The organism is Kitasatospora sp. NPDC086791 (assembly GCF_040685975.1).
In the GTDB taxonomy this organism is placed as follows: domain Bacteria; phylum Actinomycetota; class Actinomycetes; order Streptomycetales; family Streptomycetaceae; genus Kitasatospora.
The window spans coordinates 1-56,419 of record NZ_JBFBOC010000029.1 but is presented as its reverse complement, the minus strand read 5'-3'; the positions used below and the strand labels follow the sequence as shown (position 1 = coordinate 56,419).

Here is a 56,419-nt window from a genome sequence, read left to right as displayed (position 1 = left end):
TCCGCTGTTGCGGACCTGCGACTGCGACACCGGGACCGGGACCGGCGAGGTGTCGCCCAGGTGCGATCCGGTGACGCCCCCGGAGCAGCCGCAGCGCCGGTTCGTGACGAACCGATACGACGGTTGCCCCGGCGGCGGCCGCCGAAATGGTCCGTCCGATAGGGCGGCTCTGGCCGGGTCGACAACTGCTGCGACTGCGACACCCGGACCGGACGCGACGCGGTCGCCCAGGTGCGATCCGGTGACACCCCAGAGCAGCCGCTGCAACAGGACAGAACTGCGAACGCGGGTCCGCCGAGCGACTGCGACACGGCCGTCCGGACCGCGAATCACCAACCCCGGAGAAGAGTCGCTCCGGTCGCTGATCTCTGCGGGGGCCAGCGAAGCCGGCACGACGGCCCGGCCCGTCCGCCGACGCAACCCCTGCCGCACGGCGTGAGGTAGGTCCCGACACCGTCAACCAGCCGAACTGTCGGACCGACGTGGCATCATCCCTGCCGAGACGAAAGGAGAGCCCATGAGCTTCCTCGGGATGTGGTGCCTGGTGCCCATGCGCGCTGACGCCATCACCGAGTACGCCCCGGCCCTGGCACCCGCAATCGAGGCCGAAGCCGCGCTCCCCAGTTCCACCGCCTTCCTGCGGTGGTGGCGGACAGAGGGCAGCACCGAGACGACCCGCCACGACTTCATCGAAGCCGCCGCACCGTCCGCGCTCGACGAGCAGATCTGCCGGGTCTACGAGGCATGGGAACGAGGCCGTGACGATGCACTGCCCCACCTCGCTGTCGCCACCCGCAACAGCTACCCCGCCGCCGCGTTGGCCTTCGCCCTCGGACCCGAGCGCTTCGCCGACCTCCCCGGCTGGTTCGGTGACCTGATCCTCACCCCGGAGCAGGTCCGCATCACGCTTCCCGTAGTCGAGCGGGTCTTCACTTGGACTGCCGCCAGCCGACCGCCGGCCCGAGAGCTCCTGGCGGCCGCCCTCCGCGACGAAGGCGACCAGACCGATATCAACGCCCTCCTGGAAGGCGTCCCCCCGGTGTGGCGCGCCGCGGCAGAAGCCGGCCGTGGCCTGCTGGGAGCGCACTTCATCCCCTGACCGCCCGAGACGGTCACAGCGCGGTCCGCATTGGTCGGCGCCTGCTTCGGCAAGTCGATACCAGCAGGGATCGCGTCCGTACGGTCGGCCGAAGTCGTGTGGTCCCGAGCCCTGGGATCCCCCCGGAGTGGCGAACCTGCGGGGCGCTCAAGAGTTCCAGATGGGCCTTCGGCTGCCGGTGGCCAGGCGGAAGCGGTCGACGGCGGCCGACCAGACATCGGAATCCGGATCGGGACCGGGAACGGCCACTTCGCCACCACTGCCGACGTCGCCCGGCTCGACCAGCGCCGCCCGCAGCTCCTGGAGAGCGTCCAGCCCGGCAGTGGGCAGCCCCAGAAGCATCGCGGTCGCCTGCTGCAGAAGGATCCCGGCGTCCTCGACCAAGGCCAGCGCACGGCCGATCGTCTCGAAGTCGAGACCACGCCTTTGGGCCACCTCACCGGCTGCGAGTGCCTCGCCGTGAATGCTCAGGACCAGCTGCGCCACCAGGTCGACCGCCTTCTGCGGCTCCGCCAGCAGCCGCCGGTGGAGTTCGGCCTTCAGTAGACCCTCCGCCAGAGCCAGGGCCGCCTGCTTCTCGTCGATCGTCACGCCCTCTCCAACGACCACATGCTCGAACCGCCGCGGCCTGCTGCTGGCGGTCTTCCTACAGCTCGCTCGCCCCGCGGGCTGGTGGCGATTCGGAGTAGCGTGTGGCGTCGCGGGCAACCGGCCCACCACCGGCGAAGGGCGAACCATGGCGCACGACCTGACCCCGATTGAGGGATCCCCGGCCGACCGGGAAGTCCGGATCGGATGGGACGGCCCCCTCTCCACCTACTTCCTCCAGGTCCTCGACTACCCCAGCGACCCCGACGTGGAGGAGGAAGTGATCGAGGTCGTCTGGATGGGCGCCGCGCCGTTCGAGCACCCAGAACCCGACGACCTGCTCGAGATCGTCCGCCAGTACGCGGAGGTCCCCGACGACCTGGCGCCCCGGCTGGCCGCCGACAAGGCGTCCGGCAGCGGCGTCTTCGCCGGCCGGGTCGGCACCCACCTCGTCGGCGAGAGCACCTTGGCCGAGGTCACCCGGCCTGAGCAGGCCGTGCAGATCTTCACCGCGCTCGAGCAGACCCCCCGGGACTGACCCAAATCTACGAGCGCCGCGTCGGCCGCGCAGGACACACCGGCTCGGTCCCATTCCCGTGATACCGCCCACCAGAGCCCACTACCGGCGGGCTGCCCGGACCTGAGAAGCTGCTGGGCCGCAGCGAGACCATCGGCCCCATGCAGGCCGACCTCCGGAGAACTTCCGCGCCGCCGAACAGCTGGCTGGCGGCGTAGCACAGAAGGCTTCGGCCGACCTGAACCGGTAGGCATGAACCGAGGACTGCTGGCCACTTCCGTCTCTCCGATCGCCCCCAGCATTTAGCAGCACCGGACTGAGGCGGACCACATACCTGTGCTCATCGGAACCACAACGGCTGATGTTCGCCAGATCGGATGGAATCCGCTCCGGCCGAGCCGTGCCGGCTGTAGCGTGCCGATCGCGCGGCTCCTCGGGCGGCCCCGGCTGACAGCACCTCCGGCCGATCGCGTCGGTCCGGCCTCGTCCCAGCGAATCCCGAACCCGCACTGTCACTCGGGTGCGCGTCCATGAAGTCGGTTCGTGACGAACCGGCAGAACGGACTAACGGCTTGAACCCGGATGAAATGGCCAACCTGAAGTCAGTCGGTTCGTGACGAACCGCTAGGGTCGGGCCGTACAACGGACACGATTAGTGATCATGGAGGGCGAATGCCGCGAAAGGGCGCAGGGGGAGCGGGCTACAGCGGGACGGGCAGCTCCGGTGCTTCACCGAACCCCACTACCGAGGCATCTCCGGCGACGCAGCCTGCCGTTGGAGAGCAGCAAACGCCGCAGACGGACACGGTCGTTCTTCGCTCCGTCCCGCTCATCCCGTCGCCGCGTCCTAGGGGGCATGGCTTCTCGGTTCCGCTCGCCGAACTGGCACCGTGCCCTCGCAACCTCCGCGGCGGAGACCTCTACGGATCTCCAGCTGACCGCGAGAAGCTTGTCACCCAGCTTCGTGAGACCGGGCAGATCCAGGCCCTGGTCGTCATCGACATCGGGGTCTACCTCGACGCCTACCCCGGAGAACGGCACCACTTCAATGACGAACACAAGTACGTCATCGTCGCGGGCCACTGCCGGCGCGACTGTGCCCCCGACGCCGGCCTGACCGAGCTGCGCGTCGAGATCCAGAACCACTACGTGGACAAGCTCACCGAGGTCTTCCTCGGGGAGAACCTCGGCCGCAACGACCTGACGGTCTTCCAGGAGGCCGAGGGCTACCGAAGGCTCAGGGACGACAAGGAGTACAGCTACCAGCGGATCGCCGAGATCGTCGGGGTCAGCAAGAGCAATGTCGTCAAGCGGATGGCGATCCTGCCTCTCGCGGATGTGCCGGAAGCCCGTACGGCGCTCCTGTCCGGCGACCTCGGCCTGGAGGCGGCCTATGTCCTCCTCGCCGAACTCGGCGACCCCGCCCTGGTGCTGTCCACCTTCAACCGGGCGAAGTACTCCGGCCAAGCCCTCAACGCCGCGACCTTGAAGGCGCTCGCGCAGGAAGTGCTGATCGAGCGCGCCAGGGCGCAAGAGGGCAGGGTCGAGGAGGAGCCAGACGCATCGAGCCTCGCCGCCGACAGCGGTTCGTCACGAACCGATGCGGCTGTGCCGCCTTCCGGCTCCGAGAACGACGCCGGTTCGTCACGAACCGATGGATCGGAGAGCACCCCGACGCCGGATGGCTCCGACGCAGAGGCCGCGAACCCCACCACCGGTTCGTCACAAACCGGGCAAGCGCCGACTGGCACTGCCCCGGGACTGCCCAGTCCCCGCACGACTACGAAGCCGGGTCAAGCCCTGGGTTCGCGGTCCGTTGACCCTGACCGCGCCAGGCGCGCGCTCGCCGCCCGGGCCCGCGGCGAGGCATGCCAGCGGCTCCTGTCCGCCTTTGACGATGAGACCCCAAGCCTCGCTGCGCTCCGCACCGCTCGGACGCTCCTCACTCTCGCCAGCCGACCCACCGTCGAACTCGCTCACCGGTGGGTCCAGAAGATCGGCGTCTACGAGGCGGAGACCATGGACGCTGCGGTCTACCGTGACCACCTGCTGACCGCTGGCGACCCCGCGGCGGTCACCAGGTTCGCCTACGCCGTCTCCCTCGCTGACGACGAAGTGCGTTCGACGGACAGCCGCCGCAGCCCGGATACCCGCGTCATCAACTACTGGCGACACCTCACGGACGACGCCGGATACGAACCCAGCTGGGAGCGGGACCACCTCCAGGTGTAGTGCCAGGCCCACCACTCTCGACCAACAGCTACTCCCGGAGACCCGAATGCTGCTTCACGCCCATCGCCCGCTCTACGCACCCCACGTGCCACCCGTCTTCGCCGCCACGAACCGAGCCGGATCCGTCGGTAAGACATCGATCGGCTACAACCTCTGCGTCCAGGCCGCCCGCCGTGGCTGGAAGGTCCTCTTCATTGACGCCGACCTTCAATCCGACGCCTCGTTCTGGGCCGGCTGGGACGGCGACCAGCTGCCGAAGCACGTGATGACCGTCCACAACGTCCTCCTCGGCGAGGCCACGCTCAAGGACGCGATGGTCCCGGCCCGAACTCGCATTGCGCCGCCCAACGAGAAGGGCGAGGACCCCGACTCGAACTTCGCGATCATCGACAACCTGTGGCTCATCCGCGGCGACGAGAAGATGAGCCAGGCCGACACCGAGATGGCTCAGGACCCCAGGTCCGTCTGGTGGCTGCAGCGCGCGCTCCGAAGGGGTCTCCAAGAAGGCGACTTCGACTTCATCTGGATCGACTGCCCTGCGTCCCTGAGCCTGCTGTCGATCTCCCTGCTGCTCGCCACCACCAACGTCGTCCTCTTCAGCAAACCGGGCCGCAAGGAGTTCCGCGGCATCGACGCCATGATCCGCCGGGTAGCTGAGATTCGGGACGGCTACGAAGAGCTGAACCCCTCGTGCGAGGTCACCTGGTACGTCTTGAACGAGACCAAAGCCACCGAGACGCAAGGCAAGTTCTACACGGAGAAGCAGAAGGAAGCGCGCATCAAGTACGGCGACCGCGTGCTTGGCATGGTCCGCGGCGCCACGGTCGTACCCGAGGCCTACGACGCGCAAGAACCACTGAGCTACTGGGTGGCCAAGCACGACACCACCCTCACCATCGATGCCATGCTGACCCGCATGGGCATCACCGACCGCCTCGCGGCCTAGCCCCGGTTCGTCACGAACCGACCCCGGATGCCCCGGCATCGCCACAGCGAGCCGGGGCATCGCCGTCTCCCGGCTCCCCGGAGCGTCGCAGCGACGGACGCGCCCGGAACAGCTCCCCACCGGCCGTCCCTGGGGTGAAGGTGAAGCCAGCCCTGACCGAAGCCAACCATGCCGGTCCGACGCGGTGCCGCCACGATCGCTACTTAGGCCAGCCGAAGCTCAAGTTCCGCGCGAGCCGCTGATACACCTTCCGCTGCGCGAAGACCGCAGCGTCCTGGGTCCGTCCAGGGATGACCGCCTCCAGTGGGTCACCAAGGAAACCCCATCGCCACACCTCCGAGCTGCCGATCAGCTGAATGCCGTGCTGTCCGGCAAAGATCAGGGCGTTCCGGGAAAAGCCGCCGTTTGTCACAAGCAGCGCGACGTCCGCACCGTGCACATCCCATGCCGTGCCCTTGAACCGCTGAAGATCAGGGGTGCCGACGTTGGCGTCTACCGCGGTGTGCTTGCACTGCACGACGTACCGACGCCCGTCCGGGCACAGAGCGATGACGTCGGCGCCCTGGTCGCCAGGGCCGCCCTGGTGCTGCTCCACCTCGAACCCGTCCCGGAGGAGCAGCTTCGCGATGAAGCGCTCGAACTGCCGGTGATGGAGCCCGCGGACGCCTTCGAGCGAAAGCGCAGCGCCCGACCGGACCCAGTCATGCCGGCGGTTGATCCGCAGGCCAATCCGGTGCTGGTCCTCAAAGTGCTGACGCAGCGCTCCTTCGAGTCGAGCCCGGGAAGCGGCGACCTCGCGGGAGAGCATCCCGAGATCGGAGACGAGCGCCATCAGGTCGACTCCGTCACCTTCCTCCGGGGCGCCACCCAGCAGTTCACCGCAGTCCGCCATAGCGTCCCAGAGCTCGGTTGCGCGCTGGACCAGCCGCTCGCCCGAGGCGTGCTCCTCGCGCACCACCTCCGCCCAGCGGCGGTCAGGCCGGCCAGCGCTGACGTACTTAGTGTGTGCCAGCTCGCTATCACCTTCGGACCGGCCCGGTTGCATTTCGCGCCGCTCCAGCTGCCCAAGTTCATGCCCGGTCCTCTCCAGCAGGGCGTGTGCGGCAACGTGGACGCTGCGGAGGAAGTACTCCTCGGGCGTGAGGGATCCTGAGGCAGCGCGGCTTTGACGGCTGTCCTCCTCCAAAGCGGCGATGTGGACTTCCTCCCGAAGGCTTGCCGTGACCTGGGTGAGGTCCTGGCGGCAGTCCTCCAGGAAGGCGATCTGGCGGAAGCTGTCCTGAACGGGGGATCGTTCCCGATTGCCCTCACGCAGAAAGGCACCGGTCGGGTTCAGGCCGAAGGATCCCCGCATCATCCTCCACGCCTGGTTCGCCTCCGACCGGTGGCTTTCGGCGGCCTTCAATACCCGATCCAGCTCCGCCTTCGCCCGCTCAAGGGCACCCTGAACCTGCTCCCGGAGAGCGACCGGGGTTCTATCGCCACCTCGGTCCTGCCATGCCGCGCGTATACGGCGCAGCACATCGGTGTGTTCTCTATGCACGTCGTCGCGCAGAACATTGGACGCTTCTGCCACCGTGCGGCACAGCCGGGCTTCTGCGGACCAGATCCACGCGGCCAGGAGATCATCCGAGTCGGCCGCCGCGATCTCCGCCCCCATCCTCCTCCGAAGGTCGCGGTCGTCGTAGCGAGTCGGGGTTACGGCAGCATGGCGGTCGATGATCATCGGGGGAGGCTACCCTCTGCCTCCGACAAGCGCCGCATCCTGTCGCAGGTGTGCCGGTTCGACGGCCACGACGAACTCCGCTGCGACGCTGCGCAGCGACTGCGACGAGCGGCGGCCGCCCCGCACGCTTCGCACCGTCGACGAACACTTTGCCTGCCATGACAGCCGAACCGTCAGCGCGCACTGCGAATGCGATCCGCGAGGTCCGTCCTCTCCCCACCCGTCGCAGCCGCCGTGCCGCTGACCGTCGCAACGAGTCCACGCCGTGGGGCCAGAGCGTCGCTGGCGGCACAACTGCGACTGCGAACGCCTCGGCACCATAGCCGGCCCTCCCCCGCTGCCTGTGATCCACAACGCCCGACGGCCATGCGATTCGTGAAACCGGCAGGTCAGGCAGTGTGCGACCCGCCACCCGGACTTGCGTTGCCGTTCGTGACCCTCAGACACGCGGGTGCGACGGCCCCGTTGCGGCAGTGCTCCATGCAGCCGATGAGCAGGCAACCCGCGACCACGCCACCGACCCCGGATCGCGGCCGAACGCGTCTGCGCGGAAGCGTTCCGCAGTGTGGCTGGGGATGTTGCGACTGCGACAGCGACGTTGCCCTGTCGTGGGAGGCCGACTGCGACTGCCGCGGCCCCGGAGGCACTCATCGAACGGTCACCTCCTGCCTTGCGAACGCTACGCCAGGGGCGGAGTGCGCCAGCCTAGGACGAAGATCACTAAGTGCCTTTGGTAGGACAAATAGCGCAGATGACCCTATCTCGGGCGCAGTGCCATGCAAGTCCCGTGCGTACCACTGCCCCCCCATGAAATGGTGGACCGGCTCAGCAACGGGAGGGACAGCTTGACCAGGCCCACGCTCAACAAAGGCCACAAGACGCTCATCGGCATCGTCGTCCTCGGCGCCGCCGTAATCTCGGCCATCGGGTTCGCCGGCTCCTACAACTCGGTGCGCGCACTCGCCGCCGACGAGGGCTTCGGCCGTTTCGCCCAGGTCCTCCCGATCGGCGTCGACGCCGGCATCGTCGTCCTGTACGCGCTCGACCTCCTGCTCACCTGGCTGCGCATGCCCTACCCCCTGCTGCGCCAGACCGCCTGGTTCCTCACCGCCGCGACGATCGTGATGAACTCGGCGTCCGCGTGGGGCCGACCGCTCGCCATGGGCATGCACGCCGTCGTGCCGATCCTGTTCGTGATCATCGTCGAGGCCGCCCGCCATGCCGTCGGCAGGTGGGCGAACCTGACGGCCGGCAAGCGGGAGATGGAGGGCTTCGACCTCCGCCGCTGGCTACTCAAGCCCTTCGGCACGTTCTCGGACTGGCGCCTCAAGATGATCTGGGGCATCTACTCCTCCGAGGAAGCCATCGAGCTGGCCAAGTGGAAGCGCATCCTTCGGGGGCAGCTCAAGCGGAAGCACGGGCGCAAGTGGCGCAAGCTCGCGTCGCAGGAAGCCCTCCTGCTCCTCTACCTGGCGCAGTACGGAGAGGGCAGCAGGGAGCAGTACATCCACGTGCTCTCCTCGATCGGGATCCCGGTGGACACCCTGGTGGGACTGCGCCCGGGCGAGCTGCCCCGTACCCAGCTGTCGGCGATCGAGTCGGGCCGCGACTTGGTCAAGGCGCCGGTGCCCAACGGTCGGGTGGAGGTCCAGGGGGCAGCCCGGGAGACCGGGCAGAGCGATACAGGAGAGCCGGCGATAGACCTCCTCAAGCCCGCTGTTCCCGCTCAGCAGGGCGTCGAGGTCCGTGTCCCAGCGGCCGAGGGGGAGCCTCACCCCGCAGAGCCGACCCAGGTGCTGGTCTTCGAGACGGAAGCGCCCGAGGTCCTGTTCGAGCAGCCCGTGACTGCCAGCGACGACCTGGCCCCCGTGGTGCCGGAGGAGTCCGCGCACGACGAGGAAGACCTAGATTCCGAGGACCTCGAAGACTCGGAGGCGGACCCCGGTCAGGACGGCGGCGACCAGGCCGGCGGAAGGCGCAAGCGCGAGGACGTCCTGTACGACTACTACTGCGCCTACGTGCACGAGAACGGCAACCACCCGACGAAGGAGGACTACGTCGAGTGGATCCACAAGAGGTACGGCGAGAAGGGCCAGGACGGTGGCCCGCTCAGCCCCAACAGCGTGAAACGCTACTGGGCCGGCTGGGGGAAGACCTACCGAGCCGAGTACGAGACGCCCAAGCACCCGGACCTCCTTGAGCTCGCCGGTACCTGACCGGACGACGGTGCGCCCCGACTTCACGAAGCCGGGGCGCACCGTCGTATCTGGCACCGGACGCGTCTGGGCCGTGGGGCCGGCAACGTCCAGGTGCGGACTGCGTTGTGCCGCCTCCGTTGACCAACCGGCGTCGTCTGTGCCGCCTGCTGTTCAGCGGCCGCGGTTCTGGCGGGCGCCAGGGGGGCGAAACCACGCTCGGCCCGACCTCATCGATGATCAAAAATCGCTGGAGGGTGCCTCAGGCGGCCTGGCGGGCGCCCGGAAAGCCCCACGCACCGGCCGTATCGTGAACGGCGGCTGAGGGGGCCATTCTGGGGCCCAATTTTCGTCATGACCATGCAATTTTGGCGGGCGGGCGGCTCGGAGCGTGCTGAAAGTCGGGCGCCGTGCCCGGCCCCTGCCCCGCACTCTGTTCCGGTGCGAGAGGGCTTGCCAGGTCCGGACGTGCTGCGCCGGCCACCCGATCGGAGGGCAAGACCTCCGGTCACAGATCCCGGCCTGTGACGATCAGCTGCCCGAAGTCATTGCGGGCCTGCTCGATCACGGCGGCGGACGGACCATCGGGACCGAACCAAGCTGCCGAGTCCTGCGCCTCGACCACGAACCGGTCGGTGTGCACTTCGGTGACCTGCCAGCCGGACAGGTCCGACGCCTGGTCAAGGTGAGCGCCGCTGAAGAGCTGGATGCCGTGGGCATCGGGGACCTTGCGTCCCCACACCGGAGAGTTGCCGCGTAGGGCGTGCGCCGGCACGTTGGGCAGGGGAGGCAGATCGCGTCCGCGGTCCTCCCACCCGAAGGCCCACGTCGGCGTCATGGCCACGTAGGCGAGCCGGGTGTGCTCCGCGTCGGCGAGAATCGCCTCCCGCACCCGGCCGATGAGCGAGTGCCAACTGCTGGCGGGGGAGTAGGCCTGGTAGGTGGCCATGCCGTCCTGGTCCGCCCGGGCTCGCACGGCTCGGGGAGCGGCCGGGTCGACCATGGTGAGTGCGGAGTTCCCGTTGACGAACAAGCCGGCGGCCAGATGACCGGGGACATCCACCGAGGTGTCGTGCTGAAGGATCGCGCCGGCAGCCAGGCAGGCGTCGCCGCCGTGGGGACGGGTCCACCCGGTCGCGAAGCCGGCCCACCGCTCTGCTGCGGCCGCCAGGGTGAGCGGCTCGTGCAGGGCGACGAAGGCGGTGGCCCTGGGCTCGTACTGGTGCCGGAGCCAGCGCGGCGGCCTCACGACCGGTGTCGCCCGGACGAGTCCGGCATGCCCCTGCCGCTGCAAGGCCTCGGTGAAGGCCGCGAGCCAGCCGGTGAGCGAGTCCGGTCCCCAGTAGTCCTTGAGGCTGAGCCCTGCGCCATCGAGGGTCAGGACCGCGCGCTGTCCCCACATGCTCTGGCCTGTAGCAGCCGCGTTGGCGGCTCCGATCGCCTCGTCGACAGCGGCGACGAGCGCATGGCCGTCGACGCTGCGCCCGTGCGCCGTGGGCACGAGTTCGATGTTGCAGCTGTCGTGCCCGTTCTCCTCCAGCGACTGCTCGATCGTTGCGAGGTCGACCTGGATTCCCCCTGTGATGCTCATGGGCGGACTGTACTGGCGCGCGGCGACAAGGCGCCCCCCGAGCCGGTGAGCGTCGCCAACGGCACCGCGATGGGTGGGCGGCGCCGTGTCAGCGGGAGGCGGCTGGCTGGCCTGCCAGGGCAGCGCTCGATGGGCGGTGGCCGACGTTCCGGCCGGGGAGCGGCGGCAGGCCGTCGCGGAGAATCTCCATGCAGCGGCGGGGGTCGGCGAGAATCCCTTCGCCCTCGTGCTCCCACGAGCTGGGTCGAGTGAACGCGATGCCGAAGCACGCCGTCATCGAGCCCTCCGGCCAGGTCGGGTCCACGGCTTCCGCCGCCTCGTTCGCGCACCAGGCGTGTGCCAGCGGGAATACGTCGGAGATCGCGATGCCCTCCACGTAGAAGAACGAACCGGCCGACCCGGTGGCCGTGGCCGCGGCGTTGTTGTAGCACAGGCGCTCGGGCATCTGCCGGATCCCGGCTGGCCTTGAGACCGGCTGGAAGAAGCGCCCCTCGGCGAGCAGGAGGTGGTGGACGGACGGGTATCGCCACCCCTCCTCCCGTGCAGCGGATGCCGCACCGTTCAGGTAGATGACGGCGGTCATCGCCCGCAGGTACTCCAACAGCTCCTGTTGTGCGGGGGAGAGCACATCCATGCGGAGACTGTCTCACATGCGCTGGCCGAGGTCAGGAGAATGCGACGGACGCCAGCAGGGTGCCCACCACGAGCGCTGGCCCGAGCGGCACCTTCGTTTTCCGCGTCCGGCCGGGGAGTATCGCCAGGACCACGACCTCCTGGAGCAGGAGGACAGCCCAGGCCGTCAGGGCCCCGAGCGAGGCGAGCCCGAAGGCCCGCCAGACCGCGACGCCTGCGGCCGCGGACACCGCCAGCATCGCCGGCGCCAGCGCCGGCCACCACCGGCGCCACGGTGCCCGCTGGGCGATCAGACCGGCGCAGGCCAGCAGCGGAGCCAGGAAGATGCTGACCGCCAGGCCGGCGCCCACGGTGCTCCAGCCCGTCCAGGCCAGCAGGCCCCCGAGTGCCGGACTCAGCCGGAAGTCGCCCCAGAACGTCGTCTTGGTGAGGACCGTGAGGAAGAACAACCCCCAGACAGCGGCAGCTCCTGCGAGGGCCCGCACCGCGACCGACACCGGCTGCCCGGCGATCGTGGCACCGATGAGCAGCGCCGCGAGCCCAATGCAGGCAGCCCCGGTCAGATCGTGCGGCAGCCGCCGCACCTTGGCATCGGTCAGAACCAGCACGGAGCCCACAAGCGCGAACCACAACTGCGCGGCGAGGAGCCAGCCGGCCGCCTGGCCGGCGACAACACCGGCGACGGCGACGCCGGTGAGACCCTCGGCCACTCCCGGGGCCGGGCCGAGCCGCTCGGCGCAGCCCGGACAGCGGGCCCGTAGGAGGTGGACGGCCGCGCGGACCCTGAACCCGAGAACCACCTGGCCGCACCCCGGGCAGGTTGTGGACGCGGGGTCGGGTCTGGGGCGGGCGTAGGCGACGGCTATCGGGCGGACGACGGCGGCGCCTAGGATGGTGCCGCCGATGAGGGCGGCGCCGGTGGCGATGGTGTTCATGCGTGCTGTCCCTGGAGGAGATGCTCGATCAGGCGCTTGGTCTCCGGTGTCAGGTCGCTGTCGAGTGATGCCGCCGCGGTGCGGGCTGCGTCGATGACGGCGAACAGGCCGGGCCGGTTGCCGCTCGCGGCCTCGATCCGCAGCCAGTCCCGGTACAGCATCTCGTCCTCCTGGACCTCCAGGCCGACGGCGACGGCACGGCGGGCGGCGTCCAGGTCCAGGGCCTCGTCGCGCAGGCGCAGGCATGCGGTGGTGTGCGCGACGTCGATGATGCGGCAGATCATCTGCTGCACGTCCGGGGTGGCCCAGTCGTGGTCGCCGTCGGTGCCGAAGGGCCGGCCGCGGACCATGCCGAGTGCCTGCTCCAGGTCCTCCAGGCCGGCGACGCCCTGCGGCAGGCCCCGTTCGGCCAGGTACTCGAACCAGGTCCAGTCGCAGTGGAGCTGCTCGGACAGGCGGTAGGTGCCGGCGGCGGACTTGCGGGGCAGGTACTGCGTTCCGTCGGGGGCGTGCCCGAGCTGGCCGCGCAGCTGGGAGATCCGGGTCTGGAGGGTGTGCGGCTCCCAGGGGGAGACCGGGTCCATCGCATATGCGATCGCGCCGTAGTCGCGGTCGGGCCGGAAGTAGAGGAACGCGGCGAGCGCGGCCAGCCGCGGGCCGTGGGTGGTCTCGGCGCCGCTGGAGTTCGCGATCTGGACCGGCCCGAGGACCTGGATCTGGGGCTGGTCCGGGCTCGGCGGAACCGGCTTGCGGTCGCGTACCGCGGCGGGCTTGACCATGTTCACCGCCGCGGTGGTGTGCGCTGGCGTGGCCGCCTCGTCGTCCTCTGGCGTGCCGTCGTCGTCGGCCTGGAGCGCCGCGTCGTCGACGTCCGTGTCGACCTCGGCGTCGGTCTGCGGAGCCGAGGAGGACGGCGCAAGGTCGTCGTCGCCGTTCTCCTTCGGGGCTGCGCCGGTGACGTCGGCCGGGATGCGGTCGGCGAACAGCGGCGCGGGGATGGAGGCGGGGCCGAAGCGCGGCGGGACGGCGTCGGGGTCCGGGACGAACTCCCACGGACCGGCGGCCGGGGTGGCCGGCTTGGCGGTGACCTCCAGCGTGGAGACGATCTGCGCGTGCTCCTCGTCGCTGACCCGGGCCAGCACCACCTCGAGGTCGGCCAGGCCGCAGGCCTGCGCAGCCAGCGCATCGGCGTCAAGGATCTCGGCCTCGGGGAAGAAGTCGTGGACCTGCTGGGCGTCGGCCGGCAGGACCACGGCGATGTCCCGGCCGCGGGTCTGGCTCAGGATCTCAGCGAGCTCCCAGGTGTGCTCGCCCGGGTCGTCGGTGCAGACCATCAACCACGGCAGAGGGCCGTCCTCGCCGCTCTCCTCGGCCTGGATCGTCTCGGCGCGCAGCCCGGCCAGGTCCACGATCCCGGCATGGGCGGTGGGCACGAAGCGCGCGCGGCCGGTGGGCAGCAGGGGAGCGAGGTCGCGGCCGAACCCGGCCGTCAGCACATCGATGTGACCCGCCCACGGGCAGGTCGCAGCGTCCAGGGCGATGCTGCGTGCCACGGCGCGCACGTTCGTCAGCTCGCCTTCCAGCAGCAGGACCTGGACGTGAGGGAGGTGGAGCAGCACCTGGTTGCCGGCCTCGTCCCGCCCGATGCTGGCCAGGCCCGGGTAGGGCGCTGCCACGCGGCCGGCATGCTCCTCGTCCAAGAGGGGGGCCTTCGGGTCGAGAGTCCACCAGCCGTTGTCGCCGGCCGTGAAGGGCGCGGCGGGCTCCAGGCCGTGCTCCTCGGGCAGGATCTCGACGCTCTCGCTCGTGACCCGTGCGGCGCGCAGTTCCGGGAGTGCCTCGTCCTCGGGGAGCGCGTCCGCCAGGGTCCGCAGCGCGATGTCGAGCAGCGCGGCTGAGCCGGGCTGGGCGGTCCGGCCGAGCAGGGCTTCGAGGCGGCTGGTCTCGTCGGGGACGGCGATGGTCTCGCCCGGGCGCCGGCGCCGGTACTGGAGCAGGCGTCGGACGGCGATCGCCCCGAGCAGTCCGGCGCCGGTCAGGGCACCGAGACCGGCGACCGACCGCGCGGAGATCAGGGACTGACTGGAAGCCTCCTCGCCGGCGGGGGAGGAGTGCTGAGCCGGGGCGGGAGCCTGGGTCGGTGCTTCTTGTGCCGGGATGGGCGTCTGCTCGGTCGGCGCCTGGGTGGCCGGTGCGGCCGGAGCCGGAGTGCTGGAGGTCGGGGCACTCGGGGCGGCGGTGCTGGGAGCTTGCGGCGCCGGGGTACTGGGAGCCGGGGGCGCCGTAGCCGGTGCGGGAGTGACCGGGGGCGCCTGGACGGTCGGGGCTACGGGCTGCTGGGCCGGCGCAGGGGCAGCCGGGGCTGCCGGCGGGGTGGCCGTGGCGGCGGCCGGGATGACGATCTTCTGGCCCGGGAACAGCTCGTCCGGGTTGGTGAGGTGCCCGCCGTCCGGCTGGACCAGGTCCTTGGAGGCGTCGAGAAGCTCGGGGTACTTGTCGCCGTCGCCGAGTTCGCGCTCGGCGATGCCCGACAGGGTGTCGCCCTTGACCACGGTCACCATGTGCTGGGCGGCGGTGTCCTGGGCAGCGGTGCTCGCCTGCCGCGCGGGGCCGGAGTCTGACCGGATCACGTCCGTCCCGGACGCGTCGGCGGGCAGGAGCAGGGTCCAGCCGGGACGGATCAGTCCGTCCGCACCGAGCGCACCGCCGTCGGCCTGAGGGCGGCCCTCGTTGAGCTTCTGGATCTCGTTCCAGCGGGTGCCGTCGCCGAGCTTGCTCTCCGCGATGCCCCACAGGGTGTCGCGGTGGCCGTCGGCAGAACGCTGCACCTCGTAGGTGGGCAGGTTGTGGTCGGACGAAGCCGTGGCGGATGCCGCAGCGCTGACGGTCGCGGGGACTGCCGCCTGCTGGGGCAGCGCGGTGGCGGTCGCCGCGACGCGGGGCGCCTGAACCGGGGTGGCCGCCGTGGCGGCCGAGGCCTGGCCGACGGTCAGCGCGCCCACGCCGATGACGAACACCGAGGCCACGAGCTGACGGGCCAAGGCCTGACTGACACCCGCGGCAGGGACGCGGACAGCCAGGCCGACGCCCTTGACGGCAGCGCGGACCTCGACGAGTACGCACAGGGCGAACTGAGCCCAGGCGGCCCAGACCACAACGGCGATCACGTTGATGATCACGTCGACGCTGACGGTCTGGGCAGTAATGCTGTCCCAGCTCGGCACCGTGCTCGGCAGGGGGTTGCCGATGAACGTGATCAGGCCCCAGGGCACGGCGGCGAGCAGGGCGAGCAGCGCGATGCCGGCCAGCACGGCGCGCACCACGTCGCCCAGGCTTCGGGCAGCCGTTGCCGGCTTCGTCTTCACCATCGCGTTCCTTCTGTTCGTCGGTCCGGGCCCACGCAGTTCGGTCAGCCGGTGACCGTGGTCTGGATCTCCTTGACCACGACATTCTGCGGGGTGCTGTCGGTCAGGCCGTTCGGCAGCGGGTTCGCCGGTGCGGCGTGGGGGTCCTTCGACGGGGTCCAGGTCACGCGCCAGGTCACCCGGCCGGTCAGCGGGTACGTGCCGCCGCGGGAGGAGCGCGTGTAGGTGATGTTGCAGCTGCTGGAGGACGAGTCGACCTGGTAGCCGCCGCCGGACTGGGTGAACTCGTAGGTGCACGAGCGCGGTGACGCGTCGTCGGTCCCGGCGTCCACGTTCAGGGCGACCGGTACCGCGAGGGTGGACGCGGCGATGCTGAACCCGGCGTAGTCGAGGGAGGCTGTGACGGAGACCGGCTGGAGAGGCTGGTCGAACGAGATGAACGTCGGCAGGTTGACGGTCTGCCGACCGGCGTCCGGGGACAACTTCACGGTGGGGGAGGGCAGCTTGGTCGCGCCGTAGGCGATCTTGGAGAGCATCTGCGGAGTGACTGCGAGCATGCCGGCCGGCGGATTCCCCGCAGGGACCCACTGGACGCCGGGGCTCTGCGTGCACGGCGTCGTATTCGGCAGGTCCCAGGACTTCTTCGACTTCACCATGACCCACCACGCGCCGTTCTCACCGCGGTGGAAGTCGTGGTCCTGCTTCAAGGCGTCGTACTGCTTCTGGGCGTCCGCGCCGCCGGAGGCGCCCGAGAGGCTCTGCAGGAGGGCCTGGAAGGCCGCGTCGAACTGCTCGGGCGAGTACTCCGGCTCGTACCAGCACGCCGGCGGATCCCAGGCACCCGATGAGACAAGGTGCTTGGCATCGGCGCCCGTTCCGTTGTCGTGCATCGTCAGAGTGACGTGCGACTCGATCGACCACGGCGTGGGCGTGCCGCCGCCCGGGTCGCCACCGAAGTCGGCGAACGCCGGCGTGGGGACCGCGACTGCGGTCCCCATCGCGAGCAGCACAGAGACGGCCGCAAGGCGCCGCCGGATCAGGTGTTCTGGCACCGCGTGGATCCCTTCTCGCCGAGGGCTTGGGTGACGCGCCACACGCCCTGCGTGCTCAACTCCAGGCCGAGGTTCCACTCGGTGTAGTCGCGCACGGAGGGCGTGCTCTGCTGCACCTGCCCGCTCGTCTTGTCCTTGGGGTAGCCCTTCGATTCGTCCTCGCAGTAGGTGGCGGCCGCGTGGGTGGTGTCCTTGACCGTGATCACCGGGGCGTAGTACCGGGTCTCGCCGGTGATCGTCTGGTTGCGCTTGGCCAGCTGGCCGATGATGTCGGCCATGTAGGGCCGGGCCATGCCGTCGTAGGCGTACACGAACGCCGCGTCCTGCGGGTCGCCCTTCGCGAAGGCGGAGTTGTAGGCCCGCAGCGCGTAGGTGAGCCCCTGCGCGACGGCGTCCTGGGTCGCGTCGCCGGTGGCCGGGAACTGCACAGTGACCTTCAGGTCGGCCGGCAGCGTGACGGCGGGAGCCCCGGCAGGCGCGGTCGGGGTGCTGCTGGGGGCCGTGCTGCTCGCGGCGACCGTCGGGACGGTCGTCTGGGCGCCGCTGATGTCCCCGCTCGGGTTGCTCTTCGAGCTGGAGCATCCGGCCGCGGCGACCAGGGCGAGCGCTGCGCAGCCCAGCACGGCGAGGCGGCGGGCGTGGTGGTGGGTGGTGATGGATCGCATGGGGTATCTCCCGTCCCGGTGGCTCATTGTTCCTGTACGGCCTGTGCTGTCGCGTTAGCACGCACGGTAATCGACGCTTGTCCGAGCAGGCGAAGCAGTATCGGTTCGTAGGTCAGCTGCACCTGGACGGTGACGGTGTTTCCGCCGGCTGCGGTGCAGCTGGCGGTGGCGCCGGAGCGGGAGGCGAAGCCGTTCGCGTAGCCGCTGCACGCCGGGTTGGCCGGCACGCTGACGGTGCCGTTGGCGCGCAGCGCGGCGGGGTCGACCTGGTTGGCCGCGTAGCGGGCGGCCTGCTCGGCGATGTCGGCGGCCCTCTCCCGCTGGTGGATGGCCAGGCCTCCGTCCACGACGAAGCCGGCCAGGAGCAGGCAGAGCATGGCACCGAAGATCAGGTAGAGCGCGCCTGACCCTTCGTCTCCGCGGCGGCGTGCGGCGCGCAGGCGCCGGAGCAGCCATGGGCCTGGGGCAGACCAGGCGGCGGGCGTGGTGGTCATCAGGAGGTCCGCCTGTAGGTGTCGAGCGGGGCGGTGGAGGTGGCGCTCACGTGGGTGGTCATGTTGAGGCCGAGGGCGCGCAGCCCCGGCACCTCGCAGCTGACCGTGACGGTGAACAGGCCGCCTGGCCGCCAGTCCCCGGACGGGTCCACCCGTACGGCGCCGCCCTCGCACACCCCGGCGGCGTCCGCCTTGGCGGCTTGGGTGGCCTCGGAGACGGCGCTGTTGTAGTCGCGCTGCAGCGCCCCGGCTCGGGCAGCGTCGCGGGCGGCTCCGTCCAGGCTGCTGCGGCTCTGGACGATCAGGCCCAGCCCCACCACGAGCAGGCCGAAGAGGAGCAGGAGAGGCGCGGCGAGGACCATGTCGACGGTGGAGGCGCCCTCGTCGCTGCGGGCCCGGGCGAGCAGGCGGCGCAGAACGTCAGCCGGCATCGGGCACGAACCTTTCGACGGGGCCCTGGCTGACGGAGGTCAGCGTCATGTGGAGGAACGGGATGACGGGGACGATGTCGACCTGCACCGTCACCCGCACTTGGTGCTGGCCGATGTTCTCCGTCTTGATGACAGGGTTGTCCGTCAGCGACGGTCCGAGGCTGGAGATTCGTGCGGCGGCCACGTCGTGGGCCTTCTGCTGCCAGCCGGACGGGTTGGCGTCGGCGGTGGCGCGGGCTTCGCGCGCGCCGGCCTGTGCGGCCGCGAGGGCGACCTCGTGGGCGAAGAGGCCGAGCGCGAACTGGACGGCGAGGAAGAGGAGGCCGATCAGGATCGGGGTGGTGACCACGAACTCGATGGAGCTCATGCCGTCATCCGGCCCTTGGGCGCGCCGCTGCTCCAGCAGGCGGCGAAGGCGCTGCACCTGGTCCCCCTCCTCTTCCTCGTCCGTCCTGACCGGCAGCGTTAGCTGCAACCGCCGTTGTTGGTGCTGGTGGCGCCCTCGATGCACTTGCCGACCGAGGTGGCCTTGGTGGTGATGGCCTGGCTGATGATGACGGCGGCCGCCACGAGGATCGCGACGATGATGGCGATGCCGATCACCATCTCGACGGTGGAGAAGCCGGCGTCGTCGCCCTCCTCCTTCGCTTCCTCCACGCGTCCGCGCAGCCAGGTGGTGGCGAGCGTGAGGTCGGGGTGCCAGCCGGTGGCACGGTCAAGGATGGCGTTCATTGGTGCAGTCCCCTCGTGATGGGCACCCGGCCTGCGGCCGGGGCGGTGGATCGGTTCTGGGCCGGAAGGCCGGCTGGGGCGGCGCCGCCGGGGCGGGCCGTGGGGTTGGAGAAAGAGGGTCACAGGGCCATCACCCGCATCAGGGCGGGGTAGATCAGGAACACGAGGAATCCGAGGCACAGCACGATCTGCGCGACGAGCATCGTCTGCGACTGCGCACCGGCCTTGCCTTCGGTCTCGGCAAGTTCGCGTTCGGCGAGTGTCCTGGCCGTGGCCATGAGCGACTGGCGGATCCGGGCCCCGTCATCGGCGGCGAGCGCGATGCGGGTGGCCAGGTCCTGGAGCTCCGGCACGGCGATTTCCTTGCCGAGGTGTTCGAGGGCCTGCCAGTGTGTCCGGTTCGTCATCCGGGCGCCCGCCAGTGTCTGGCGAAGGCGCAGCATCGGCCAGGTGTCGGTGATCTCGGTGGCCGTCTTCAAAGCCTCGGGGAGACCGCGGCCGCCGGCCAGGTTGTTCGCGACCAGGGAGGTGAACGAGGACAGGGTGTGCAGGAACTCGGCGCGCCGCTCCTTGGCGTCGCCGCGGACTTCGATGTCGGGCAGGAAGAAGAACAGCAGCCCGAAGACGAGGGCCAGCCACAGCGGCATCAGCGGGTTGGTCGTGAAGTTCACGATCCACAGCAGCGCGAAGACCACCGGCCCGAAGAGCAAGCCGAACAGCCCGACCATGATCTTGGTGGCCAGGAAGCTCTCGAACGACCGCTCCAGGATGCTCAGGTCGGCGCGCAGCGCCGGGAGCTCCCAGCCCTGACGGGCGCACAGGTCCGCGGCCCGGAGGCCGATGAGCTCGCGCAGGCGCGCGGCCTTCGCCGCCCGGTCACTGGCCGGGTCGGGCTGCTCGGGGAGGGCCGAGCCGAGGCCCAGGCGGGCCTGGGCGTCGATCCGCAGCACGATCGATGCGGCGCTGGGCCGGCTGGGGAAGAGCGCCCGTACCAGGAGGAAGAGGCCGAAACCCATGCCCGCGCCGGCCAGGAGAGTCCATGCAAGGTTCATGAGGCCGCTCCCGTCTGCTGGACCAGGAACCGCTTCGGGGCGGGGACCCGGGACAGCCGTTGCAGCCACACCAGGCCGACCGCGAACAGCATGAGCACCAGGGCCAGGACGGCCTGTCCCTGGGGCGTGCCGTAGGGCTCGGTGTAGGAGGGGTTGAAGACCCTCATGCCGACGACGACCGAGACGATCACGCCTACGACGATCTGGACGCTGCGGCGTGTGCCGGCGCGGCTGGCGAAGACGCGGCGCCGCATGCCGACCTGGGCGCGGGCCGAGCCGGCGAGGTCGGTGAGGACGTCGCGCAGGCCTTCGCCGCGCAGGCCTGCCGACTGCTTGAGAGCGGCGATCACCAGGTCGGCGCCGCCGTCGTCGAGGTCGTCGGCGAGCCGGTCCAGGGCTTCGCTCAGCGGCATGCGCGAGCGGATCCGGTCGTCCAGGGTGAGCAGGTGGGGGCGCAGGGTCTCGCCCGCGGTGCGGGCGGACGCGCCGATGGCCTGCTCCAGGCCGGCCGCACCGGCGATCGTGTCGCGCAGTGCCTCGGTCCAGGTGGCCAGCGCCTCGACCCGGGCCAGGGCCACGCGTTCGGAGCGGGCGCCTCCGAAGAGAGCCGGCCAGAAGAGCACGAGCAGGGCCGCGCCGACGGCGGCCACCGGCCAGCGAAGGGCGACCAGGACGACGAGGCCGACGAGTATGGCAGCGCCCGCGCGTCGGCGCAGGAACGCGGCGATCTGCTTGCTGGCGCTCACCTTGGTGCCGACTGGGCGGGCCCAGCCGACGAGCGCGGCGACGAACAGGGCGATGCCGCCGCCGATCCCGCAGCCGGCCAGCAGCGCGAGCATCAGGGAGGGGGTGAGGTAGTCGCCGCTGTTCATGACCAGCGCCCCGCAGCGGGGTAGGCGTCGGCGGAGAAGCCGTGTCGCTCCAGGCGTTCGCGGGTCCGGTCGGTGAGCGCGGAGTCCCACTCGACCATGTCGTTGGCCTTGAGGGAGTACACCTCGGAGGACAGCACCCGGCCGTCGGCGTACCCGCTGACCTCACGCACCGAGACCACCCGACGGCGCTGGTGGCCGGTGACCGGGTCGGTGTCGCGGGAGACGAAGATGACCAGCTCGATGGCGTCGGAGATGAGCATCTGTGAGGCCTCGACCGGCAGCCGTTCGGCGGCCTGGATGGCGTAGGTGGAGATCTTGCGGAAGACGTTGAGGCTGGAGTTGGCGTGGATGGTGCTCAAACTGCCGTCGTTGCCCTGGGACATGGCGTTCAACATCGCGACGACTTCGTCGCCCAGGACCTCGCCGACGATGACCCTGTTGGCGTTCATGCGCAGCGACCGGCGGACCAACTCGGCCATGCTGACCCGGCCGTGGCCCTCCGAGTTGGGGAGCCGCTCTTCCAGCGCGACCACGTTCGGGTGCAGGTGCTTGAAGTCGTGGAGGTTGAGTTCCAGGGCGCGTTCGATGGTGATCAGGCGCTCGTGCGGCGGGATGGCGTTGGCCAGGGCCTGCAGCAGGGTCGTCTTCCCGGCGTTCACCTCACCGGCGATCATGATGTTCATCCGGGCCCGGACCGCAGCGCGCAGGAACACCTCCAGCTCGGGGGTGATGGTCCCGCTCTCCCGCAGCGTCGAGAGGTGAGCCTCTTTCAGGCGCTTGCGCCGGATCGACACGACGACCCGGGGGTGGCTGAAGGACATCACCGCGGACATGCGGTGCCCTCCCCGCAGCTGGATGTCCAGCTGCGGGTTGGAGTCGTCGAAGGGACGGCTGTTCAGGCCCGAGGTCGCCGCCAGTACCTGGATCTGCTGGATCAGGTCGTCATCGGACTCGGCGATCGGCCCGACCTGCTCCTGGTGGCCGTCGGCGTAGCTGACGAACACAGTGTCGAAACCGTTGATGTCGACGTTCTCGACATCGGGGTCGTCGAGGAGTGGCTGGAGCCGGCCGACGCCGAACAGCGCGGCGAGGACCGCAGCGGTCAGGCTCTCCTCGTCCTCGAGGCTGAGCGGGTTGGAGCCCTGGTTCATCCGCTCGCTGGACAGGCCCTGCAGCTGGCTGGCGAGGATGTCCATGGCGATCGCCCGCAGGTCGCCCTCGGTCAGGCGCCGGCCGTCGGCCTCCTGGCGACGCCGGCGCTCTTGCAGGAGCTGCCCGGTGGCCTCGCGCAGCCGCTTGACCAGCGCTTGGTCGACGGGGACGGGCGTAGTCACGGCGGTGGTCATCGTGCCGCTCCTTCCATGCTCGTGGCCGGCGCCGGCAGGGTCGCGGCGCTGTTCTGGCCGAGACCGAAGCGGCCGCCGAGGTTGCTCACGATGTGGCGCACCGACGCCATCAGCTGCGTCTTGTGAATGCGTCCCGCGCTGCGAAGGCGCGTCAGCCGCTCCGCAGCGTCGGCGTCATGGGCGACGACGCCGGCGACCTGCGCGGGCACGCTGCCCTGGGCGAGCACGGTGGCAGCCATGTCGGACGCCTTGGCCTGCTGGCGCAGCGGGGCGACGACCAGGACGCCGACCGGTGCGCCGCCCCGGCCGCCGGAGGACGTCTGGGCGATCACGTTGGCCGCGCGCGAGCGGACGTGGGCAAGGTCTTCGGGCGCGGCCCGGGAGACCAGCAGGACGAGGGAGGCGTGGCGCAGGAGTGCGGCCGTGGGCGCGCCGGGGTGGTAGCGGCCGATGTCCGCGATGATGTCGGTCGTTCCGGGTGCGGCCAGACAGCGGCCCAGCTTGTCCCAGTGCTCGCTCCAGCCGGCGCCCTGTTCGGGCTTGGTCAGGCCGACAAGGACCTCGAGGCCGCCGGGCAGGCGCTGGGTGTGCTCGCGCACGACGTCGGGGGTCAGGACCCCGCGGGCCGGCAGTGCCAGGGAGAACATCCCCTTGTTGGGGTTCAGGTCCATGCCGCTCTCGTCGACCTGCCGGTAGAGCAGGTCGGAGCCGAGCGGGTCGAGTTCGGCCAGAAGGGACTGGCGGGGCCACTGCGACGCCATGGCCAGCGCGGTGGTGCTCGCGCCAGGGGAGCCCTTGGCGGACGCGACGATGATCAGTGACATGTTGGGATCTCCGTAGGACCGCTACTGAGCGGTGCCGGGCAGCAGGACGAGGGCCACGTCGCCGGAGGACGCGGCCTGCGTCACCCCGCCGGAGGCCGTGGCCGGGACCACCACGGACAGGGAGAGCGCCGAACTCGCGTCGCCGTTGCCGGGCTTGAAGACCTCGCGCACGATGGCCGATCCCGCGAGCTCGACCGCGCCGTTGTTGCCTTGCGCGTTCGGCGTGCCGGTGGCGGTACCGGCAGGCGAGGTGCCCTTGGCGGCGGCGTCACGACCGACCCACATCACCCGCACCCGGTCGCCGGCCTTGAGGCCGGGCGGGAACTGGCCGCTCTTCAACGCGAGGCCGACGACGGCCTGGTCCGCGGCCAGCCCGGCGGCGTCGGTGAGCATCCGCCCGGTCAGCAGGGTGCCGGGCGGGATCTCCACAGCAGCGGTGTACTTGCTGATCAGCAGGTCCCGCTGCTCCCACGGGACGAACTTGACGCCGCTGTCCTTGGCCACCTGGACCTGGGTAAGCGCGCTGGCGCTGATCTTCTGGCCCGGGGCGATCTGCTGGGTGACCTCGACCGCCGCGACGCGCTCGCCGGCCTGGCGCACCAGGACAGCCGTGCCCAGGGCGCTGGCGAGCACGATCAGTACGGCGAACGCGGCGACGCCCGGGCGCCGCTCGCGGGGCTGGGTAGGGATCCTGGGGCCGGCGGCGGGCACCGGCTGGGTCGTGCCGCCGCCCGCGGACGGCTTCGGCTTGCGGGTGAAAATCCCCGTGCTACTCATGCTTCATCCTCAAACCGCTGATCTGCTGGCCTCGTTAACCCGGTCGTACACATCCCCCCCTCGCCCGGAAAGTCGGGGCGATTGAGAGGGTGCTCAGCCGGGATTGTTGCCGCCGCTCCGCTCTATTGCGTGCGGCGCATGCTCTTGGTGTCTAACAAGGCGTGATCACCCGGGGTTACCCAGCATGACGGCCCCCCTCGATCAGTGCCATGTCCGGTTTGTAGGCATATGTGACCGGGGAGGTAGTCGCCACTCCCGCATCACAGCTACCGAAGAGTCACACTACGAAACTTTCCGCCAGTCGCACAGTCAGTTTTGGTCATGGTCGGGTATGTCACTGGCATAGTCGAGGACAAAATACAAGCAAGGCCTCAAATCGGACACAATCGAAGCTTACAATCGGCCGCGAATTCTGATGAGCATCCGACAATCCGGACAGTGGGCCAAATCCGAGGCGGCTTGCCAGATTGTCGACAGATCGTCAACGCAATCGCGATGGAATAAGCTGACTGATCATCAGATTGCGAACTAGGGCCGGTGGCGCGGGGAGAATCAGTCCCTCTCCTCGGCGCTCAGCCGGCGGCTCACCGGAATGCAGATGTCCTGATGGCCGTCGCCCCACCCGGCGGCTGACGGCGCGTCCGCCAGTTCCCCGGCCGCGTGTCCGCACAGCGTGCAGCGGGCCGAGCGTTCCGATGGCGACCACCAGATGCCCGCCACGACCTCGATGCTGCGCCCGGCCTGGTTCAGTGCCAGCATTCCTGTTCCTCCTCGTCCTGGTCCGGCGCCAGTCGGCGCCGGGTTCGTGGAGGGTGGCCGGGCCTGCGCCCGGCCACCCGTCCTGCTACGGCGCGACCGGCGTCACCGCTCCGCCTTCGCCCGCGGACTGCTGTCCGCCGCCGTCTTGGGCCGGCTCCTCGAACGGGTCGTCGTCCTCGGGCGGGGCCTCGCCCCACTCCCCAGGATCCGGTGCGGCACTGTCAGGGGCGGCGTTCGTCACTGCAGCCGGCTGCTTGGTCAACTCCACCGGCCTGGTGTTGGTTGCGCCCGCTGTGGCCGGTGCCGGCTTCACGGGCTGCTTGGTCGAACCCGTCGCCGGCGTCGTCATCGCCTCCGCGGCCGCGATGATCCGCTTGAGCTCCTCGCCGGTCGGCATCTTGCCGTGCCGGGCGAAGTAGGCGACGATCCCCTGCCGGTAGCCGGCCTCGCGCCCGAGGCGGTCCCGGTGCCCGCTGCCCACCGCACGGCCGGCGGCCGCGTACAGCGTGTCGATCTCCTTGGGCGTGCGGAGGTCCTTGAACACGACGTCGACCTGCATGCCCTGCAAGAGGATCGGGCCGACGGTGCGCCCGTCCACGGTCATGCTCGCGTAGTACGAGTACTTCGGAAGGGTGGCGATCCTCGACGGGTCCACCTTGTCGTGCCACTCCGCGGCCACCAGCCGCACCGCGCTCGTCGATCCTGCGGTGCTGCTCAGCGCCGAGGCGTTCTGGAGGATCGACTGCCGCGTGTTCTGGCTGACCCGCTCCAGCAGCTGCGTCATCATGTGCGCGCGCAGTCCGAACTTCCCGAGCTGCTCGGTGAAGGCCGCCAGGATGCCGCCGGTGGCCTTGTCGAACGAGATCAGCTCGTCGACGAACAGGTGGAACAGTGCCCGCTCGTGCAGCGGAAGGTCCTCGCGGGAGCGGGCCGCGCGGAACAGGTCGTTGACGAGCAGCGAGGTGAGTAGCGCCGCGGTCGGCCCGGCGCCGGCCGGGCAGATCCACAGCAGTTTCGACTCGTCCATCGCGGCGCGGGCGTCGTACCCGCTGGTCGGCGACCCGAGGAAGGCCAGCGCCACCGGATCGGAGGCCAGGCGGGTGAGGGGGTTGATGATGACCGCGAAGGCCGAGGGGTCGATGGTCTTGAACGTCGTGAGCCACCACTGACGCTGACCGCCCGGCAGGCACGCCAGCACCCGCGTTCGGAAGGCCTCGTTCTCCAGCAGCGCAGGGATCTGGAACACCGTCGCCTGCGCCTCGGGCGCCTGCTGGCGTACCGCGTAGCGGTTGTAGGCCACCAGCGCTTCCGCCGCCTTCATCAGGATCGTCAGGCCGCGCGGCGCGTTCGCGTTGTCCCAGTTCATCGCCACCGCCAGGCCGTCGACGACGGCGGTGACGACCTCGTGCGGTTGCTGCCCGCGTTCCATCCCCAGCGGGTTCCACGTCGGCACCAGGGCGGAGCGTCCCGTCAGGTCGACGCGCCAGACCCGGTCACGCAGCGACTCGTGCGCGAGGTAGGGGGCCACGTGCCCCCAGGAGTCGCCGTGGGGGTCGATGAAGCCGACCCCGTAGCCGGCCATGGCCAACGCCAAGGCCTGCACCTCGGCCATCTCGGTCTTGCCGTACCGGGACTTGCCAACGCGCAGCGAGAAGAAGTAGTCCTTCACCGGCACGCCCACGTTGCGGCGGGTGCCGTCGGGCATGCGGTGGATGCCCTGCGGGACCAGGTCCTTGCCGGGCTCGTAGGTCTCCAGCTCCGAGGCGATCACCGGCAGGGCGCAGTGCATCGTCACCGGCTTGAGCAGGCCGTGCAGCTCCCCGACGTGGACGATCGACTGCTTGCGCGGTGCGACCCGGGCGCTGGCCCACCGCTCGTCGAAGCCGCGGCGCCGGTGCCAGCTGCCTGCCGTCCAGCGCCACTTCATGAACGAGCGGGCGTCCTCGACCCAGGTGTTCCCGCCGCCGAAGACGTCCAGGGCCGCCGCCAGGCGCGCCATACGCTGCTCGGCGCGGCCCTCCTCGTCGGAGGCGCAGCGCACCATGAGCTGCACGCGCAGCAGCGCGCGGTCACGGGAGGCGAGCCGGCCGAGGACCTTCTCGGTCTCCAGCGGCTTCGTGCGGGGCGGCAGCGCGGGAAGGCGGCGCGGCGCGGCGCCGGGCTCCAGGAGGAGCGCCAGCTGGTGCTGCCAGGAGTCCTCCAGCTCGGCGGCGTCCGCCGCGGCCTGCCGGGCCTCCTTCTTCGCCCGCGCCCGCTGCTGCTCGCGGGCCTCCTGCGTCACCTGCCACCGCTTCATCAGCAGCTGCCAGCGCGGCAGACGCTGGACGTCCAGGCACAGCTCGGCCAGGTCGCCGGCCGCGGTGCTGATGTCGGCGACCGCGTCGACGATCCCCTGCAGCGGGTCGGGGATCATCGGCACGTTCCGCAGCTGCTTGGTGTCCGACCCGGCCAGGACGAACTCGGCGCGCACGACGTGGGTGCGCTCCTTGTCCTTGACCGGTTCGGCCTTGGTGATGGTCACGCCTGGGTACTGGGAGGTGCGCAGCAGGTGCTTGGCCGCCGAGGAGGCCTCCACCGACATCTCGAGCGGCACCGAGCCGTCCGCGCGGAAGCGGATGCGGGCCGAGCGGCCGGCCCTGGGCGCCCACCACGGACCGGCGTTGGCGGCGCGCAGGATCACGGCGGCATAGCGCCACAGGTGTTCCTCGCCGGGCTCGAAGTCGGGGGAGGGGGTCAGGGTGTAGCGGGTTCGGCTGGCCAGCGCCTTCCTGGTGAGCCGCCAGTGCAGGATCCCGGCGGCGATCGCGAACGGCGCGGCGACGGCCAGCAGCAGCGGCAGGTGCGCGCCGGTCCAGTCGGCGGCGTCGCCCAGCCAAAGGACGGCCTCGTGCACGGCGTGGACCACGGCGGGGAGGGCGCCGTCGTCGTGGGTCCCGCCGGGAGTGGCCGGGGCGTGGGTGGGAGGGGTAGTGGGGCTGGTCATCGCACGGGCTCCCAGCCGGTGGCGGTGCGGGCGAGGGACAAGATGGCGGGCCGGCGGTCCTGGTAGGTGCCGGACGGGTCGGCGCCCGCCCACAGCAGCTGCACGATCAGGCGCTCTCCGGAGGTGTGGGCGGAGACGGCCTGGACGCGGACCTGCGTGTAGGCCCGCAGGGGGACCTGGGTCGGGGGGAAGTAGGCCGGCCAGTGGTCGCGGCCCTGTCCGGTGGTCTCCGCCATCCACACCTGGACGGTGAGCGCGCGGACCTGGGCGGCGTCCTGGGGGGACAGGTCGCTGGGGTGATCGGCCTGGAACTGCGCCTCGATCGCCGGGTCGGCCGCTGGTCCGTCACCTGCGGCGAACGCTCCGGACGGCATGACCTGACTTGCTGTCGGCGCGGCGGTGGGCGCCGGGGCGGAGGCCGGCGGGGAGGCGGAGGTGGACGTCGTGCTGTCGGGGGGCGTCGTGCTCGGTGCCGTCAGCGACGGTGGCGGCTCCGCGGACGGCGGCGTCGCGTCCATGGTCGCGGTCGGCTGGGCACCGGCAGTGCGCGGCCGGTGGTCGGGGCGAGGGCCGAGCAGGGCCAGGGCGATGACGACGAGGAGGGCGCAGCCGAGGGCGGGCAGCATTACGCGGCGGTCTGGCATGGACATGTAAAGTGATGTTCCTTCAGGAGAGGACGCGGGCGCCGCCCGCGTAGTCGTAGTTCCAGACGGCCTCTTGCCGGACGACGGAGCCGGGCCTGGGCGCGGCGATCATCTGGCCTCCGCCGATGTAGAGGCCGACGTGGTAGATCGCGGGGTCGTTGGTCGGCGAAGGCCCGAAGAAGACCATGTCGCCGGGCTGGAGGGCGGCGAGCCCGGCGGAGGCGGGGATGCGCGTACCTGCCCCGGCCTGGTCGGACGCCAGCCGCGGGAGGTTGATCCCGACCTGCGCGAAGGCGTAGACCATCAGCCCCGAGCAGTCGAAGCCGACGACCGTGCGCCCGTCCTGGCCGCCCTTGGAGCAGCACACTCCGGTCGACTTGCCGTTCGCGTCACCGCCGCCCCAGCTGTAGGGGACACCGAACTGGCTCTTCGCGGCGTCGATCACCTTCTGGGCCTTCTGCGACGCAGGCACGTTCGAGCCCGAGCTGCCGAGGGCGGCGAACCGGCGGCGCCAGTCCAGGACCTCGTTCACGTACGCGGTGCTCGCGTTGTACTGGTAGATCGCGGCGAACAGCTGGCTCTGGTCGTTCAGGTCCCGCCCGTTGCCGCACAGGTAGAGCGCGGCGGCCATCGCGGCGTCGTCGATGTTGTTCGGGTTCGCCCCGCCCTCGGGCCGGATCTTCGCCGACATGCCCGTGAACGTCGAGGGGAGGAATTGCATGGGGCCGACGGCCGCGTCATAGACGCTGTTGCCGTCCCACCTCCCGCCGTCCGTGTCGAGCACCGGCGTCGTGTTGCCGCCCGCTCCACTGCCGTTGAGGACGGGCCCGATGATCGGAGGCGTGATCAGCCCGTCCGCCGCGATCTGGTGCCCCTGGGCCTGGGTGGACTCGACCTGCGCGATCGCGGCCAGCAGCGCCCAGTCCAGGCCCCGGCAGTTGGGGGAGAGGGTCGACATCGCGGTGACTGCCCGCTTGTAGGCGTCCATCATCCGCTGGGGGATGCCCGCCGCGTCGCCCACCGGCGTGGGCGCCGGCGCCGACGACTGGTCTTCGAAGATCGTCACCACGCCGATCACCGAGACGGCGAACAGCAGGAGCAGCGACAGCCCGCTGCATCCCAGCCTCCGCAGCCGCTTGGGGATCACAGCAGATCCCCCGGACCGAAGCCGTCGCCGTCACCGGGCTCCACCATGCCGTCCCACAGCATCGGCTCGAGGTGCCGGGCCTGCTCCATTCGCGCGCGCAGCGCCTGGGCAGCGAGGTCATGCTCCCCCGCGAAGGGCACCGCGTCGCGCCAGCTGGACGCCGTCGGGCCCGGGTCGGCCGGGCCGGCGGGCACGTCACCGGGCACCTCGGGGGAGGCCAGCTCGGTGTCGGCCACCGGTGCGTCGGGGAACGCCCCCGGACCCAGAGCAGCCGAGATGTCGCCCATGGCGCCGGCCTCGCGGCCCATCGTGCTGGCGGGCATCCCCCAGTCACCCGCATCGCCCGGATCAGCGAACAGGTCCTCGCTCGCCCGGGCCCCGCTCGCCCTCGGGGCTCCCGCAACCGTGGTACCCAGCACACCGCTCGGGTCGGCGGGAACCCGCGTGGTCGCATAGATCGTCGCGGCGGAGGCCGCGTTCGTCGCCGCGGTCTTGCCGTGCTCCATCGCCCACCCCGCCCCGTCCGATACCGCCTTCAGGGGCCGGTCCATGGCCTCCCAGCCGGCGCGCTGGTCCGCCATGTGCTGCGCGAACTCACCGCTGTAGTGGTCGTACTGCTGGTGGACGGCTTCGGCGGCCGTGCCCGCACCGCGGCGCATCCGGGCCACCGTGGCACCCCAGCCCAGCGGCGAGATGTCGTAGCCGAGGCGGCCGACCTGTCCGGCGCGGATCGCGAGCCGGCCCGCCCGGGTCTCCAGCAGCTTGTTATGCAGCCGGTGGCCCCACGGCGTCGGCTTCATCGGATCGTGAAGGATCTCGCCGGTGTGCCCGTCGATCACCATGCGGCCCGAGCCGTCGTTGACCGGCTTGCGGCGCTTGGCCAGCTTGTGCTCGGGCAGAGGATTGCCGACGACCGCGTGGTGCGCCATGCGCAGCGGAGTCGCGAGCTGGTGCATGCCGCGGCGGACCTCGCCGAACGCCCCGGCGACCATGCCGGCTGCGTTCATCGGACCGAGGTCCGAAGAGGCCATCGACGCCAGGCCGGAGTTGATGCGGGCCCGGCGCAGCATCGCGGCGTGCACCGGCGACTGCGCACCGAGCGCTCCGAGTCCCCCGATACCCCCGCCCATGGCGCCGCCCCCGCCGCCGCCACCGCCGGGGCTGAATCCCATGCCGGCCATGGCCTGGGACATGGCCAGCCCGAGCCGGGAGCTGTCCTCGCCCAATCCGGCGGACCCGCCGATCCGGGCGTACTTCATGCGCTCGGCGAACCGGTCACCGATCTTGCTCGCGCTGGCGAGCAGACGCCGGTGGAAGACGAGCAGAATGATGGCCAGCGCGACCATCAGCAGCATCCGCTGGAGCATGACGGTGTCCTTCTGGTCCGTCATGACCGCGTTCACCGCGATGCCAAACGCTGGCAGCATGACGGAGATGGCGAAGGACACCGCGGCCGACGCCATGAACGTGCCCGCCACCCTCCACAACGCGGCGCGGTTCGGCCCTGGCAGCTGCGCCCAGATCAGGGCGACCGGTGTCATGGTGGCCGCGCCGACGTCGGCGAACTGGGTGCCGAGGTGCACGAAGCACATCGACAGGATGACGGCGGCGATCAGAAGCGACGTCAGGAGAACCAGCATGGCGCCGAAGGTGCGGTCCCAGTTGGAGTTGACCGCGAAGTCGTACGCGGCATGGCCTTCGTCGCCGTGCTTTTTCAACTCCTCCTTGAGCTTGTCCCACGCGCTCTGCTTGCACAGATCGCCGTCGCCGCCGGGAAGCCAGCTGATCCCGCCGCAGTCCTTCTGCTCCTTGATCTGACCGTGGATCCACCTGTTGTGGACGTCGGCGAGCGCCCGGATGTTGGCGTTTTCGCTGTGAGGGTTGGGGATGACGCCGTACTGGAGCAGCTGGTACGGCTGGACGACGAGGGTCTTGGTGAGCATGACCCGCATCGGGCAGCTCGGGTCCTTCTTGTCGTCGGCGCTCGTGCAGCCCTCGTTGTTCCCGCCGACGGCGGAGGTCATCTGGCCGGCCTCCGTGGCGGCGGCCGACACCTGGGCGAGCGGGCCGTCGTCGCCGAGGATCGCGCGGGTCGACAGGGTCGGCAGGAACATCAGTCCGCCGATCAGCACGGTGAGCAGGATCTCGCCGGCGCCCTTGGCGACCTTCCCGCGCATGATCCACCACACGCCCAGCGCGAAGGCGCCGGTGACGAAGAGCATGCTCAGCTTCAGGTCGAAGTCGGCCCAGAGGCTGAAGTACCAGCCCACGCGGTCGGCGGTCGTGATGAGGGCATGGACGATCGGGAACTCGTAGATCCACTTGAGCGCCATGCACATCAGGCCGACGACCAGGCGGTTGAGAGCGAAGGCACTCCCAATGAGGAGGTTGCAGATGTGGGAGCGGATGTCGGTGGTGCCGCCGCTCTCGCTCTTGAGGTCATAGTTGTCCAGCGGAACGCCCTCGCTGGACAGGACGTTCAGCGGGGCGAGGATGCCGCCGCGCTCGGACCCGTCGTCCGCCTGCGCCAGGCTGGCGCTGGCCATCAGGAACAGCACCACCATGCCGAGCGTCCACTTGACGGTCCGCCGCCCGGGCCAGTAGTCGCTCGCCCACGCCCGCACCGCCGCGAGCACACGGGCCGCCCGTCGCCGTATGCGGCGCACCGACGCGCTCACTTCGCCACCTCTTCCTTCTTGGTCTTGGTCAGGCTGGTGCGCTTGCCGCTGAGGCTTCGCCCGCCGGCGGCGGTGCGCCGGCCGGGGCCGGCCGGGGCGCGGCGGGCCGCGGGGCGCCGGCTGGGCTCGTCGGTCGGGGTCGTGCCGATGCCGGCCTGGATCCGGGCCACCGGCGGGATGACGACCTGGATGCGGCCGATCTGCCGGGCCGAGTCGCGCAGGAGCATCTCGCCCTCGCGGCCGACGACGCCCACCGGCGACAGGCCCGAGGTGACGATCCGCACCGCCTGCTCGTCGTCGGTGGACTGCCCGAGGAACGCCAGGCCCTTCTTGGCCAGCACCGGATCGGAGGTCCGCGCCAGGAAGCGGTAGGCCAGCAGGCCGCGGACCGTCTCATCGCCGAGGTCGTCGGCGTCGTGGCCGCCGAGCAGCACGCCCGCGCGGTGCTTGCGGCCGTCGTGGACGACCTCCGACACCAGGGCGTGGCCCTCGTGCGAGGAGGTAAGCCAGTAGCACTCGTCCATGACCAACGCCGCGAACCGCTTCTGGTCGGTGAACGCCACCTGGCGGGCGACGGCCGCGATCAGGTACAAGACCGCGCGGCCGATCTGCGCCTCCAACGGCTGAGCGCGCAGGATGTCGGGGTTGCCCAGCGCCTCCTTCGGAGGCAGCGTCAGGCCGGCCGTGGTAATCACGACCAGGTCTGCGTCCAGGTCCCCGGACAGGGACAGGGCGGGCAGTGACTCGTCGAAGACCAGCCGCGCCAGCTCGGCCTCGGAGACGATCCGCAGCATGTCCAGGACGCCGGTCGCCTCCTGGCCGCGCGGGCCGGGCTCGGCGGCCAGGACCTCCAGCTCCTCCATGACCCGGGCCATGGCCGGGCGCTCGGCCCGGGCGGCGGCCTTGACCGCCCGGTTGAGCACCGAACCGGCCACCGTCATCGGGGCGACGTTCAGCTGCAGGGTCAGGTAGGAGAACGCGGCGTGCTCGCCCATCCCAGCCGGCAGCACCCTGAACGGGTCCAGGCTCAGCTTCGCCTCGGCGGCGTCGATGACCTGGCAGCGGCCCGGCGCCGCGTCCCGGGCGAAGCGCGCCCACTCCCGCAGCGGGGTGCGGTCCACCACGATCGCCCGGTGACCCCGGTCGACCAGACCGATCGTCAGCAGCTTGAGCAACACGCTCTTGCCGCTGCCCAAGTCCCCGATCACCCCCAGCGACGCGGACACATTCCGCTTCACCGCGTTCGCGAGGTCGATCAGAACAGCTCGGAACGTCCCGGTGTCGCGGCTGATGCCCACCATGGGCCCCGTCGCGTCGCCGATGTCACCACCGGTCAGCGCCCCGCCCATCGCCCAGTCCTCGGTCAACTGGAACTGGGTGTACTCCCGCACCCGAGTTGCCGGCCCCGAACCGGGAAGCCCGAACTCGAACAGCCGGGCCTGGCTGCCGCGCGGCCGCACAACCCTGTAGTTCACGCCGGCCAGCTGCGCCTTGATGTCCCGGGCCCGCCGGTCGCACTCGCGAGGGTCCGCGCCCCAGACGCTCAGCACGGTCACCGACTGCACCTCGCGCTCGACACTCGTCGCCGCGAGCAGCGACTCCTCCTCGCCGAGCTCGTCCGCCGAGCCGAACAAGGAATTCGGCGTGCCGTCCGGGTGCGCGGACCACTGTTCCGCCTGGTCGATCAACTCCCGCTTCTTTTTGGCGATCTGCTGCCGGGCCTTGGCTCCGTCGATGATGTTGAGGTCGATCACCGCATCGACCGGGTAGTCGAGCTGCTCCAGCTGAGCGAGCACATCCGCCGACTTCGCGGCGACCCGCTTGGGAATCTCGGTCAGCGCCAGGTGCGCCTGGTACCCGAAGCCCTCCTCGGTCTCGACCTCCAGCCACAGCCGGTTGAACGCCGCCCCAACCACCTTCTGAACCAGCGAGCGCACACCGCGCACAACCGCAGGGCTGGTGCTCTGCCCGCCCTCCTGCAGCCGGACCTGGCCCAAGTCCGCGTACGACGGAGAGCGCAGCACGTTGTTGAGCATCCGGCCGCCGCGCAGCCCCGAGGTCTCCGCCTCCATCAGCAGCGGCTCGCCCATCCCGCGCCGTACCGCGTGCTCGTGGATCCACACGATCTCCGCCGGCCGGGCCCGACGCATCGTCAGCCCGCCGCCGAAGCTCGCCTCCACCTGTGCGGCCGCGGCCCGGTAGGCGCGCACCTCCTCCAGCGACACCGGCGGAGCCGGCTCGCCCACGGACTCCCCGAGCTGCGCCCACGCGGAGTTCGCCATCGCCGCCAGCTGCGCGCCGCGATCGCCGACACGAAGCGGTAGGGCCAGCCACAGGGTGCGCCGGTGCATCTCCGCGCCGTCGAGCATCTCCAGCGTGGCGTGCGCGGTCTCGGCGGCGGCCGGGAAGCGGTGGGTGTCCACGCCGTCGGTCATCCGCAGGGCCACCTCCCCCGGGTCCACCGCCGCACACAGCGAGTACAGGCGGGCGGTGCCCTCCAGGGACCGGACCAGGGAGGTGACGCGGGCGAGGATCTCCTCGCGCTCCAGCGCGGGCGCGTACCGCGAGCCGATCGGCTGAAGGCGCCAGAACGCCCAGGCCGTGCCGGCCGTGGACCACACCAGGTGGCCGTGGATGTGCCGGATCGGAACCCTCATCGTGACTTCCCCCCTGTCGTGTCGTGCGTCGTGCTGCTGTGGCTCGCCGCCTGGGCGAGCAGGAGTTCCAGTGCGGTCGGTGCCGGCCTCATCGGCGGCGTCTCCTCCCGCTCGGCCTTGCGGCCGCGTCGCGGCTGCGGCCTTCGCGCTGTGTCCGGCGCGGGCGGACGGGGCCGCCTCGCATCGGGCCGGGTCGCTCGGGCTTCCTTCGGCTTCGCGGCTGCGGACCGCGGCGGCGCGGCGACCGGAGCGGGGGCCGGCGCGGACGCGACGGGGGGCTCGTCCTCGAGCGCCTCCTCGATGCCGAAGCCGCCGCTGAGCCACTCGGCGGGCACCGGGCGCACCGCCCGGCCGCCGATCCGCCCGTGGCGCGGGGCGAGTGCCAGCGCCACGGCGTCCATAACGGCGGGGCCCAGGGAGCGCCCGCCGACCCTCGAGTGCCGCGCAGCCCAGATCGCCACCGCCCAGACGACGACCGGGAGCGGGCCCAGGGTCGGAGCCCACCAGGTCGCGGTCTTGATCAGGACGAACGCGCCGACGCTGGCGATGATCAGCTGCGGGGGCGTGTACGGCCCCATCGGCAGCCGCCAGTCGCCGAGCTTGCCCAGCACCCACGGGTGCCTTCTCGCTCGCGTATAGCTGCGCCCGATCTTGGGCTGCGCGGCGCCGCTCACAGCCGGGCCTCGAAGACCGGCGGCAGGTCACGCACACCCATGCCCTGGGTGCTGGACTGGGTGGTGCCCGGGTCCTTGAACTCGTCCTCGACGATGCTGGAGAGCGAGTAGCGGCCGGAGAACACGGCCCAGCACAGGACCAAACCGATCACCGCGCCGATGCCGGCCTTGATCGACATCTTCTTGACGACCTGGATGCAGCAGATCAGGACCAGGGCGATCATGAGGAACTTGGAGACCCAGTCCAGGGCAGTCACGGACCAGGAGTCGCCGATGTTCTTCAGCGCGCCGGCGAGCATGACCGGGTGGGCGGAGGCCGCGTCGGCCAGCGTCAGGGTGGAAGCCATTACCGCACCTCGGAGGGGGAAGCCGGCGCCGGGGCGACCGGGGAAGACGGAGCAGAGGGAGAAGAAGGGGAGGGGGAAGAAGAAGGGGAGGGGGCAGGGGCGGCCGGGGCGAGCGCGGCGACCTCCCAGCGGCCGGCGCGCGCCCTCAGGTGCAGCGGGTAGGCCAGCGGCCACTGCCCGGAGGCGTCGGTCGCGCGCACCTGGGCGAGGACGTCGAGCACGGCGCCGTCGGCCGGCGCGGCGGGCACCGGGGTCCGGGCGGCCAGCGAGACCAGCTCGACCTTCTGGTAGACGGCACCGGCCGGCGGGATCTTCACCCCGGGCGACAGGTAGCGCGAGGACTCGCCCACCCCGGTCAGATAGGCGGTCAGGTACTCCGACACCGCCTGCTGAAGCGGACCCGCCTGCACCTGGGTGCCGTACGGACCGGTCGTCCCGTCGCTGCCGGACAGCGCCAGCGGACCCGACACCTGAGCCGGCGCGGCGGTCACCGACAGGGAGTCAGGAGCCCCGCCGCTGCTCGGCCCGCGCACCATCGACACCGGCACCGCGTAGTAGCGCACCACCAGCGCGGTGCTCGACTGCGAACCTCCGGACACCGCCGCCGGGGTCGGCTGCGACGACTGCGACGGGGCGACCGGGCTCTGCGACGACTGCGACCCGCTCGCTGCACCGGCCGTTGCAGGCGCACTCATCGTGGCCGCGACGGTCACCAGCCAGGTGCGACCGCCCATCGGCTGCGACCGCACCGCGACTACTCTCTGTACCGAAAGAGTGCTCTTGTCGGCCGGCTGCGGAAGGTCGACCCCGGGGGCCATCGAGTGCAGCACGTCGCCGCCGGTCGCAGCCTGCGAACTGCTTCGCAGCCACAGATCCACGAACAGTTCGGCATAGCCCGTCGGCGCCGGGATCACGGTCGGCGCCGGGGGCGCAGCCAGGACCGCCGGCTTGGCGAGCGCCTTCGCCACCGGCACGACCGCGAGCAGTGCGACGGGACCGCAGGCGATGGACGCCCACAGTGCGTAGCGGGCCGCGTGGGTCAGCCGGCCACGACGGCGCAGCGCCTCGGCCGGGACCACCACGGAATCCGCCTCGTCGTCAGGCGGGTTCCGGCGGAAGGAGAACAAGGACATCGGGGCCCTCTCGAAGATCGACTCAAGCTGTCGATCACAGAGAACCCCGCGGCTCTTACCGGTTTTCTGTCCACGGAAGCCGTCTTCCGTAACGGATCCACAACGCCCTCTGGTGAGTTTCGAAAGGCCCTCTGACCTGCGGTGGAGAGTTTCGAGAAGCAAACTCACCAGCGGCCCGGACCAAACTCACCAGCGCCCTGGGGCGGCGCGGAGCAAACTCACCAGGCCCGACGGCCAAACTCACCAGCCAGCTGGCCCCGAACTCACCACGGTCACCGCCAAACTCACCAGGTGGCCCGCAGCGGGCGCCTCAAACTCACCAGCCCCCGCCGGACGCCGAGGCGAAACTCACCAGCCGGACCGTCGGCGGACATCCACGCTGAGCAACCGCCCGGACCAGTCGCAGCTCCTGGTCGCACGTCCCGGAAGAGGGCCCGGCAGGGAGGCGGCGGCCCCGCGAACGGCTCGTTCCTACCGCTGCCTGTACGGCGCCAACGCTCGCCCGGGATCCTCAACGTGTGCCTGGCCGCAACCTCCGGACGCGGCTTGTCGCAGCCCTGCGGGACGTGCGACCCGGAGGCGGCAGCGTGCACCGGGCCGGTGACGAGGCCCGCGATCATCACACTCCGTGACTGCTATGGGGATCGCAGCCGGACGCCCCGAACGGTCGCAACAGCCATGTCCCGCCCCCTCCTGCGACGCGGGACCTGCAACCCCGATCGCATCCGGCCGTCGCACACCCGGCCGGTTGCGACACCCGGACTGCGACCGCTCGGCGCGCTGCGACCGGCCTCGCGGATCCGACATCACACGTGCCCGGACGGCCGCCGCGCCCTGCCTTGGGTCGAAGCCGGGCACGGCCGCAAAATCACTCCCCGCGACCGCCGCACCGGAACTCACCAGCCGCCGGGCAGCGCCGCACTGGAACTCACCACCCGCCGCCGGCCGTCGCCGAGCGGCACTGGACCATGCTCGTCGGCCGCAGACCCCGGCCATAACCGTCACCTCCGCAGCCCGGGCTCCGGCGGCACGTTCGTGGCCGCGAAGCTGGACTGCCGCTGGTCGGACGGGAGTCAGCGGCGGCCGGGATGGGGAGCGGGCTGGTCGAGCACGCTCGCCAGTCCGGCCAGCAGGCGGCCGGCGGCAGCCTCGGCCGCGATCTGCTCGGCGACAAGGTCGCGGTGCCCGGAGTGCAGCCCCTCGTCCTGGGGCTGGGCGCCGATGCTGGGCAGGGTGTCGGGCTTCACCAACGCGAACATCACCCGGCCCCGGTCGGCCGCCTGCTCCCAGTTGGGCGTGACGTCCGGCGGCGGGAACGCAAGGATGCGCGTGCGGCCGGTATGGAGCTGGGTGAGGTAGCCGTCCTCCACCGTGACCGAGCAGCTGGTGAGCGGGAGCAGCCCGCGGTTCCACTCGCGGTCCCCGGTGCGCTTCAACCCGGCCTGCTTGAGGCGGGTGGCCAGCGCGTCGTACTGGGCGTCGTCGGCGGCCTGCGCGACCACGACCGCCCACCGGTCCCCGTCGACGAGATCCACCACCGACAGACCCCACGTTGCTTGCGTCATGCCCGGCACCGTATCGGGCACGGCGAACTCGGAGTCATCCCCCGATGGGGTGTCAAAGCGGGAGCCGGGCGATTCAACGAGGCCGCAACCAGGCGGTGACGGCCGACTCGGCGAACTCACCAGCCGCCGGACACCGCCGCATCGGAACTCACCACCCGCCGCCGGCCGTCGCCGAGCGGCACCGGACCGTGCCCGCCGGCCGTCGACGCCGGTTAGAACCGCCACCTCCGCGTCCCGGGCTCCAGCGGCACGGGCCATCGAATCGAACACACCAGCGTCAGCGAACTCACCACTGCCCGTTATCAACCTGTAATCACGGAGGGGTTCCCGTGGACAGAAAACCGGTAAGAGCCGCGGGGTTCTCTACGGGTGACCGATGATCACCCGAGCGGGGAGCCCCAATGACCAGCACCACACCCCACGGCAACGCAGCCCAGCGGCGCCCCGGTCTCCTCCGCCGGCTGCGCACCCGACTGCACAAGAACACCTCGACACCCACCGCCGCGCCGACGCCTCCGCGCTCTCCCCGCCACGCCCCCACACCCCCGACCGCGACGACCGTCGCCCGGCTCCACATCGCCACCGCCGTCCGGACCGGCCGCCTCGCCGACGCCGCCCGCCTGTCGGCCCTGCACGTCGACGACACCGCACGCCGCTTCGGCGCCGACCACCCCTACACCGCCGAGGCGCTCGAAATCCTCGGCCAGGTCTGCGCCCTCACGGGAGACCACCAGCGCGCGCTGACCTGCCTCCTGCAGGCCGCCCACCACCGCGCCGTGAGCCCCATGCTCGCCACGCCCGACCCGATCCCGGGCCTCGCACAGAGGGCACTGACCTCCTTCACCGCCGGCCACGGGCCCCGCCCGCGCCACCTCGCCACGGCGACGACCCGATGAGCCTCAAGCCCGAGGTCCGCCGCGGCGGCGGCCTCCCCTTCGGCATGGTCGCCAACCTCTGGATGTGCGACCCGCGCTACTCCAGCAACGCGCGCACCCTCTACGGCATCCTCGTCAGCTACGCCGACACCCAGGGCCGCGACACCAGCCTCGGCCACCCCTACAGGCGAGAGCTCGCCCGCCAGCTCGGCGTCAGCCTCTCCACCCTCGACCGGACCCTGGACGAGATGGACGTGGCCGGCATGGTCACCGTCGAGGAACGGATGGACCCGCTCAACCCGGGCAACCACGACGCGAACATCTACCACCTCCACGACGCCGGCGTGATGTGGCAAGGCACCACCACCTGGACCGACCCCCTGCCGCCCGGCGTCAAAGCGGCCGACGTCGCCAAGGCCCGCCGGGAGCAGCGCCGCGAGGCCAAGCGCAAGGCCGGAATCGTGCCCCGCGGCGGCGTCCCGAAGGGCGTCAGCACCAAGGCGCTCAAGGCCGCCCGAGCCCAGGGGGGTAGCAGCACCGGTGACGCCACCCCTGGCAGCACCGGTGACGCGACCCTGGCAGCACCGGTGACGCCCAATATCTATAGCCCTGTCGAGAACCCTTCTCCAGACGCCTTCCGGACGGCCGAAGGCCAGGTGACGGGTGGCTTCGCGCGCGCAGGCGCGCACGAGGACCCCGCCCCCGGCGGCTCCGCCGCGACCGGCACCAAGAACAGCCCGCGACCGAAGACGATCCGCACCACCACCGCCAGGCTCCTTCCGGGGGAGAGCGACGCCTACACCGTCCTGGACACCCTGAACCTGTGGGCGCCCGGCCGGACGCCGAAGATGATCCGCGACCGCGTCCGCGACCTGCTGCGCTGCGGCCGCACCGCCGATCACGTCCAGACCCGCGTCAACGCCGGCTGGTTCCGCGCCCAAGCGCCGGAGCGGATCCAGCTCCCCGAAGGACACCCGGACGCGATCAAGCGCCCGGTCGGCTACCTGGCGACCGTCCTGGAGATGGGCCACGACTGCGACCTGCCCGACTGCGAACGCGGGCTGCTCCTCACGACCGGTCAGGAGTGCACGGCCTGCGGCTTCCGCGAAGCCGAGCGGCTCGCGGCCCGGGCCGCCGCCACGCTCTCCGCCGACACCGACGCCCTGGACGCGGCCGCACGCATCAGGCCCGCCCGGACCGAGGTCCGGGCCCCCGATCCCGTCATCCCCGACCAGGCGGTCGCCTGGCGCTGCGCGATCACCTCGTGCGGGCGACCCGGACGAGGAACACCGCCCGAGCTCCCCCTCTGCTCCGACTGCCTGGACACAGCGCAGAACGCCGTTCGCCCGTCCGGGCGCACCGGCAGCTCCGCCTGACCCCGGCCTCGCTGTCCACACCGCCCGCCGACCCCGCCCCACCGAGCACCTGGAGGACACCGTGCTGATCCCGGACCGACTGCCCGCCGTCGTCGCCCTGCTTCTCGTGGCCGCCGCGGTCCTCGGCCGGCGCCTGGCCGCCAAGGCCTCCAGCAGGCCGCCTGCTGCATCGTCGCGCGGCGATCACGCTGCCCACCGCACCGTCGCCGCACCGCCGTGCCCAACAGCGCCGCCCGTCCCGCCCGCGTGGTACCGGTTGGCGTGGACGGATACGCAGCAAGACCTCGTGGCCGGCCGCGCAGCTGTGGCCCGGCAGCGCGCGGGCCGTCTTGTCGTCGCGAGCACGCACGTCTTCGGCGCCGATCACGTCTACACGCGGTGGGCCTGGGACCAGTACACCGCGACGGCCGCGTCTCCCGCCGCCGAGCCCCCGGCGCAGTGGGTCGGCGAACCGCTGGACGAGTTCGAGACCGTTCTGATCCCCGAGGCCTTCCGGGACGGCCACTGCCGGCAGGCTCTGCCCGTAGGCCGGGCGTGAACCCGCTCCACGCGGCGTCCCGACCGACCGCGCCGTACGCCATCCTGGCCGACGGCGTCCCGCCGCTCCTCGCCCCACCGTGTGACCCCTTCTTCCTCGCGAGCTGGAGCGTCGCGGCCTGACGGGACGGCAGCCTCCCGCTCGCGCAGGTGTGCGCGCTCCCGTGCGCCCTCGAAGGTCACGCTTCCCGCGGCTACGATTCGTGCATGACTGATCGCGAGACGGTGTTCGCTTCGCTTGACGGGATTCAGCTGCACGGGACCATGACGGAGCCTCAGGGCGAGCAGCGCGGTCTGGCGGTGCTGGTCCACGGGGCTGGCGTGACCCGCCACGAAGGGGGGTTCTTCGACCGCCTCGCCGCAGGGATCGCCGCCGTCGGCATCAGGAGCCTGCGCTTCGACCTCCGTGCCCACGGCTCTTCCGACGGCCGGCAGGAAGACATCACCATCGCCGGCGTCGCCAACGACATCCGGGCCGCCGCCGACCACCTCCGCGCCGAGGCGGGCACCCGGATTCCGGTGCACGTCATCGCGGCGTCGTTCTCCGGCGGCGCGGCGGCGATGCACGCCGCGGCCCGTCCCGACGAGGTGGCCAACCTGGTCCTGCTCAACCCGAGGCTGGACTACAAGGAGCGCTACATTACCTCCCGCCCCTACGTCAGCGGCGACTACCTCCAGCCCCAGGCCGCCCTCGACCTGGAACGCCAGGGCTTCACCGAGCGCTCGCCCTTCGCCCTCGGTCGGGCTCTGCTGAACGAGGTCCAGCTCCTCGACCCGGACGCCTACTTGGCCAGGGTGCTCGCACCCACCCTGATCGTGCACGGCACCAAGGACACCTTCGTCCCGATCGAGTCCTCCCGCCGCTACCGCACCGCCTTCGAGGGACCCACCACGCTCTACGAGCTGGACGGCTCCGAGCACGGATTCGCCGTCCACAACGACCCCGGCTACGCCCACCCCCAGACGAAGGCCTGGCAGGTGGAGGTCGTCGACCGAGTAGCGCACTTCCTCGGATGCTGGCCCGGAGCAGAGCCGGCCGCAGCCTGACCGACACGAGGTGCCGGCGTGCTCGCGGGACCGTCACAGCCGACCGAGCGCCTGGCAGGCCGAGGCCATCGCGAGGGCAACCCGCTCCTCACTGCCCGCTGAGCCGCGCCTTCCTTCGTTCCCGCCGGCACCGTCCGCGCCCTGCGGACGGTGCCGGCCGTCGGTTGCTCCGGCGCTATGCCGGTGCGGACGGCGGCTGCGCGGGGCGGGGAGCCGGAATCCGGGCCTCACGGACGGCCTGGTGCAGCTGACGCACCGCCGGACGGCGGGCGTGGCCGGCCAGCAGGGCCGAGGTGCGGTGCAGCTCGGCGAGCGCCCTGCCGAAGCCTGCCCCGGCGGCGATCGCGAGCGCGTCCAGTCCAGCGCGTGCGGCCTCGTCGGGCTCGTTGGCGTCGGCGAGGGCACCGGAGAGCGCCGCGGTGTAGAACGCTCGGTCCCGGGGGCCGAAGGTCGCGGTGTCCAGGCAGGAGCGGAACTCCTCGACCGCGCGGGCTGCCTGGTCGGACTCGCGGTGGCACAGCGCGCTCTGTGCCATGAGCCGCTCCAGGGTGTAGGCGTCACCCAGGGGGCCGGTGCAGGTGGCCGGACCGGTCGGTGGGGGCGCGGCGACGATTGCTTCGTGGGCCTGGTCGAGCAGCCGGTCGATCGGATCGCCCCGAACCCCGGTCAGGGCCAGGGCACGGGCCTCCTGTTGCAGGGCCTCGGCCCGGGGGCGCAGCGGCAGCGACCAGGGCCCGGCGTGCGCGGCGTGGGCGAGGTCGCGCATGCGGGCGGGATCGTCGTCGGCGGCCTGCGCCTTGCGGAGCAGCACGTAGGCGTGGAGTGCTCCGTCGCCGCCCATGGTGGCGAACTCGACGGCGCGGTCGTGCCAGTAAGCGGTGTGCTCGGCTGCCGCTCCGGAGTCCCGGTACAGCCACGCTGCGAATTCCGCCGCGCGGGCCCCGAGGAGCAGCAGCTCGCGACGCAGGGGCGCGTGGGCCTCCCGGGCCGCGTCGGCGATGTCGGCGAGGATCGCGAGTGCCCGGGGGAGCGATTCCCGCGGGCCGAGGAGCGAGTCGGTCCGGGCCGCCTCGTCCAGCGCGTCCCGGAGTGCGGAGAGCCGCGCGCTGGATGGTTCCTCACTTGCGTCCTCACTTGCCGCAGGGCGCTGTCGACGTCCTGATGGTCGCGAGGGCCGTACGAAACCGAGGCCTTCCAGCGAGGTGCCGAGCAGCTCTACCAGCACATCGCGCGCGGCCCGGTTCGGCCAGCCCGGGCGGACAGACTCCCACCGGCGGACCTGGCGCACCGAGATGCCCAGCGGCGTTCCGAGCTCCCGGGCTCGGGCCTCGAAGGCCTCGGCGAACTCCTCCTGGGTGTGGAAGCCCAGCCGGACCCGGGCGGCGACGAACTGCGGGTTGCCGACACCGGCGGCTTCGTCCATCCGCCCCTCCCTCCACCCCTGCCTGACGCCCGCGGGGCAGCGCCCAGTATCCCTGGCCCGGCCCCGATGTGTCCGGTGATCTGACCTGGACTCACCCACCGGATGGGCGCTGGACTAAGGCAAAGCATCAGGCGAGAGGACCGGCGGTGGAGCACCAGCGCGCGAGAACGCCGTCGCGCGGGCGCGCCGGCCGAATCGGCCCCTGCGCGCACGTCCGTGAATGTCGGCCCTCCTTCGGGGTCGGCCGCGCATCGGCAGTGAGGGGAAGGCCGAGGGGGCGGGGATCAGCGGCGCGATGCCGCCGTCCGCGCCCCCTCGGCGGCGCTGGGGCGCTCCTACACCTCGAACGTCCGGGCGAACGATACGAACGTTGTCCACATCGGCGTCGAGACGCTCAGCGTGGGGCCGTCGGGGTCCTTCGAGTCGCCGATCTCGATCCGGTCCTCCGCGGTGCGGTCGCGGCGCCAGCGTACGCAGCTGCCCTGCTGGCCGCTGTAGGAGCTGGTGGTCCACTCGTCCGGCGCGAGACGAGGGGGGTGGTGCGGCATGAGGGTCCTTCCGGGATGGGGCTCGGGTCAGAGGGCGCGGGCGCGTTCTTCCAAGTAGGCCCGCGATGCGCTCGGGTCGAGCGCAAGATCGGTGAGCTGCTCGGCGGCGCGGCCGTAGAGCGACAGGGACTCGGGGTCGTCGAAGTAGGAGGTGGTGACCAGGCTCTCGACGCAGGCGAGCTCTCCACCATCGGGGTAGGTCAGCCTGGTGAAGGCGCCGTCCAGGCCGACGTGGGGTCGTCCGGTCGGCAGGATCCGCAGGTCGACCTCGGAGCGCGTGAGCAGGTGGGCGATCTGCTCGCGCATCACGTCCGGGCCGCCGACGATGGTGTCGAGCGCGGCCGAGTTGAGGACGACCGTGAGGGCGCTGGTGACGACCTCCTGTCGGTGCATGCGGACGGCGACCATGTCCTCCACGCGCTCCCGGCCGCCGGGAATCACACCCTCTCCCGAGGCCAGGAGGGCCTCGGCGTAGCGCCTGGTCTGCAAGCGGCCGTGTACCAGCAGCGGCTCCCAGGCCCAGGCGGCCGACGCGTCCTTCTCCAGGCCGAGGTAGTCCTGCAGGGCCAGGTGCAGCGAGTAGTTGGCCCACCAATCCGGCTTGGCAAGGTTGACGACCATGTCCTCCATCGCGTCGCGGCGGACTTGGTCCTGTACGCCGTAGAGGTCGAGAAGCGCACGGAGCAGGGCGACTTCGAGCTTCACCCGGCCCGACTCGACGCGATTGATCCTGTCCACGCCGACGCCAACCTGTGCGGCCACGGCGGATTGAGTCAGTCCGAGCTGCTCGCGGAGCCGGCGCATGACGCTGCCGAAACGCGCGCGGCGGTAGGTCTGGGCGCTGGTTGCCACGGGTGGGGTCCCTCCTACGGGTGTGGGTCACAGTCTGCCCGGTTGGGCCGGTGGGGTGGGTCGTGCCGGTAGGTACCGGCCATCCGCGAGGTGCTGGAGTGTCACATTCTCCCGCGTGGTCGCGATTTCGCGAGCATAGTGGTTGACGAGTCGCGATTTCGCGAGGACAGTGGATTCCGCTTGCTTTGAGTGACCACATGATCGCTAACAGCGATCTGTGGTGCTGGTCGGCCTGCCCAGGCCCGCGACGCGGCTGGAGCCCTGATGAACCCCAAAACGCGACCGCAGCAGACAACGGTCCCGCCCACCCCCCTCACCGGGCCGATACCGGTCCGCCAGGCCAGCCACCCCCTCAACCCGGGCGCGCGATGGCTCCTCCACGGCCAGGACCTCCACGCCTGCACCACGGCATGGCAAACCCCCCACGGGCAGGCCCCGATCCAACCCGGCGCCCCGCGCTACTGGGACGCGATCCGCGTGCACGCCCGACTCGGCGACCAGGCGCTGCGCCTACTCGCCGCGAACCACAAGCCCGGGCCCGTCCTCGACACCGGCGCCGACCTGATCTTCCTCGTCCCGGCGCTCTTCCACGACTGGAACACCCTGCTCACGGGCGTCACCGTCGTGCAGAACAAGTACTGGAACTGGGGCCGAGACCTGACCACACACCTGGGCCCCCACAGCGCCCCCCTGCCGTGCCCGCAGCCCGGCATACCCCACCCCGAAGGCGGGCGCTGGGTGATCGAACCAGACGGCAGCGGGACCCTCACCTTCGCTGGCCAACTCGCCCTCGCCCTGCACTCCGCCAACCCGGCGGCCATCGCGCCGACCCCTCGGCCCTCCGCGCAGGCCACCCCCGAGCCCGAGCCCGCGCAGCGACACAACAACCTCGCCGCCTTCTTCAAGCGGCCGCACCCGCAGGAGGCGTCATGACCGCCACTACTGCCCCCCAGATCCCGGCCACCGCCCCCGCTACGGCATGGCGCCTCACCAACGCCACCGAACACAAGGTCAGTGCCCTGCGCACGACCGCGCGCTCCTACCTGCGCACCACGCTGGCGACCCAAGGACGTACTCACGACCCCGACGCGCTGTTCGGCCCCGAACTCGTTCTGGCCGAACTGGTCACCAACGCGATGCGCCACGGCGGCACGGGGGAGATCGACATCCTCATCGCCGTCGAGGCCCCCCACATCTGGATCGCCGTCACCGACACCAACGGCGGTGCCAAGCCCGAGATCAACCCGGCCGCACCCGGAACCCTCACCCGCGGCCAGGGAATGCGCCTCGTCGACGCCCTGACCTGCGCCTGGGACACCATCACCCTCGGCGACGGCAAACTCGTCACCGCGGTGTGCCCGGTCCCGGACCTCGACCAGAGCCTCCCGCAACCGGCGATCGCGCACCAGCAACCCGCGCCCACCCCCTCACTGACGCCGAGCCATGACGGCATGGCCTGGCTCACCCGCGCCTGCCCGGTCGACGCGCGAGCGTCCCTCGCCGCCGGATGGAACCGCGGTGAGAACTCCCCGATCCCCGTCGGCGCCGAGTTCGATGCCGTCGCGGTGAACGCCGAGCACGTCGGCGCCGTGCTTGACCACCTGGGTACGTACGGCCTAACGCCCGGACCGGTCCTCGCCCACTACCCGCCGACCGGTCCGGACACCGCCTACTTCCTCGTCCCGCCCGGCTCCCGCTGGCCCGACATCGAGGGAACCCACACCGTTGCCGAGGGCCGAACACTGCTCTGCCCGCGCCCTGGCAGCACCAGCAACGAGCGAATGTGGCTGGTCCCGCCCGACGGTAGCGGCCACCTCACGGACCCCGGCCACCTCGCCGACGCCCTAACCACAGCCATCGCTCCCGCCAGCATCCCCGACCCCGCCGTCCTGCCCGCGTCCACTGCCGGCCGACGACCCTGACCAGGAGGAACCGTGCGCGTCCCACCCCCCACGAGGCAACCCGCCACCCGGCGCCCCGCCACCGAGGACCACCAGTGGAACGGCGCCGAGCCGCTCGGCACCACCCGCTTCCGTCTCGCCGACGGCACCACGCTCAGCAACCCGACCGACCGCACCGTCGCCGAGCTCACCATCGGCGACTGGGTACTCCTCGACGGCGCGCCCTGGTACGTCCGGGACCTGCGCGCCCGCCCGGACAGGGGCAAGATCATCCACCTCGAAGGGCGCGAGCCCGACAGCCGCAGCGCCAACGACCCCATCAAGGTCTTCACCCGCACCACCCAACCCGCCTGAGCCACGACAACCATGACCACCACCCAGCCACCGACCAGCCCCCTGCCGACCACGCGCCGACGTGTTCGGCCGACACTGCCCCCGGCCCTCTACCTCGCCCGCACCCTCGACCGTCATGACCGAGACCGTGCCCTCGTGACCTGGTCCGAACCCGGAACCCTCCTGGCGATCCCCACCGGACACGACTGGGACACCACCCGCATGCCCGTCGCCACCGGCCTCACCGCCCTCGCCCACCTCCAAGCCGACGACCGCCCGGACTACCTCGAACCCGTTCTCCTCGACACCGCCCGCCAGGTCACCTACTGGCTGATCACCCGCGGCACCGACCCCGAGCACTGGAGCGCGCTCGGCCCCGGCATCTGCCTCATCCCGCCCGGCACCACGGTGAACATGCCCGACCCGAGCCCCGACCGCCTCCCCACGCCCACCGGCCAGCCCGAACCGGTCCGCTGGCTCCATTGGCCGGTCGCCACCTCCACCCTGACCCCGGCAGCCTGGCTCGCCTCCGCCCTCACCGACCTGCCCGCCACACCGCTGGCAGGGACCGCATGAGGATCTACACCGCGACCATCAAGACCACCCACACCACCGAAAGGCACACCACTACCGTCCTGCGCGTCACCTACCACGCCACCCCCGGCCCGGCGCTGCGTCACCTCCGCCGCACCCTACGCGCCACACTCCAGCGAGCCGGTGTCGTGGCGGAGAGCGCACTTCCCGACTGGTTCGGTGGCAGGGACGGCTACGACACCGCGATCCGATCGCTCCGGCGAGGCGAGCAGCTCCGGCTCACCCGCCACCAGGGAACTCACCGCCTGACCATGGCCGCCACCGCCTACGACACCGACCGACGCCCGTTCAGCATCCGGCAGGGGGACCACCGTGCCCTCAGCTGACCCCCGAACCCTTCCACCGCTGCGCCCGGCCGGCATACCCCACCACCGCGGGGGCCCCCGGGTCCTGGTCGCCGTCTACGCCACCTCGCCCCGGCCCCGAGCAGCCCCCTCCACCCACGCCGTCGGGCGCCTCGAAGCGCACAGCCGGTCGTGGACCGTCGGCACCCTCTTCCACGACACCGCGGGTCAGCGGCCCCTCCGCTGGCAGCGCATGATCAAGGAACTGCGGGCACGGCGGTTCGACGGGATCGTCGTCCAGGAGCTCGATCTCCCATACGACCAGGACTACTGGGCCTTCCAGCACGCCGTTCAGTCCAGCGGCTTCGCCCTGGTCCTCGCCGACGCCCGCCGAGGCCCGCATACCATCGGCGCCCCACCGCAACCCTGACGCCGCGTCGCCGAGACGACTGTGGCCGGGACCGCATCCACGGTCCCGGCCACAGCCGCCTCCCTGTTCCTGCTCAGCGGGCTCCCGCCGGTACCACCGACCGAACGGCCGCCAGGACCCGGCGCCACTGCTCCGCCTGATCGGCCGGCGCAGCATCAAGACGCCACCGCTCCAGCAGTTCCACGTAGGCCCGCTGCGCCTTCACCGCGTCCTGGACGCGATCGGCCGCAAGCCCCGCCACATCCGCCTCGGCCTGCACGCCAGAGAAGACGACCGGGCCGTACAACCAGTACGAGCCGAACCCCAAGTCGACTCCCCGCCACGCGCTCACCAGCGCCGTCGCCAGCACATTCGGCCGGCACAGCACATCGCGCCACCGCGGATCGTCGTCCAGCCCGGCCTCGAACTGACCAACCCAGGTCACCGCCTGCCGATGGTAGAACGACGGCGACGCCAACTTGCCGGCCTCGCGGCCCGCGCATGCGAGCCGCCGCAACGCCTCATGCTGCTCGGCGCCACCGTCGGGAACCTGTTCCTGCCGAACGGACAGGTCGGTGCCGATCACCAGAACTGAGACTTCCATCGTCCTCGCCTTCGTTGTCGGAGCGACCGATCGGTCGTCCAGGGGTGTCACAGCTCCGCCCAACCGCACCGCGGCCGCTGCGGATCCGCCAGCGACGCCCACACCGGTGCCGACGGGCCGTGCTCCTGGATCTCCTCCAGGCTCGCGACACCGGCCCGCACCGTCTGGAGCGTGCGCTCGACGAGCGGGCTCGTCTGGGCGAGGGCCTGCAGGTCGCGTACCCGGTTCTGCCGTGCGGTCGGCCCGGCACTGGCCAGGACGAACAGGATCCGGGGGAAGTTCGCCGGGTAGTAGTGCTGCCACGCAGGGATCGCCGACTGGGCCTGGACGCTGCGCTGATGCCTGGCCGGAACCGGCAGCAGCTGGTGGAACCGGGCGTAGGCCAGGAGCTTGCTCGCCAGTGCCTCCGAGGACATGGTGGCGCGGTCGACCTCGATGAACGCCCGGTGCAGCGCCCGGGACGGCTTCACCACCGTGTACCGCATCAGCGCGTCGGCGATCAGCGCGTCGGCACCCTGCTCGGCCACCCGGTGGTAGATCTCCGGCGACCAGTCCAGGTACCCGTACTCGTCGCCCCGCCGGCGCGCATCCTTCAAGAACGCCAGGTGGGTGTCCAGGACCTCAAGGCTGTGCTCGCTGCGCATCTTCGCCTCGAAGGGATCCTCGGGCGCCGGCGGGCTGGTGCGGCCGGCGAGCTCGTCCATACTCTCGCCGATCGAGCGTCCGCGATCCGTGAGGTACCAGATGCCCTGCCTGCCCTCCTTCAGCGCGCGGTCGACGACGCCCTGCTTGCGCAGGCTGTTCAGCCGGCGCCGCGTAAGGTCTAGCGCGACGTCCGGGCTCACCAGCTGGTGGAGTTGCTCGGCGGTCGCGAGCCGGTGCAGGTACAGCGCGCACAGGAACGACCGGTCATAGATGCTGCTCATGAGTGCCTCGGGGAGTCCTTGGTGATCGTGTCGAACTGAGACAACCCCGCGGTTCTTACCGGAATCCTCCCCACGGTCCGCGGTCTGCGTAACAGATCCGCATCGAGGGCTGGTGAGTTTGCCGGTGAGTTCTCCTGGTCTCACCGCAGTGCGGGCTGCGTGCTGGTGAGTTTGCCGAGCGCGGTGGTGAGTTTGCGGTCCGCGGCACCGTCCGGCCTGGTGAGTTTCCAGCGTTTCGGCAGGTCAGGAGCTTGATGGCCCGCCGGCGTCCCTGGTGAGTTCGTGCGGCGGCGTGATCGTGAGCGGATGTCCGCCGCGGCGTCAGTCCTCCTGCTGGTTGCCGCCGGCGCGCTCCTCCTCGAGGAAGGCGAGGATGCGCTCGACGGTCCGCTCCGACTTCACGCCGAGCGCCAGGGCGAGCTCCGCGTTGGTGCGGTTGGGGTCGTCGGCGAGCAGCCGGCGGGTCTTCTCGACCCGCTCGATGAAGTCGCGCCGCGGCTGACGGATCCCGGGCTCCTCCGGGCCGGCGGGGCGACCCTGGCCGAGGCCCGTCGCGTGCTGGGGGATCCGCTTGGCGTTCCAGTCCATGAGGCTGCGGTACCGCCAATACCGGGCGCCGGCGATGTCGAACTCGTCGTCGGTCCCGGGTCCCGCCGTCGTGGCGCCGCCGCTGGGCGGGGCGATCAGCCGCAGCCAGGTGGACCAGGCCGGCCGGTCTTCCTCGGGGATGGCCGCGTAGGCCTCGTACCGGTCGAGCAGGTCATCGTCCTGGAGCGTGACCCCGGGCTTCAGCTGGGGCACCTCACCGGGCTTCTGCGGAAGCAGGATGTCGGGGTCGCGCGGCAGCAGGGGGATCTCCTGCTTCGCGCCCTCCTCCAGCTTCATGTTGCTGATCTGGACTGTGAGCTGCTCGAGGTCGTAGACACGGACCTTGGCGGCCGGGCTCTGCAGGTACTTGACGCTCGGGGGGAACTTCTTCCAGGGCTGGACGGTGCGGAACCGGCTCAGGCTCAGGCCGTAGAGCTCGGCGGCCTTCTTGTCGTCTGCGGGGATGCGGCCGGCGGGGATCATCACAAACTCCTTCGGGGGTAGGTCCCCAGGGCTCCGGAGACAGAAAGAAGGTACCACAATTTAAAGTCGATGCGGGACTGTGGGGCGATGGTTCCTTCGGCCGGTGGCCGGCCCTCCGGCCACCGGTGGCTCATGGGTTCCCTGAGCCGCCCCGAAGGTCCGGCGCCGGGTGACTCCCCGGCGGGAGGAGCCGGCTGGGTGAGTGCTGCGGCCTGCGACGCTCGGTGGCCGTGGCCGGGGCGTCATCCGCGCGATCCGGCTGTCGGCCCGATCTCGTCGACGACGACCTGGTCGCGGACGTCGACGGGATCGGGCCGACAGCCGGACCTGGGCTGCGACCGGATGGTTTAAGGGCAGTTGCCGGCCGGGCCGCCCGGCGGACGGCTGGGTCGTCAGCCGAGAAACGGACCGAATCCGTCGGCGTGGAACAGGGTTGCGGAACGCGGGATGCCGTCGTCGCCCCGGTAGTAACGGACCGCCAGGCGGCCGCGCACCGCCACGCGATCGCCCGGGCGCAGGTCCTGCTGGAGTGCTCGGGCGCCGAGCTCGCCTTCGAGCCGGCAGACGAGCAAATCGGGCACGGGGGAGAGGTGCTGGCGGAACTCCTCGTCGGGTACCAGCTGGAGGCGGGCGACGATGCCTCCGTCGTTCTCGCGCTTCTGGTCCGCCGCCCGTTGCAGGGTTCCGGTGATGATCAGCGGGGCAGGGTGGGGCAGCAGGACGCTTTCGCGGTTCTCAGCCTCGACAGCGGTGCCGCGGATCGCCGTCCGGGCGCGGGCGCTGTGGTCGCGGTTGGCGTCCGCCCGCAGCGTTAGCCATGCCGAGTCGACCTCGTCGGCCAGGGCCGTGGCGGACTCGACCAGCTTGAGCAGGTCGGAGGAGTTGAACCTGCGGTTCACTGCGCGCAGCCGATCGCGTTCGCCGGCGATCTCGTCCAGCGCCCCTTTCACGATGTCGCGGCAGCCGCGCCAGATCCGTTCGTGGCGGAACCCGCCGCATCCGTCCTCTCCCTCGAGCACCGACAGCGAGCAGCCCCGCCAGGCGGCGGGCTTCCGGGTGTCCAGCACGAAGTCCAGCAGGCACGTGACCTGCGCGTCGTGACGCGCGCTCTTCTCGTAGGTCCACAGGTAGGTCGGCTCGGGTGCACGGCTGAGGAGGTAGTCGCGCAGGGCGGCGGCGCTCGCCTCGACCTCGCCCTGGCGCAGTCGCCCGAGGTACAGCGCGAGCGCGGCGCACTGCCACGGGGGGCTTCCCTGTGGCGCGGCCGGCATCGCCAGGGAGAGATCTTGAGTTCCGAACGGCAGCACGAACCTGGCGTTGAGCACGAGCAGGGTAGGGGCGTGCGGGTGGATCTGCACGCGGGTGCGCTTGTCGACGGCGGACTGCTCTTCGGTCGTCACGGCGGCGGGCATCGGGGCCTCCTGGTGTTGCGGGATCCGGGATCGAGAGCCGGGCGGCGGAGCCACCGCCGACCGGGAGTCGAACCGCACGGTTCGACAGAAACAATGATACCACATTTACATGCTGTCCGAATGGGGCATGCCGCCCGCCACCGCGTCTTGCAGCCGGCCATCGTGGGGCGCCAGGCCGGGCCGGCGCGGCTCGACACCTACGACGGGCATGACCAAATGCGGCGGTGCGGCAGGAGGAAGGTAGCGGCCAGCCCGGCCGGTCAACCCCCAGGCCAAGGCGAAGATCGGGCGGCGCAGCGCGGCGCCGTCAGGCCTGCGGGCGTCGGGAGCGCGGCGGCTCCCAACGCCCTTGGGCTTATCGGCCCGGCAGCGGAACGCATCCGGTCCCGTCACCGTGCCGGCACTCCTTCACTCGGATGCGGATGCGTCGCCGGTCGGCAGGTTCCCGTCGTCGGGCAGAAGCAGGCCCGGCTGCAGGCAGTCGGGGGCAGGCAGTGTTTTCACGACCAGTCGCACCCGGCTGGCGGCAGGGGGTAGCCGAGGGCATCGAGTGCTGCGGCGGGGTGTCCCGTCAGCCGGAGGCACCGGTCATCCAGGGACGGCGGGCTGCCGGGGCGTCGGACTGCCGGGGCGTCGGCGCCGTGAAGACGGCGGTGCGGCGCTGTGCGGGGTGGAAGAACTCGTAGCTGTCCTGTTCGGGCAACGGTTCGCATGTGAAGCCGGCGCCGGGGACGTAGGTGATCACCTCGGGGAAAAACTGGATCTCGTAGCCGACCCCGACTCCCCAGATCGCGGCGGTGGCGCCGACGGCGCACGCGGCGAACCGGTCGAGCGTGTCGAAGAGGTGGAGCCGCGCACCGTCGTCGCCGCCGGGGTCGCGAGCCGTCCAGGCCAGACCCGTGACGGTGCCCGGCTGGTCGCCGGGCAGCAGGCTGTACCGGGTCGCGACGCCGACGTGCTCCTGCGCCTGGTTCCATGCGGCGGTCAGGCTCTGCCCCGGGTTGAGCAGGGCCGCCTGGTCCGGCGTCGCCGTCTCCCAGGGACCGGCGAGGAACGGGCCGGCCGGAAGCGGCTTGTCCAGCCAGGCGACGCCTTCCGAGTCGAAGTAGCCACTCATGGGGGTTCTCCTTCTGCCGTGGTGACGGCCCTCGCCCGGGCATGGTTGGGCGGAAGGCCGGGGGTGTGGAGTTCAGGCGGCGGTGGACCGGGCGGCTTCGTCGCGAAGTCGGAGCTCGGTGAGCGTGATCCGGTGGACGACGCCCTTGCGCTGCTCCCGCAGGATCGTCACGTCCTTGCCCAGGTACTCCCGGACCTCGTGCTCGCGCCGCTCGGCGTACGCGTAGGCCTGCGGATCGGTGCGCAGCGTGCGGAGGAACGCGCCCTTGCCGCCCCGTACGCACATGCCTCGGCAGTTGTTGTGTCCGTGACCGTCGCGGTACAGCTGCGGGAGCTCGATCCCGAGGGCACGGGCCTCCTGGAAGAGCTCGTCCTTGCCGGCTGGCTGCTCGTCCCATTCGGCGAGGGGGAAGACCACTGGCCAGGGCGACCAGCCGCGCACGATGGCCGGCATGCGGGCCCGGTCGTGCTTGGTGCCCTCGATGCCGACGTAGAGCATGGTGTCGCCCGGGTCGCAGTTCGCCTCGATCCAGTCCCGACACGGCTTCTGCTTGAGCCAGTAGCTGCACGGCGCGAGCCGGTTGTTACCCAGGTATCTGACGTCAAGGAAGACGTCCCACGGGTCGCGGCCCTCGGGGTCGGCGACCACAGTCAGTGGGACCTCGAAGTGCGCGGCGACGTCGTCGGCGAACCTCCACAGGTCGGGGTGTTCGGCGTGCGCGTCGGCGATCAGCAGCACCAGGTCCCTGGTTCCGTACCGCTCGGCGACGCGCAGAGCGGCGGCGAACGAGCCGATGCCCGCGCTGAACTGCACCACGTGCTTCATCTTGTTCTCCTTCGGCGGCCGAGGGGCCCGCGATCCAAGGGCTCCCCGGGGCGATCGGCTGTTGGTATTGCGCGATTAGGTCCGGCCGGCTCCGCTCGCGGGGCAGTGGGGGCGGCCGGGGGGCGCGGTGAGTAGCTCGCCGCGTGCGGCCGCGGGCAGGCCCCTGCGGGGGCGGGCGGACCAGGGGTGCGCTGGGACCGGCCGCGCGGGGCGCCGCGCGGCCGGTCCGGATCAGGAGCTGAGGGCGCGTCGTTCGGCGACCGGCATGGCGTGAACGGCGGTCGCGGCGGGCCAGCGTCGTCCGTCCGCGTCGCTCACCAGGAAGGTCATCCCGCCCGTCTCCACGACTTCGGCCACGGCGACCACCTCCTTCGCCTCGCCGTCGCCGTCCGCCACGAGGACCTTGTCGCCGGGGCGGAAGAACGGTTCGTCGAGGTGCCCCCCGAAGTGGCTCAGCAAGGTGCGCACCCAGTCCGGCACCCGGTCGACGGTGAGGTCGGAGCGCGACCCGCCGACACCCGGGCCGTGCTTGTCGCGCAGTTGCCACAGCGTGCCGAACTCGTCGGTGCTGACTTCGAGGTGCATGGAGACCCCGCCGAGACAGACGGGGATCTCGACCGAGTACTCGCCGCTGCCGGTGTGTACGACGCGGGCGGGGATCTGCGAGGTGTCGAGGTGGAACCAGAGAAGGTCGGCGTACTCGCCGGAACTGGGCATGATGCCTCCGTTGAGGTCAGGGATCGAGCGGGCGGAGGGGCGCCAACCCCTCACGACAGATAGAAGTATACCACATTGCAGTGCCGCCTGGGTGTGTACTGCCTTGCTCGCAGGTCAGCCACGCCAAGGCGCGAGATCCGGGCGTTTCGGGTAGGCCGGCAATGCGGGCACACCCAGGCGGACCGCCTCCCGCTCACGCCTGGTGGCTCCCAGTCTGAACACGTATCGGTGCGCACCCCGGTGTCGGACCGTCCGCGCCCCCACCTCGTCCAGGGCACGGCGCAGCCAGGCGCGCGGGTCGGTCCCGGCCCGCAAGGGTGAGGCGCCGAGACGGGCGAGCCTCTCCTGGACGTACTCACACCCCTGCTCCTGGCGGCGCACCTTCTGTGCCGACCGGTCATTCAGCACAGTGCCGTCCGGCAGCAGCTTGATCGACCGCGCAGCCGCGCGGCCCGTGTAGACCCCGTTCGTCGCCTGGTAGATCGTGCCGACATGACCCACAGCCACCAGCCGGCCAGCCGCATCGCGACGGGGAACCGGGTCCGCGAACGAGACAACCCCGCGCACGCCGGCCGCGAGCAGGTCCTCAAAGCACCTGGCCAGGAACCAGCTCTCCGAATTGGCTGGACACTTCGTGCGCAATACGAACCTAGAGCACTCCAGTGCCTCGGAGTGAGGCTCGTTCTGCGCACCGGGCGCGGTCGTCGTCGCAGGTCACATCGCGCGCAACCTGTGAGTTGATGCATTGATGGACTGGGAAGGTCTCCGGCCGAGCTCCGATCTCGGGATTCCAGCCGTGGGTGTCAGCGCCGGTGACTAGCCGGTGACTTCGCACGTGGGGTTTCAGGTTTCCAGCCAGCGGGGTCGGGTTTCGTCGATGCCGAGGAGTTCGAGCAGGTGTGCTTCAAC

The 56,419-nt window shown here is 71.1% G+C and carries 53 protein-coding genes; 15 read left to right on the top strand and 38 right to left on the bottom strand.

What is annotated here, in order from left to right; translation table 11 throughout:
* Nucleotides 1-517: 517 nt before the first annotated feature.
* Nucleotides 518-1,099: a hypothetical protein gene (locus AB0Q99_RS28040; RefSeq protein ID WP_363576343.1), complete on the top strand. Its 582-nt coding sequence runs from the start codon at nt 518-520 to the stop codon at nt 1,097-1,099.
* Nucleotides 1,100-1,246: 147 nt separating this feature from the next.
* Here the strand turns inward: AB0Q99_RS28040 and AB0Q99_RS28035 are convergent, their stop codons facing one another.
* Nucleotides 1,247-1,690, bottom strand: coding sequence for a hypothetical protein (locus tag AB0Q99_RS28035; RefSeq protein WP_363576342.1), 444 nt, complete (start codon nt 1,688-1,690; stop codon nt 1,247-1,249).
* A gap of 145 nt (nt 1,691-1,835) precedes the next feature.
* Here AB0Q99_RS28035 and AB0Q99_RS28030 point away from each other — a divergent pair, with 145 nt between their 5' ends.
* From AB0Q99_RS28030 to AB0Q99_RS28020, 3 genes are all read left to right on the top strand, one after another.
* Entirely contained in the window at nt 1,836-2,225 is a 390-nt protein-coding gene (locus AB0Q99_RS28030) for a hypothetical protein (protein ID WP_363576341.1), read from the top strand.
* Between the two features lie 651 nt (nt 2,226-2,876).
* Nucleotides 2,877-4,436, top strand: coding sequence for a hypothetical protein (locus tag AB0Q99_RS28025; RefSeq protein WP_363576340.1), 1,560 nt, complete (start codon nt 2,877-2,879; stop codon nt 4,434-4,436).
* 46 nt (nt 4,437-4,482) lie between these two features.
* Nucleotides 4,483-5,382, top strand: coding sequence for an AAA family ATPase (locus tag AB0Q99_RS28020; RefSeq protein WP_363576339.1), 900 nt, complete (start codon nt 4,483-4,485; stop codon nt 5,380-5,382).
* A 199-nt stretch (nt 5,383-5,581) separates the two neighbouring features.
* Here AB0Q99_RS28020 and AB0Q99_RS28015 read toward each other — a convergent pair whose 3' ends face one another.
* Nucleotides 5,582-7,108 carry a restriction endonuclease gene (locus AB0Q99_RS28015; RefSeq protein WP_363576338.1) on the bottom strand — a complete coding sequence of 509 codons (1,527 nt, stop codon included), beginning with the start codon at nt 7,106-7,108 and terminating at the stop codon, nt 5,582-5,584.
* 845 nt (nt 7,109-7,953) lie between these two features.
* On the opposite strand from AB0Q99_RS28015, the gene AB0Q99_RS28010 reads away from it, so the two are divergent.
* Nucleotides 7,954-9,324 (top strand): DUF2637 domain-containing protein, encoded by a 1,371-nt coding sequence (locus AB0Q99_RS28010; protein ID WP_363576337.1) that lies wholly within the window; start codon nt 7,954-7,956, stop codon nt 9,322-9,324.
* 487 nt (nt 9,325-9,811) lie between these two features.
* On the opposite strand, the gene AB0Q99_RS28005 is transcribed toward AB0Q99_RS28010, so the two are convergent.
* The 25 genes from AB0Q99_RS28005 to AB0Q99_RS27885 form a co-directional block, all read right to left on the bottom strand.
* Nucleotides 9,812-10,894 (bottom strand): hypothetical protein, encoded by a 1,083-nt coding sequence (locus tag AB0Q99_RS28005; protein WP_363576336.1) that lies wholly within the window; start codon nt 10,892-10,894, stop codon nt 9,812-9,814.
* 88 nt (nt 10,895-10,982) lie between these two features.
* A complete protein-coding gene (locus AB0Q99_RS28000) occupies nt 10,983-11,528 on the bottom strand; it encodes a hypothetical protein (protein WP_363576335.1) in 546 nt (181 codons plus the stop codon).
* A gap of 31 nt (nt 11,529-11,559) precedes the next feature.
* Nucleotides 11,560-12,462 (bottom strand): hypothetical protein, encoded by a 903-nt coding sequence (locus tag AB0Q99_RS27995; RefSeq protein WP_363576334.1) that lies wholly within the window; start codon nt 12,460-12,462, stop codon nt 11,560-11,562.
* Complete coding sequence (locus tag AB0Q99_RS27990; RefSeq protein WP_363576333.1) at nt 12,459-15,830, bottom strand: LysM peptidoglycan-binding domain-containing protein; 3,372 nt, start codon at nt 15,828-15,830, stop codon at nt 12,459-12,461. Before AB0Q99_RS27990 ends, AB0Q99_RS27995 begins: the two co-directional genes overlap by 4 nt.
* Nucleotides 15,831-15,871: 41 nt before the next feature.
* Nucleotides 15,872-16,825, bottom strand: coding sequence for a hypothetical protein (locus AB0Q99_RS27985; protein WP_363576332.1), 954 nt, complete (start codon nt 16,823-16,825; stop codon nt 15,872-15,874).
* 38 nt (nt 16,826-16,863) lie between these two features.
* Entirely contained in the window at nt 16,864-17,544 is a 681-nt protein-coding gene (locus AB0Q99_RS27980) for a hypothetical protein (protein ID WP_363576331.1), read from the bottom strand.
* A gap of 23 nt (nt 17,545-17,567) precedes the next feature.
* On the bottom strand, nt 17,568-17,984 hold the full coding sequence (locus AB0Q99_RS27975; protein WP_363576377.1) for a pilus assembly protein TadG-related protein: 417 nt from the start codon (nt 17,982-17,984) through the stop codon (nt 17,568-17,570).
* Nucleotides 17,985-18,037: 53 nt separating this feature from the next.
* Nucleotides 18,038-18,469, bottom strand: coding sequence for a TadE/TadG family type IV pilus assembly protein (locus AB0Q99_RS27970; protein ID WP_363576330.1), 432 nt, complete (start codon nt 18,467-18,469; stop codon nt 18,038-18,040).
* The gene (locus AB0Q99_RS27965; protein ID WP_363576329.1) at nt 18,459-18,893 is read right to left on the bottom strand and encodes a TadE family protein; all 435 of its coding nucleotides are present in this window, start codon (nt 18,891-18,893) and stop codon (nt 18,459-18,461) included. The genes AB0Q99_RS27970 and AB0Q99_RS27965 overlap by 11 nt, the downstream gene beginning before the upstream one ends.
* A gap of 41 nt (nt 18,894-18,934) precedes the next feature.
* On the bottom strand, nt 18,935-19,201 hold the full coding sequence (locus tag AB0Q99_RS27960; RefSeq protein WP_363576328.1) for a hypothetical protein: 267 nt from the start codon (nt 19,199-19,201) through the stop codon (nt 18,935-18,937).
* Between the two features lie 119 nt (nt 19,202-19,320).
* On the bottom strand, nt 19,321-20,253 hold the full coding sequence (locus AB0Q99_RS27955; RefSeq protein WP_363576327.1) for a type II secretion system F family protein: 933 nt from the start codon (nt 20,251-20,253) through the stop codon (nt 19,321-19,323).
* Nucleotides 20,250-21,125: a type II secretion system F family protein gene (locus tag AB0Q99_RS27950; protein ID WP_363576326.1), complete on the bottom strand. Its 876-nt coding sequence runs from the start codon at nt 21,123-21,125 to the stop codon at nt 20,250-20,252. Before AB0Q99_RS27950 ends, AB0Q99_RS27955 begins: the two co-directional genes overlap by 4 nt.
* On the bottom strand, nt 21,122-22,471 hold the full coding sequence (locus AB0Q99_RS27945; protein WP_363576325.1) for an ATPase, T2SS/T4P/T4SS family: 1,350 nt from the start codon (nt 22,469-22,471) through the stop codon (nt 21,122-21,124). Before AB0Q99_RS27945 ends, AB0Q99_RS27950 begins: the two co-directional genes overlap by 4 nt.
* Nucleotides 22,468-23,295 (bottom strand): hypothetical protein, encoded by an 828-nt coding sequence (locus AB0Q99_RS27940; RefSeq protein WP_363576324.1) that lies wholly within the window; start codon nt 23,293-23,295, stop codon nt 22,468-22,470. Before AB0Q99_RS27940 ends, AB0Q99_RS27945 begins: the two co-directional genes overlap by 4 nt.
* A 21-nt stretch (nt 23,296-23,316) precedes the next feature.
* Complete coding sequence (locus tag AB0Q99_RS27935) at nt 23,317-24,072, bottom strand: hypothetical protein (RefSeq protein ID WP_363576323.1); 756 nt, start codon at nt 24,070-24,072, stop codon at nt 23,317-23,319.
* A 552-nt stretch (nt 24,073-24,624) separates the two neighbouring features.
* Nucleotides 24,625-24,831, bottom strand: coding sequence for a hypothetical protein (locus AB0Q99_RS27930; protein ID WP_363576322.1), 207 nt, complete (start codon nt 24,829-24,831; stop codon nt 24,625-24,627).
* An 85-nt stretch (nt 24,832-24,916) separates the two neighbouring features.
* Nucleotides 24,917-27,814 (bottom strand): ATP/GTP-binding protein, encoded by a 2,898-nt coding sequence (locus AB0Q99_RS27925; RefSeq protein WP_363576321.1) that lies wholly within the window; start codon nt 27,812-27,814, stop codon nt 24,917-24,919.
* A complete protein-coding gene (locus AB0Q99_RS27920; protein ID WP_363576320.1) occupies nt 27,811-28,440 on the bottom strand; it encodes a hypothetical protein in 630 nt (209 codons plus the stop codon). Before AB0Q99_RS27920 ends, AB0Q99_RS27925 begins: the two co-directional genes overlap by 4 nt.
* A gap of 40 nt (nt 28,441-28,480) precedes the next feature.
* Nucleotides 28,481-29,605 (bottom strand): C40 family peptidase, encoded by a 1,125-nt coding sequence (locus tag AB0Q99_RS27915; protein ID WP_363576319.1) that lies wholly within the window; start codon nt 29,603-29,605, stop codon nt 28,481-28,483.
* The gene (locus AB0Q99_RS27910) at nt 29,602-32,283 is read right to left on the bottom strand and encodes a hypothetical protein (RefSeq protein ID WP_363576318.1); all 2,682 of its coding nucleotides are present in this window, start codon (nt 32,281-32,283) and stop codon (nt 29,602-29,604) included. Before AB0Q99_RS27910 ends, AB0Q99_RS27915 begins: the two co-directional genes overlap by 4 nt.
* Nucleotides 32,280-34,940 (bottom strand): ATP-binding protein, encoded by a 2,661-nt coding sequence (locus AB0Q99_RS27905; protein ID WP_363576317.1) that lies wholly within the window; start codon nt 34,938-34,940, stop codon nt 32,280-32,282. The genes AB0Q99_RS27910 and AB0Q99_RS27905 overlap by 4 nt, the downstream gene beginning before the upstream one ends.
* Entirely contained in the window at nt 34,937-35,551 is a 615-nt protein-coding gene (locus AB0Q99_RS27900; RefSeq protein ID WP_363576316.1) for a hypothetical protein, read from the bottom strand. The genes AB0Q99_RS27905 and AB0Q99_RS27900 overlap by 4 nt, the downstream gene beginning before the upstream one ends.
* A gap of 59 nt (nt 35,552-35,610) precedes the next feature.
* Nucleotides 35,611-35,961, bottom strand: a complete 351-nt coding sequence (locus AB0Q99_RS27895) for a hypothetical protein (protein ID WP_363576315.1) — start codon at nt 35,959-35,961, stop codon at nt 35,611-35,613.
* Nucleotides 35,961-37,094, bottom strand: a complete 1,134-nt coding sequence (locus AB0Q99_RS27890) for a conjugal transfer protein (protein ID WP_363576313.1) — start codon at nt 37,092-37,094, stop codon at nt 35,961-35,963. The genes AB0Q99_RS27895 and AB0Q99_RS27890 overlap by 1 nt, the downstream gene beginning before the upstream one ends.
* A gap of 1,073 nt (nt 37,095-38,167) precedes the next feature.
* A complete protein-coding gene (locus AB0Q99_RS27885; RefSeq protein ID WP_363576311.1) occupies nt 38,168-38,659 on the bottom strand; it encodes a hypothetical protein in 492 nt (163 codons plus the stop codon).
* A 401-nt stretch (nt 38,660-39,060) separates the two neighbouring features.
* Between AB0Q99_RS27885 and AB0Q99_RS27880 the strand changes: the two genes are divergently transcribed.
* The 4 genes from AB0Q99_RS27880 (at nt 39,061) to AB0Q99_RS27865 (ending at nt 42,494) form a co-directional block, all read left to right on the top strand.
* Nucleotides 39,061-39,555: a tetratricopeptide repeat protein gene (locus tag AB0Q99_RS27880; protein ID WP_363576309.1), complete on the top strand. Its 495-nt coding sequence runs from the start codon at nt 39,061-39,063 to the stop codon at nt 39,553-39,555.
* Entirely contained in the window at nt 39,552-40,910 is a 1,359-nt protein-coding gene (locus AB0Q99_RS27875; RefSeq protein WP_363576307.1) for a hypothetical protein, read from the top strand. Before AB0Q99_RS27880 ends, AB0Q99_RS27875 begins: the two co-directional genes overlap by 4 nt.
* Nucleotides 40,911-40,971: 61 nt before the next feature.
* Nucleotides 40,972-41,448 (top strand): hypothetical protein, encoded by a 477-nt coding sequence (locus tag AB0Q99_RS27870; RefSeq protein WP_363576305.1) that lies wholly within the window; start codon nt 40,972-40,974, stop codon nt 41,446-41,448.
* Nucleotides 41,449-41,711: 263 nt separating this feature from the next.
* Nucleotides 41,712-42,494 carry an alpha/beta fold hydrolase gene (locus tag AB0Q99_RS27865; protein ID WP_363576303.1) on the top strand — a complete coding sequence of 261 codons (783 nt, stop codon included), beginning with the start codon at nt 41,712-41,714 and terminating at the stop codon, nt 42,492-42,494.
* 175 nt (nt 42,495-42,669) lie between these two features.
* Here the strand turns inward: AB0Q99_RS27865 and AB0Q99_RS27860 are convergent, their stop codons facing one another.
* The 3 genes from AB0Q99_RS27860 to AB0Q99_RS27850 form a co-directional block, all read right to left on the bottom strand.
* Entirely contained in the window at nt 42,670-43,917 is a 1,248-nt protein-coding gene (locus AB0Q99_RS27860; RefSeq protein WP_363576301.1) for an XRE family transcriptional regulator, read from the bottom strand.
* A gap of 335 nt (nt 43,918-44,252) precedes the next feature.
* Nucleotides 44,253-44,465: a DUF397 domain-containing protein gene (locus AB0Q99_RS27855; RefSeq protein WP_363576299.1), complete on the bottom strand. Its 213-nt coding sequence runs from the start codon at nt 44,463-44,465 to the stop codon at nt 44,253-44,255.
* A gap of 27 nt (nt 44,466-44,492) precedes the next feature.
* Nucleotides 44,493-45,317 carry a helix-turn-helix transcriptional regulator gene (locus AB0Q99_RS27850; protein ID WP_363576297.1) on the bottom strand — a complete coding sequence of 275 codons (825 nt, stop codon included), beginning with the start codon at nt 45,315-45,317 and terminating at the stop codon, nt 44,493-44,495.
* Nucleotides 45,318-45,581: 264 nt separating this feature from the next.
* Between AB0Q99_RS27850 and AB0Q99_RS27845 the strand changes: the two genes are divergently transcribed.
* The 6 genes from AB0Q99_RS27845 (at nt 45,582) to AB0Q99_RS27820 (ending at nt 48,859) form a co-directional block, all read left to right on the top strand.
* On the top strand, nt 45,582-46,250 hold the full coding sequence (locus tag AB0Q99_RS27845) for a hypothetical protein (RefSeq protein WP_363576295.1): 669 nt from the start codon (nt 45,582-45,584) through the stop codon (nt 46,248-46,250).
* The gene (locus tag AB0Q99_RS27840) at nt 46,247-47,239 is read left to right on the top strand and encodes an ATP-binding protein (RefSeq protein WP_363576293.1); all 993 of its coding nucleotides are present in this window, start codon (nt 46,247-46,249) and stop codon (nt 47,237-47,239) included. The genes AB0Q99_RS27845 and AB0Q99_RS27840 overlap by 4 nt, the downstream gene beginning before the upstream one ends.
* Before the next feature lie 12 nt (nt 47,240-47,251).
* On the top strand, nt 47,252-47,572 hold the full coding sequence (locus tag AB0Q99_RS27835) for a hypothetical protein (protein ID WP_363576291.1): 321 nt from the start codon (nt 47,252-47,254) through the stop codon (nt 47,570-47,572).
* A 135-nt stretch (nt 47,573-47,707) separates the two neighbouring features.
* Nucleotides 47,708-48,127, top strand: a complete 420-nt coding sequence (locus AB0Q99_RS27830) for a hypothetical protein (protein ID WP_363576289.1) — start codon at nt 47,708-47,710, stop codon at nt 48,125-48,127.
* Nucleotides 48,124-48,471, top strand: a complete 348-nt coding sequence (locus tag AB0Q99_RS27825; RefSeq protein ID WP_363576287.1) for a hypothetical protein — start codon at nt 48,124-48,126, stop codon at nt 48,469-48,471. Before AB0Q99_RS27830 ends, AB0Q99_RS27825 begins: the two co-directional genes overlap by 4 nt.
* The gene (locus tag AB0Q99_RS27820; RefSeq protein WP_363576285.1) at nt 48,458-48,859 is read left to right on the top strand and encodes a recombinase family protein; all 402 of its coding nucleotides are present in this window, start codon (nt 48,458-48,460) and stop codon (nt 48,857-48,859) included. The genes AB0Q99_RS27825 and AB0Q99_RS27820 overlap by 14 nt, the downstream gene beginning before the upstream one ends.
* A gap of 73 nt (nt 48,860-48,932) precedes the next feature.
* Here the strand turns inward: AB0Q99_RS27820 and AB0Q99_RS27815 are convergent, their stop codons facing one another.
* The 8 genes from AB0Q99_RS27815 to AB0Q99_RS27780 form a co-directional block, all read right to left on the bottom strand.
* Complete coding sequence (locus tag AB0Q99_RS27815; protein ID WP_363576283.1) at nt 48,933-49,442, bottom strand: hypothetical protein; 510 nt, start codon at nt 49,440-49,442, stop codon at nt 48,933-48,935.
* A 47-nt stretch (nt 49,443-49,489) separates the two neighbouring features.
* Entirely contained in the window at nt 49,490-50,368 is an 879-nt protein-coding gene (locus AB0Q99_RS27810) for a replication-relaxation family protein (RefSeq protein ID WP_363576281.1), read from the bottom strand.
* A 321-nt stretch (nt 50,369-50,689) separates the two neighbouring features.
* The gene (locus AB0Q99_RS27805; RefSeq protein WP_363576279.1) at nt 50,690-51,439 is read right to left on the bottom strand and encodes a hypothetical protein; all 750 of its coding nucleotides are present in this window, start codon (nt 51,437-51,439) and stop codon (nt 50,690-50,692) included.
* Nucleotides 51,440-51,831: 392 nt separating this feature from the next.
* Entirely contained in the window at nt 51,832-52,851 is a 1,020-nt protein-coding gene (locus AB0Q99_RS27800) for a hypothetical protein (RefSeq protein ID WP_363576277.1), read from the bottom strand.
* A gap of 571 nt (nt 52,852-53,422) precedes the next feature.
* Nucleotides 53,423-53,968 carry a hypothetical protein gene (locus tag AB0Q99_RS27795; protein ID WP_363576276.1) on the bottom strand — a complete coding sequence of 182 codons (546 nt, stop codon included), beginning with the start codon at nt 53,966-53,968 and terminating at the stop codon, nt 53,423-53,425.
* 72 nt (nt 53,969-54,040) lie between these two features.
* Nucleotides 54,041-54,793, bottom strand: coding sequence for a hypothetical protein (locus tag AB0Q99_RS27790; RefSeq protein ID WP_363576274.1), 753 nt, complete (start codon nt 54,791-54,793; stop codon nt 54,041-54,043).
* A 231-nt stretch (nt 54,794-55,024) separates the two neighbouring features.
* Complete coding sequence (locus tag AB0Q99_RS27785) at nt 55,025-55,510, bottom strand: hypothetical protein (RefSeq protein WP_363576272.1); 486 nt, start codon at nt 55,508-55,510, stop codon at nt 55,025-55,027.
* Nucleotides 55,511-55,624: 114 nt separating this feature from the next.
* A complete protein-coding gene (locus AB0Q99_RS27780) occupies nt 55,625-56,152 on the bottom strand; it encodes a hypothetical protein (protein WP_363576270.1) in 528 nt (175 codons plus the stop codon).
* Nucleotides 56,153-56,419: the final 267 nt, after the last annotated feature.

Excerpts from the sequence above, each read along its gene's own strand:
- AB0Q99_RS27880 (WP_363576309.1), top strand. The coding sequence starts at position 39,061 with ATGACCAGCACCACACCCCACGGCAACGCAGCCCAGCGGCGCCCCGGT.
- AB0Q99_RS27805 (WP_363576279.1), bottom strand. The coding sequence starts at position 51,439 with ATGATCCCCGCCGGCCGCATCCCCGCAGACGACAAGAAGGCCGCCGAG.
- AB0Q99_RS28000 (WP_363576335.1), bottom strand. The coding sequence starts at position 11,528 with ATGGATGTGCTCTCCCCCGCACAACAGGAGCTGTTGGAGTACCTGCGG.
- AB0Q99_RS27985 (WP_363576332.1), bottom strand. The coding sequence starts at position 16,825 with ATGGGGACCGCAGTCGCGGTCCCCACGCCGGCGTTCGCCGACTTCGGT.
- AB0Q99_RS27905 (WP_363576317.1), bottom strand. The coding sequence starts at position 34,940 with ATGAGGGTTCCGATCCGGCACATCCACGGCCACCTGGTGTGGTCCACG.
- AB0Q99_RS27970 (WP_363576330.1), bottom strand. The coding sequence starts at position 18,469 with ATGCCGGCTGACGTTCTGCGCCGCCTGCTCGCCCGGGCCCGCAGCGAC.
- AB0Q99_RS27950 (WP_363576326.1), bottom strand. The coding sequence starts at position 21,125 with ATGAACAGCGGCGACTACCTCACCCCCTCCCTGATGCTCGCGCTGCTG.
- AB0Q99_RS27995 (WP_363576334.1), bottom strand. The coding sequence starts at position 12,462 with ATGAACACCATCGCCACCGGCGCCGCCCTCATCGGCGGCACCATCCTA.
- AB0Q99_RS27925 (WP_363576321.1), bottom strand. The coding sequence starts at position 27,814 with ATGACCAGCCCCACTACCCCTCCCACCCACGCCCCGGCCACTCCCGGC.
- AB0Q99_RS27810 (WP_363576281.1), bottom strand. The coding sequence starts at position 50,368 with ATGAGCAGCATCTATGACCGGTCGTTCCTGTGCGCGCTGTACCTGCAC.
- AB0Q99_RS27960 (WP_363576328.1), bottom strand. The coding sequence starts at position 19,201 with ATGAACGCCATCCTTGACCGTGCCACCGGCTGGCACCCCGACCTCACG.
- AB0Q99_RS27955 (WP_363576327.1), bottom strand. The coding sequence starts at position 20,253 with ATGAACCTTGCATGGACTCTCCTGGCCGGCGCGGGCATGGGTTTCGGC.
- AB0Q99_RS27980 (WP_363576331.1), bottom strand. The coding sequence starts at position 17,544 with ATGCGATCCATCACCACCCACCACCACGCCCGCCGCCTCGCCGTGCTG.
- AB0Q99_RS27890 (WP_363576313.1), bottom strand. The coding sequence starts at position 37,094 with ATGTCCTTGTTCTCCTTCCGCCGGAACCCGCCTGACGACGAGGCGGAT.
- AB0Q99_RS27855 (WP_363576299.1), bottom strand. The coding sequence starts at position 44,465 with ATGCCGCACCACCCCCCTCGTCTCGCGCCGGACGAGTGGACCACCAGC.
- AB0Q99_RS28020 (WP_363576339.1), top strand. The coding sequence starts at position 4,483 with ATGCTGCTTCACGCCCATCGCCCGCTCTACGCACCCCACGTGCCACCC.
- AB0Q99_RS27935 (WP_363576323.1), bottom strand. The coding sequence starts at position 24,072 with ATGAGTAGCACGGGGATTTTCACCCGCAAGCCGAAGCCGTCCGCGGGC.
- AB0Q99_RS27795 (WP_363576276.1), bottom strand. The coding sequence starts at position 53,968 with ATGAGTGGCTACTTCGACTCGGAAGGCGTCGCCTGGCTGGACAAGCCG.
- AB0Q99_RS27865 (WP_363576303.1), top strand. The coding sequence starts at position 41,712 with ATGACGGAGCCTCAGGGCGAGCAGCGCGGTCTGGCGGTGCTGGTCCAC.
- AB0Q99_RS27990 (WP_363576333.1), bottom strand. The coding sequence starts at position 15,830 with ATGGTGAAGACGAAGCCGGCAACGGCTGCCCGAAGCCTGGGCGACGTG.
- AB0Q99_RS28040 (WP_363576343.1), top strand. The coding sequence starts at position 518 with ATGAGCTTCCTCGGGATGTGGTGCCTGGTGCCCATGCGCGCTGACGCC.
- AB0Q99_RS27945 (WP_363576325.1), bottom strand. The coding sequence starts at position 22,471 with ATGACCACCGCCGTGACTACGCCCGTCCCCGTCGACCAAGCGCTGGTC.
- AB0Q99_RS27895 (WP_363576315.1), bottom strand. The coding sequence starts at position 35,961 with ATGGCTTCCACCCTGACGCTGGCCGACGCGGCCTCCGCCCACCCGGTC.
- AB0Q99_RS27940 (WP_363576324.1), bottom strand. The coding sequence starts at position 23,295 with ATGTCACTGATCATCGTCGCGTCCGCCAAGGGCTCCCCTGGCGCGAGC.
- AB0Q99_RS27875 (WP_363576307.1), top strand. The coding sequence starts at position 39,552 with ATGAGCCTCAAGCCCGAGGTCCGCCGCGGCGGCGGCCTCCCCTTCGGC.
- AB0Q99_RS28030 (WP_363576341.1), top strand. The coding sequence starts at position 1,836 with ATGGCGCACGACCTGACCCCGATTGAGGGATCCCCGGCCGACCGGGAA.
- AB0Q99_RS27930 (WP_363576322.1), bottom strand. The coding sequence starts at position 24,831 with ATGCTGGCACTGAACCAGGCCGGGCGCAGCATCGAGGTCGTGGCGGGC.
- AB0Q99_RS27825 (WP_363576287.1), top strand. The coding sequence starts at position 48,124 with ATGAGGATCTACACCGCGACCATCAAGACCACCCACACCACCGAAAGG.
- AB0Q99_RS27790 (WP_363576274.1), bottom strand. The coding sequence starts at position 54,793 with ATGAAGCACGTGGTGCAGTTCAGCGCGGGCATCGGCTCGTTCGCCGCC.
- AB0Q99_RS27815 (WP_363576283.1), bottom strand. The coding sequence starts at position 49,442 with ATGGAAGTCTCAGTTCTGGTGATCGGCACCGACCTGTCCGTTCGGCAG.
- AB0Q99_RS27845 (WP_363576295.1), top strand. The coding sequence starts at position 45,582 with ATGAACCCCAAAACGCGACCGCAGCAGACAACGGTCCCGCCCACCCCC.
- AB0Q99_RS27860 (WP_363576301.1), bottom strand. The coding sequence starts at position 43,917 with ATGGACGAAGCCGCCGGTGTCGGCAACCCGCAGTTCGTCGCCGCCCGG.
- AB0Q99_RS27920 (WP_363576320.1), bottom strand. The coding sequence starts at position 28,440 with ATGCTGCCCGCCCTCGGCTGCGCCCTCCTCGTCGTCATCGCCCTGGCC.
- AB0Q99_RS28005 (WP_363576336.1), bottom strand. The coding sequence starts at position 10,894 with ATGAGCATCACAGGGGGAATCCAGGTCGACCTCGCAACGATCGAGCAG.
- AB0Q99_RS27885 (WP_363576311.1), bottom strand. The coding sequence starts at position 38,659 with ATGACGCAAGCAACGTGGGGTCTGTCGGTGGTGGATCTCGTCGACGGG.
- AB0Q99_RS27785 (WP_363576272.1), bottom strand. The coding sequence starts at position 55,510 with ATGCCCAGTTCCGGCGAGTACGCCGACCTTCTCTGGTTCCACCTCGAC.
- AB0Q99_RS27800 (WP_363576277.1), bottom strand. The coding sequence starts at position 52,851 with ATGCCCGCCGCCGTGACGACCGAAGAGCAGTCCGCCGTCGACAAGCGC.
- AB0Q99_RS28015 (WP_363576338.1), bottom strand. The coding sequence starts at position 7,108 with ATGATCATCGACCGCCATGCTGCCGTAACCCCGACTCGCTACGACGAC.
- AB0Q99_RS28025 (WP_363576340.1), top strand. The coding sequence starts at position 2,877 with ATGCCGCGAAAGGGCGCAGGGGGAGCGGGCTACAGCGGGACGGGCAGC.
- AB0Q99_RS27840 (WP_363576293.1), top strand. The coding sequence starts at position 46,247 with ATGACCGCCACTACTGCCCCCCAGATCCCGGCCACCGCCCCCGCTACG.